This window comes from Variovorax nitratireducens (genome assembly GCF_051216545.1).
Classification (GTDB): domain Bacteria; phylum Pseudomonadota; class Gammaproteobacteria; order Burkholderiales; family Burkholderiaceae_C; genus Variovorax.
Genome location: NZ_JBPJZO010000005.1, coordinates 111,930 through 167,695 on the forward strand (window position 1 = coordinate 111,930; position 55,766 = coordinate 167,695).

51 protein-coding genes and 1 riboswitch (2 of these 52 cut by a window edge) are annotated in these 55,766 nt (G+C 67.0%); of the genes, 21 read left to right on the top strand and 30 right to left on the bottom strand.

Annotated elements, in window-relative coordinates; all coding sequences use genetic code 11:
* Positions 1–117: the 5' portion of a sulfur carrier protein ThiS gene (gene thiS / locus ACSFA8_RS15070; protein WP_435480311.1), read on the bottom strand. 81 nt of this gene lie to the left of the window's left edge; 117 of the gene's 198 nt are visible here — the first part of the coding sequence; the start codon lies at positions 115–117; its stop codon lies beyond the left edge, outside the window.
* Positions 114–1,169 (bottom strand): FAD-dependent oxidoreductase, encoded by a 1,056-nt coding sequence (locus ACSFA8_RS15075; RefSeq protein ID WP_435480312.1) that lies wholly within the window; start codon positions 1,167–1,169, stop codon positions 114–116. The genes thiS and ACSFA8_RS15075 overlap by 4 nt, the downstream gene beginning before the upstream one ends.
* A 23-nt stretch (positions 1,170–1,192) precedes the next feature.
* Between ACSFA8_RS15075 and thiD the strand changes: the two genes are divergently transcribed.
* On the top strand, positions 1,193–2,038 hold the full coding sequence (gene thiD / locus ACSFA8_RS15080; protein WP_435480313.1) for a bifunctional hydroxymethylpyrimidine kinase/phosphomethylpyrimidine kinase: 846 nt from the start codon (positions 1,193–1,195) through the stop codon (positions 2,036–2,038).
* Here the strand turns inward: thiD and ACSFA8_RS15085 are convergent.
* The 6 genes from ACSFA8_RS15085 to ACSFA8_RS15110 form a co-directional block, all read right to left on the bottom strand.
* Entirely contained in the window at positions 1,983–3,317 is a 1,335-nt protein-coding gene (locus ACSFA8_RS15085; protein ID WP_435480314.1) for a purine-cytosine permease family protein, read from the bottom strand. The two genes, thiD and ACSFA8_RS15085, sit on opposite strands and share 56 nt — an antisense overlap.
* A gap of 72 nt (positions 3,318–3,389) precedes the next feature.
* Positions 3,390–3,494, bottom strand: a riboswitch (TPP riboswitch).
* Positions 3,495–3,554: 60 nt separating this feature from the next.
* Positions 3,555–4,718 carry a HupE/UreJ family protein gene (locus ACSFA8_RS15090; protein ID WP_435480315.1) on the bottom strand — a complete coding sequence of 388 codons (1,164 nt, stop codon included), beginning with the start codon at positions 4,716–4,718 and terminating at the stop codon, positions 3,555–3,557.
* Positions 4,705–5,913 carry a tetratricopeptide repeat protein gene (locus ACSFA8_RS15095; RefSeq protein ID WP_435480316.1) on the bottom strand — a complete coding sequence of 403 codons (1,209 nt, stop codon included), beginning with the start codon at positions 5,911–5,913 and terminating at the stop codon, positions 4,705–4,707. Before ACSFA8_RS15095 ends, ACSFA8_RS15090 begins: the two co-directional genes overlap by 14 nt.
* Before the next feature lie 10 nt (positions 5,914–5,923).
* Positions 5,924–6,220, bottom strand: a complete 297-nt coding sequence (locus ACSFA8_RS15100) for a hypothetical protein (protein ID WP_435480317.1) — start codon at positions 6,218–6,220, stop codon at positions 5,924–5,926.
* A gap of 14 nt (positions 6,221–6,234) precedes the next feature.
* Positions 6,235–7,746 carry a DUF4331 domain-containing protein gene (locus ACSFA8_RS15105; RefSeq protein WP_435480318.1) on the bottom strand — a complete coding sequence of 504 codons (1,512 nt, stop codon included), beginning with the start codon at positions 7,744–7,746 and terminating at the stop codon, positions 6,235–6,237.
* Positions 7,747–7,954: 208 nt separating this feature from the next.
* Positions 7,955–8,263 carry an ATP-binding protein gene (locus tag ACSFA8_RS15110; RefSeq protein ID WP_435480319.1) on the bottom strand — a complete coding sequence of 103 codons (309 nt, stop codon included), beginning with the start codon at positions 8,261–8,263 and terminating at the stop codon, positions 7,955–7,957.
* Positions 8,264–8,502: 239 nt separating this feature from the next.
* Here ACSFA8_RS15110 and ACSFA8_RS15115 point away from each other — a divergent pair, with 239 nt between their 5' ends.
* Positions 8,503–9,627 (top strand): sensor histidine kinase, encoded by a 1,125-nt coding sequence (locus tag ACSFA8_RS15115; protein ID WP_435480472.1) that lies wholly within the window; start codon positions 8,503–8,505, stop codon positions 9,625–9,627.
* 76 nt (positions 9,628–9,703) lie between these two features.
* Here the strand turns inward: ACSFA8_RS15115 and ACSFA8_RS15120 are convergent, their stop codons facing one another.
* The 4 genes from ACSFA8_RS15120 to ACSFA8_RS15135 are packed head-to-tail and all read right to left on the bottom strand — an operon-like array spanning position 9,704 to position 18,472.
* Entirely contained in the window at positions 9,704–14,164 is a 4,461-nt protein-coding gene (locus ACSFA8_RS15120; protein ID WP_435480320.1) for an SAV_2336 N-terminal domain-related protein, read from the bottom strand.
* Between the two features lie 20 nt (positions 14,165–14,184).
* The gene (locus ACSFA8_RS15125; protein ID WP_435480321.1) at positions 14,185–15,240 is read right to left on the bottom strand and encodes an AAA family ATPase; all 1,056 of its coding nucleotides are present in this window, start codon (positions 15,238–15,240) and stop codon (positions 14,185–14,187) included.
* Positions 15,237–17,282, bottom strand: coding sequence for a VMAP-C domain-containing protein (locus tag ACSFA8_RS15130; RefSeq protein WP_435480322.1), 2,046 nt, complete (start codon positions 17,280–17,282; stop codon positions 15,237–15,239). Before ACSFA8_RS15130 ends, ACSFA8_RS15125 begins: the two co-directional genes overlap by 4 nt.
* Complete coding sequence (locus ACSFA8_RS15135; RefSeq protein ID WP_435480323.1) at positions 17,279–18,472, bottom strand: hypothetical protein; 1,194 nt, start codon at positions 18,470–18,472, stop codon at positions 17,279–17,281. Before ACSFA8_RS15135 ends, ACSFA8_RS15130 begins: the two co-directional genes overlap by 4 nt.
* A gap of 210 nt (positions 18,473–18,682) precedes the next feature.
* Here ACSFA8_RS15135 and ACSFA8_RS15140 point away from each other — a divergent pair, with 210 nt between their 5' ends.
* From ACSFA8_RS15140 to ACSFA8_RS15165, 6 genes are all read left to right on the top strand, one after another.
* Complete coding sequence (locus ACSFA8_RS15140) at positions 18,683–19,582, top strand: peptidoglycan-binding domain-containing protein (RefSeq protein WP_435480324.1); 900 nt, start codon at positions 18,683–18,685, stop codon at positions 19,580–19,582.
* Positions 19,583–19,709: 127 nt separating this feature from the next.
* Complete coding sequence (locus ACSFA8_RS15145) at positions 19,710–21,509, top strand: FAD-dependent oxidoreductase (protein ID WP_435480325.1); 1,800 nt, start codon at positions 19,710–19,712, stop codon at positions 21,507–21,509.
* 68 nt (positions 21,510–21,577) lie between these two features.
* Positions 21,578–23,425: a 2-oxoacid:acceptor oxidoreductase subunit alpha gene (locus ACSFA8_RS15150; RefSeq protein ID WP_435480473.1), complete on the top strand. Its 1,848-nt coding sequence runs from the start codon at positions 21,578–21,580 to the stop codon at positions 23,423–23,425.
* Positions 23,422–24,477 carry a 2-oxoacid:ferredoxin oxidoreductase subunit beta gene (locus ACSFA8_RS15155; RefSeq protein WP_435480326.1) on the top strand — a complete coding sequence of 352 codons (1,056 nt, stop codon included), beginning with the start codon at positions 23,422–23,424 and terminating at the stop codon, positions 24,475–24,477. The genes ACSFA8_RS15150 and ACSFA8_RS15155 overlap by 4 nt, the downstream gene beginning before the upstream one ends.
* 45 nt (positions 24,478–24,522) lie before the next feature.
* The gene (locus ACSFA8_RS15160) at positions 24,523–24,960 is read left to right on the top strand and encodes a CBS domain-containing protein (RefSeq protein ID WP_435480327.1); all 438 of its coding nucleotides are present in this window, start codon (positions 24,523–24,525) and stop codon (positions 24,958–24,960) included.
* Positions 24,961–25,104: 144 nt separating this feature from the next.
* Positions 25,105–26,034, top strand: a complete 930-nt coding sequence (locus ACSFA8_RS15165; RefSeq protein WP_435480474.1) for a formylglycine-generating enzyme family protein — start codon at positions 25,105–25,107, stop codon at positions 26,032–26,034.
* A gap of 16 nt (positions 26,035–26,050) precedes the next feature.
* Here ACSFA8_RS15165 and ACSFA8_RS15170 read toward each other — a convergent pair whose 3' ends face one another.
* The 14 genes from ACSFA8_RS15170 to ACSFA8_RS15235 form a co-directional block, all read right to left on the bottom strand.
* Positions 26,051–27,112 (bottom strand): NAD(P)/FAD-dependent oxidoreductase, encoded by a 1,062-nt coding sequence (locus ACSFA8_RS15170; protein ID WP_435480475.1) that lies wholly within the window; start codon positions 27,110–27,112, stop codon positions 26,051–26,053.
* Complete coding sequence (gene fdxA, locus ACSFA8_RS15175) at positions 27,070–27,399, bottom strand: ferredoxin FdxA (protein WP_435480328.1); 330 nt, start codon at positions 27,397–27,399, stop codon at positions 27,070–27,072. The genes ACSFA8_RS15170 and fdxA overlap by 43 nt, the downstream gene beginning before the upstream one ends.
* A 43-nt stretch (positions 27,400–27,442) precedes the next feature.
* Positions 27,443–28,798, bottom strand: a complete 1,356-nt coding sequence (locus tag ACSFA8_RS15180) for a sulfate adenylyltransferase subunit 1 (protein ID WP_435480329.1) — start codon at positions 28,796–28,798, stop codon at positions 27,443–27,445.
* Between the two features lie 112 nt (positions 28,799–28,910).
* On the bottom strand, positions 28,911–29,861 hold the full coding sequence (gene cysD / locus ACSFA8_RS15185; protein ID WP_435480330.1) for a sulfate adenylyltransferase subunit CysD: 951 nt from the start codon (positions 29,859–29,861) through the stop codon (positions 28,911–28,913).
* A 31-nt stretch (positions 29,862–29,892) separates the two neighbouring features.
* The gene (locus ACSFA8_RS15190; RefSeq protein WP_435480331.1) at positions 29,893–30,513 is read right to left on the bottom strand and encodes a phosphoadenosine phosphosulfate reductase domain-containing protein; all 621 of its coding nucleotides are present in this window, start codon (positions 30,511–30,513) and stop codon (positions 29,893–29,895) included.
* Positions 30,514–30,572: 59 nt separating this feature from the next.
* The gene (locus ACSFA8_RS15195) at positions 30,573–30,971 is read right to left on the bottom strand and encodes a DUF934 domain-containing protein (RefSeq protein ID WP_435480332.1); all 399 of its coding nucleotides are present in this window, start codon (positions 30,969–30,971) and stop codon (positions 30,573–30,575) included.
* A 55-nt stretch (positions 30,972–31,026) separates the two neighbouring features.
* A complete protein-coding gene (locus ACSFA8_RS15200; RefSeq protein ID WP_435480333.1) occupies positions 31,027–32,805 on the bottom strand; it encodes a nitrite/sulfite reductase in 1,779 nt (592 codons plus the stop codon).
* 194 nt (positions 32,806–32,999) lie between these two features.
* Positions 33,000–34,643, bottom strand: a complete 1,644-nt coding sequence (gene pgm / locus ACSFA8_RS15205; protein WP_435480334.1) for a phosphoglucomutase (alpha-D-glucose-1,6-bisphosphate-dependent) — start codon at positions 34,641–34,643, stop codon at positions 33,000–33,002.
* Between the two features lie 26 nt (positions 34,644–34,669).
* Entirely contained in the window at positions 34,670–35,347 is a 678-nt protein-coding gene (locus ACSFA8_RS15210) for an HAD family hydrolase (protein WP_435480335.1), read from the bottom strand.
* A 16-nt stretch (positions 35,348–35,363) separates the two neighbouring features.
* On the bottom strand, positions 35,364–36,425 hold the full coding sequence (locus ACSFA8_RS15215; RefSeq protein ID WP_435480336.1) for an aldo/keto reductase: 1,062 nt from the start codon (positions 36,423–36,425) through the stop codon (positions 35,364–35,366).
* Between the two features lie 62 nt (positions 36,426–36,487).
* Positions 36,488–36,760 (bottom strand): hypothetical protein, encoded by a 273-nt coding sequence (locus ACSFA8_RS15220; RefSeq protein WP_435480337.1) that lies wholly within the window; start codon positions 36,758–36,760, stop codon positions 36,488–36,490.
* 52 nt (positions 36,761–36,812) lie between these two features.
* On the bottom strand, positions 36,813–37,736 hold the full coding sequence (locus tag ACSFA8_RS15225) for a transglutaminase family protein (protein WP_435480338.1): 924 nt from the start codon (positions 37,734–37,736) through the stop codon (positions 36,813–36,815).
* Positions 37,737–37,760: 24 nt separating this feature from the next.
* Entirely contained in the window at positions 37,761–39,584 is a 1,824-nt protein-coding gene (gene mnmC / locus ACSFA8_RS15230; RefSeq protein WP_435480339.1) for a bifunctional tRNA (5-methylaminomethyl-2-thiouridine)(34)-methyltransferase MnmC2/FAD-dependent 5-carboxymethylaminomethyl-2-thiouridine(34) oxidoreductase MnmC1, read from the bottom strand.
* Positions 39,585–39,698: 114 nt separating this feature from the next.
* Positions 39,699–39,971: an oxidative damage protection protein gene (locus tag ACSFA8_RS15235; protein WP_435480340.1), complete on the bottom strand. Its 273-nt coding sequence runs from the start codon at positions 39,969–39,971 to the stop codon at positions 39,699–39,701.
* Between the two features lie 119 nt (positions 39,972–40,090).
* Here ACSFA8_RS15235 and ACSFA8_RS15240 point away from each other — a divergent pair, with 119 nt between their 5' ends.
* The 7 genes from ACSFA8_RS15240 to ACSFA8_RS15270 all read left to right on the top strand — a co-directional run bounded on the left by ACSFA8_RS15240 (position 40,091) and on the right by ACSFA8_RS15270 (position 46,123).
* Entirely contained in the window at positions 40,091–41,116 is a 1,026-nt protein-coding gene (locus ACSFA8_RS15240) for a sulfate ABC transporter substrate-binding protein (protein ID WP_435480341.1), read from the top strand.
* A 3-nt stretch (positions 41,117–41,119) separates the two neighbouring features.
* On the top strand, positions 41,120–41,704 hold the full coding sequence (gene ssuE, locus ACSFA8_RS15245; RefSeq protein WP_435480342.1) for an NADPH-dependent FMN reductase: 585 nt from the start codon (positions 41,120–41,122) through the stop codon (positions 41,702–41,704).
* Positions 41,705–41,824: 120 nt separating this feature from the next.
* Complete coding sequence (locus ACSFA8_RS15250; protein WP_435480343.1) at positions 41,825–42,778, top strand: sulfonate ABC transporter substrate-binding protein; 954 nt, start codon at positions 41,825–41,827, stop codon at positions 42,776–42,778.
* A gap of 89 nt (positions 42,779–42,867) precedes the next feature.
* A complete protein-coding gene (gene ssuD / locus ACSFA8_RS15255; RefSeq protein ID WP_435480344.1) occupies positions 42,868–44,037 on the top strand; it encodes an FMNH2-dependent alkanesulfonate monooxygenase in 1,170 nt (389 codons plus the stop codon).
* Between the two features lie 4 nt (positions 44,038–44,041).
* Positions 44,042–44,917 (top strand): aliphatic sulfonate ABC transporter permease SsuC, encoded by an 876-nt coding sequence (gene ssuC / locus ACSFA8_RS15260; RefSeq protein WP_435480345.1) that lies wholly within the window; start codon positions 44,042–44,044, stop codon positions 44,915–44,917.
* Positions 44,918–44,931: 14 nt separating this feature from the next.
* A complete protein-coding gene (locus ACSFA8_RS15265) occupies positions 44,932–45,747 on the top strand; it encodes an ATP-binding cassette domain-containing protein (RefSeq protein WP_435480346.1) in 816 nt (271 codons plus the stop codon).
* Between the two features lie 160 nt (positions 45,748–45,907).
* Positions 45,908–46,123 (top strand): TOBE domain-containing protein, encoded by a 216-nt coding sequence (locus ACSFA8_RS15270; protein WP_286544657.1) that lies wholly within the window; start codon positions 45,908–45,910, stop codon positions 46,121–46,123.
* A gap of 48 nt (positions 46,124–46,171) precedes the next feature.
* On the opposite strand, the gene ACSFA8_RS15275 is transcribed toward ACSFA8_RS15270, so the two are convergent.
* Genes ACSFA8_RS15275 through ACSFA8_RS15285 form a run of 3 tightly spaced genes read right to left on the bottom strand, consistent with a single transcriptional unit; the run spans position 46,172 to position 49,358 of the window.
* Complete coding sequence (locus tag ACSFA8_RS15275) at positions 46,172–47,176, bottom strand: tripartite tricarboxylate transporter substrate binding protein (protein ID WP_435480347.1); 1,005 nt, start codon at positions 47,174–47,176, stop codon at positions 46,172–46,174.
* Between the two features lie 35 nt (positions 47,177–47,211).
* On the bottom strand, positions 47,212–48,390 hold the full coding sequence (locus tag ACSFA8_RS15280; RefSeq protein ID WP_435480348.1) for a CaiB/BaiF CoA transferase family protein: 1,179 nt from the start codon (positions 48,388–48,390) through the stop codon (positions 47,212–47,214).
* Between the two features lie 8 nt (positions 48,391–48,398).
* Positions 48,399–49,358: a hydroxymethylglutaryl-CoA lyase gene (locus tag ACSFA8_RS15285; RefSeq protein WP_435480349.1), complete on the bottom strand. Its 960-nt coding sequence runs from the start codon at positions 49,356–49,358 to the stop codon at positions 48,399–48,401.
* 106 nt (positions 49,359–49,464) lie between these two features.
* Here ACSFA8_RS15285 and ACSFA8_RS15290 point away from each other — a divergent pair, with 106 nt between their 5' ends.
* The 6 genes from ACSFA8_RS15290 (at position 49,465) to ACSFA8_RS15315 (ending at position 54,388) form a co-directional block, all read left to right on the top strand.
* The gene (locus ACSFA8_RS15290) at positions 49,465–50,373 is read left to right on the top strand and encodes a LysR family transcriptional regulator (protein WP_435480350.1); all 909 of its coding nucleotides are present in this window, start codon (positions 49,465–49,467) and stop codon (positions 50,371–50,373) included.
* Positions 50,374–50,500: 127 nt separating this feature from the next.
* Complete coding sequence (gene epsC, locus ACSFA8_RS15295; RefSeq protein ID WP_435480351.1) at positions 50,501–51,427, top strand: serine O-acetyltransferase EpsC; 927 nt, start codon at positions 50,501–50,503, stop codon at positions 51,425–51,427.
* A 56-nt stretch (positions 51,428–51,483) separates the two neighbouring features.
* On the top strand, positions 51,484–52,029 hold the full coding sequence (locus ACSFA8_RS15300; protein WP_435480352.1) for a DsbA family protein: 546 nt from the start codon (positions 51,484–51,486) through the stop codon (positions 52,027–52,029).
* Positions 52,026–53,360 (top strand): NAD(P)/FAD-dependent oxidoreductase, encoded by a 1,335-nt coding sequence (locus ACSFA8_RS15305; protein ID WP_435480353.1) that lies wholly within the window; start codon positions 52,026–52,028, stop codon positions 53,358–53,360. The genes ACSFA8_RS15300 and ACSFA8_RS15305 overlap by 4 nt, the downstream gene beginning before the upstream one ends.
* Positions 53,361–53,381: 21 nt before the next feature.
* On the top strand, positions 53,382–53,939 hold the full coding sequence (locus tag ACSFA8_RS15310; protein WP_435480354.1) for an NADPH-dependent FMN reductase: 558 nt from the start codon (positions 53,382–53,384) through the stop codon (positions 53,937–53,939).
* 110 nt (positions 53,940–54,049) lie between these two features.
* The gene (locus ACSFA8_RS15315; RefSeq protein WP_435480355.1) at positions 54,050–54,388 is read left to right on the top strand and encodes a hypothetical protein; all 339 of its coding nucleotides are present in this window, start codon (positions 54,050–54,052) and stop codon (positions 54,386–54,388) included.
* A gap of 4 nt (positions 54,389–54,392) precedes the next feature.
* On the opposite strand, the gene ACSFA8_RS15320 is transcribed toward ACSFA8_RS15315, so the two are convergent.
* A protein-coding gene (locus ACSFA8_RS15320) for a phospholipase D-like domain-containing protein (RefSeq protein WP_435480356.1) crosses the window boundary here: on the bottom strand, positions 54,393–55,766 show its 3' portion. It continues 252 nt past the right edge of the window; 1,374 of the gene's 1,626 nt are visible here — the last part of the coding sequence; the start codon falls outside the window, past its right edge; its stop codon occupies positions 54,393–54,395.

A 55,766-nucleotide genomic window follows, 5' to 3' on the forward strand; every position in this document is an offset into this window, starting at 1 on the left:
GAAGCTGCGGTTGACCGCGGCCGCGAACGGCGGCACGGGGGCGAGAGCGGCGACGGCGTCGGCCAGCGTTGCGCCCGCGGGCAGTTCGTACGGGGTGTCGTTGACGAGGATGTTCATGGTCGTTCGTGCGCCAGTCGGGCCATCGCGTCGTCCAGCAATGCCGGCGCGATCAGGAAGCCGTGCCGGTACAGGCCGTTGACCTGCAGCACGCGCGGCTGCAGCCAGCGGATGGCCGGCAGGTTGTCGGGCAGCGTGGGCCGGCATTGCGTGGCGATCTCGAGGATGCGCGCCTCGGCGAATCCGCTGTGCACCGAATAGGCCGCGCTCAGCAACTCCAGCGTCGAGCGCACGCTCGCGGGCGACATGTCCTCCGATTCGATCTCGGTCGCGCCGATCACGAACACGCCGTCGGGCTTGGGCGCGATGTAGAGCGGATAGCGCGGATGCACCAGCCGGGTCGGCCGCCTGAGCGTTACCTCGGGCGCATGCACCCGGATCACCTCGCCGCGCACGCCACGCAGCGCCGCCCACTGCGGCTTGGCGCCGAGCCCGCGGCAGTCAATTACGCGTTCCGACGCGCCCGGCGCAAAGTCTGCAGGTGCGCGCGGGCTGTGCCAGTGCAACTGCACGTTCGGCAGCGTCTGCAGCGTCACCAGCAGCGCCGCGAGCAGCGCGCGGTTGTCGAGCTGGCCTTCACCGGGCAGCCACAGGCCCTGGGCGAAACGCCCGCCGAGCGCAGGCTCCAGCGCCGCGATGCCGGCCGCGTCGATCCTTTGCATCGCAGGCAGTTCCGGCACTTCCTGCGCGCTGCGCGCCAGCACGCCGGCAAAGCGCGCGGCCTCGGGCGCGTCCTGCCGGTGCCAGAGCACCAGCGTGCCCTCGCGCTGGAAGAACACCGGCGCGGCCAGCGTGGCCAGCAGCTCGGGCCAGCGCGTGAGCCCGTACTGGCCCATGCGCACCACCGACGCCGGCGCCACGGCCGATTCGGCCAACGGGGCCAGCATTGCCGCCGCCACGCGCGCGGCCGCGCCGTCGGCTTCGGGCCCGGCGGCGTCGTACAGCGCGACCCGGCAGCCGCGCTGCGCCAGCGCGAGTGCCACCAGCCGACCCATGAGGCCGGCACCGAGCACCGTTGCAGCATCAAAGGGAAGGGGCGCGTGCTCGGTCATGCGCGTGGCCCATAATTTTGGCAATGACCAACGCTTCCCTGCGCTACGCGCGCGTGCTTTCCATCGCCGGCTCCGACAGCGGCGGCGGCGCCGGCATCCAGGCCGACCTCAAGACCTTCGCCGCGCTCGGCTGCTACGGCATGACGGCCATCACGGCACTGACCGCGCAGAACACGCTGGGCGTGAACGGCATCCACGCGGTGCCGCCGGAATTTCTCAAGGCGCAGATCCAGGCCGTGGTGGAAGACATCGGCGTCGACGCGGTCAAGCTCGGCATGTTGCATGCGCCCGAGGTGGTCGAGGTGGTGGCCTGGGCCATCGACCGCTACAAGTTGCCCAACGTGGTGCTCGACCCGGTGATGGTCGCCACCAGCGGCGACCGGCTGATCCAGAGCGACACGGTGCAGCGCCTGGTGGGCGAGCTGTTTCCCCGCGCGCTGGTGATCACGCCGAACCTCGACGAGGCGGCGCTGCTGATCGGCCGCTCGATCGACGGCGTCGACGGGCTCGACCGCGCGGCCAGCGACCTGCTCGCGCTCGGCGCGCGCGCGGTGCTGCTCAAGGGCGGGCACCTGAAGGGCGAGGAGGTGGTCGATGTGCTGGCCGAGGCCGGCCTTGCGCCGCAGCGCTTTGCCTCCGCCCGCATCACGAGCCGCAACCTGCACGGCACCGGCTGCACGCTGTCGTCGGCCATTGCCGCCTTCCTGGCGCTCGGCCACACGCTGGCCGATGCGGTGCCGCTGGCACGCGCCTATGTGCTCGCCGCGATGACCGCGGGCGCCGATGTGCAGGTCGGTGTGGGCCATGGCCCGCTCAACCACGGCTTTGCGCCAGTGCCGACGCACCGGCTGCCGGCGACGGCCGGCTGAGCCAGGCCACCACGAACGTTGCGGCCAGCGTCGGCAGCGCCGAGCCGAACTGCGGCGCCCATTTGGCACAGGCGTGGTAGAGCGCGATGCCGGCGATCCAGATCAGCGCCGCGCCCAGGTCGACCCGGCGCGCGGTCGTGCCCGCCGGCGCCGCACCGGTTCCGAGGCGCCCCAGGATCACGCCGTAGAGCGGCACGAACACCGAACTCAGCAGCAGCAGGAACGGCTCCAGCGTATGCATCGACAGCACCAGTGCAAGCGCGATGCACAGCACTGCCAGCAGCAGGCCCCAGCGCTTCACGCTCCAGCGCGGCAGCAGGCTGTGCGTGGACACCGAGCCCGAGTAGACGTCGCCGTAGGCGTTGTCGAGTTCGTCGATGAGGATCAGGCCCAGCGCCAGCAGGCCGCCTTGCGCGAGCAGCAGTGCCGTGACCAGGCTTGCGCCCGGCGCCGCGGCGCTCACCACCATCACGCCCAGCGCGTAGCACCAGATGTTGGCCAGTGCATAGCCGACCCAGGTGCCGCTGAACGCGCTGCCAAGGCCACCGCTGGCATTGCGCCAGCCGTGCCGGGCATAGTCGGCCACCAGCGGCAGCCACGACACCGGCATCGCGATCACCAGATCGAGCGCGCTGAACATGCCCATGCTGCCATTGCCCGGGCGCGCCCAGAACGCCTCGAAGCCCTTCGCATGCAACTGCGTGCCGAACTGCCAGGTAAGCCACAGCAGCGACAGCACCACCAGTGGCAGCCCGAAGCGGCTCACGAAGCGCCGCACCAGTTTGACCATGGAGCCGGCCAGCAACGCGAGCAGCACGGCGCCCCAGAGCAGGGTGGTGAGCACGGTGCCGAGCGGGCCACCCAGCGCGATGCCGAAGGCCTGCTGGCCAATCGCCTGCGTGCCCTCGCGCATGATCACCAGCTCGAAGGTCGTCCAGCCGACCAGTTGCACGATGTTGAGCAGCACCGGCAACCGCGCGAACGCGCTGCCGTAGGTGGCATGCATCAGGCCCGCGCTGGCAAGGCCGCTTTCGCAGCCGAGCCGGGCCGTCCAGGCCAGCAGTCCGGCGCCGATGCAGGAGCCGAGCACGATCGCGACGACCGCGTCGCGCGTGCCCACGGCAGGCACCAGATAGGCGCCGATCTGCATCACGAGCAGGCCCACGCCGAGGCTGAACCACAACGAAGCATGGTCGTGCCAACGGAACACGCGTGCCGCGTCGGGCAACGCCGTCAGCGCCTCGTTGGGCGACGATGAAAAGTCAGAAGGCTGTGCCATCCATTTGCTCCAGTGCAAAGTGATTGGCAGGTCGCGGCCCGATGGCGAAAGGTGCGCACGCGAGAAACGTGAAAGCCACCGAACCAGCTTCCCTGCGCGAGGATTACCTCAATCAGGTTCAAAGGGACTCTCTCAGCCGACCGTCCTGGCGGACGGGCGGCACCCCTAGCGAACGGCCATTTTAGGCGCGATGAGGCTGGCTTCGTGCGATCTCAGGCTGCGGAGATCTGCCGGTTCTTAGGAAAACGGCAACACTTTCACGTCGAACACCCGCTCGCCCAACCAGATCGCGGCAACCAGCACCGCCAGTGCCGAACCACCGCGCAGCACCACCGGCGGATAGCGCTGCCAGTTGCGCATCGCCATCAGCGCGATGAGCACCACGCCGACCACCATGAGCTGGCCGGCCTCAACGCCCAGATTGAACTGGAGCAGCGCGATCGCGAAGTCGTGCACCGGCAGGTCGAGTTCGGCCAGCGCCCCCGCGAAGCCGAAGCCGTGGATCAAACCAAACAGGAAGCTGAATAGCTTGCGACGACCGCGCAGCACCGGGTAGATGTTGTCGATGGCCGCCAGCATGATCGTGATCGCAATGCCAGGCTCGATGATGCGCGGCGAGATGGTCACCACCTTCAGCCCTGCCAGTGCCAGCGTGATCGAGTGCGCGATGGTGAACATCGTGACGATGCCGAACATCGGCCACACGGCCTCGCGCCACGCCACCACCGGCTTCCATCCGCCGGCCTGTGGGCGGCGCCGCAGCACAGCGGGCAGCAGCAGGCAGATCAGGAACAGGATGTGGTCGTAGCCGATCAAGATGTGATGGATGCCATCGCGAAAGAAGCTGGTGCCCGAGGCCGCTTCACTGGCGCCCGGCGTGTTCGGCCACAGCACCGCGACCGGTCCGCCCGACGGGTCAAGCGAGCGCACCACGGGCTGTGCGCCGCTGTCCGTTTCCACGCGCAACAACCCGCGGTGCGTGGGGTCGACTTCGCGGAACAGCTGGTAGTCGATGTCGAGCACGGCGCCGGCACTGCACTGGGCCTGCAGTTGCAGCACGAGGTAGGCGCCGTCGATGCGGTCCTCGATGGCGGCGAGCTGCGCCTCGGCCAATGCGCACTGGCCCTGCTGCAGGCTAAGGCGTGCCAGCGCATAGGCGTGAATGTCGCTCAGGCGCGCGCGCACCTCACCCCAACTGAGCTTGCGATCGGCGTTGGTGTCCAGGTCGAGTATCGCGTCGAGATCGCGCAGCGCAATGTCCCAACGCAGATCCATCGTGTCGCCACTGCGGTGCAATTGCAGGTAGGCGTCGCTCGCCTTGTGGGCGTGGGCTGGCGCCACGCCGTAGAGCAGCGCCAACAGCAGCAACACGGCCACGCCGGCGCGTTCAAAGCATCGCATCGACACGCGCATCCTTCAGTCCGATCTGTTGCATCAGGGCCTTTACTTCGCCGCGCGCGGCGCTGTCGTTGGCAGCCGCAGCGGCGCGCGCGAACACCAGCAGGTCGATGGGTTCGCGCTGCAGCTTGACGTTCAAACGGGCGAGCTCGAGCGCGCGCTTCGGGTCGTTCTGCACGTCGAGCGCGAACATGGCCTCTTCGCGCGCATGCAGCGCCGTGGTGCCGGGGCGCTGCGCCGAGGCCTCGAAGCGCTGGCGCAATTCATCGGCCTCGGCTTGGGCACCCTTGTTGCGCGCGGTGGCGCCCGCAATGGCCAGCCGCAGCAGCACGGCGTCGCTGCGTGCTTCCTTTGCGAGAAGCGGGGGGATCTCGGCGTGCCGCCCGACGCGTTGCAGGTAATCGCTGTAGGCCAACAGCAGGTAGCCCGAGGATTGCGCCGCCAGCGCCTTGCGATAGGCGGCATCGGCCTTGGCGGATCGGCCCGCGAGTTCCTCGACCTCGGCCACGCTGGTCAGCAGCCACTGGCGCGTGCCCGCCTGTGCGGCGCCAGCCAGCGCCGGGTTGGCCAGCAGCTCCTGCAGCGTGTCGCGCGCCTCGTCGTGCCTGCCGCGCAGGCCGGTGTTCTCGGCCAGGCAGGCGACGCCATAGAGAACGGGACCGACGCGGCCGAGCGCGCGGCAAGCGCCGTCGGATTCGTCGTAGCGTCCGCGCACGCGCAGGATGGTGGCGAGTGTGAGCCAGCCTTGGGCCTCATTGGGCTGGCGTGCCAGCGCTGCCTTGAGCGTGGCCTCGGCACCGTCGAAATCGTGCAGGAACTGGGCGATGGTTGCGCGCATGACCAGAACGGCCGGCGGCGTGGCGGCCGCGGGCCGTGCCTCCCAGGCCTGCAGCGCGCCCATGGCATAGCCGGCGTAGCGCGCGTCGCCCAGCTCGCGCGCCAGGTTCAGGTAGGTGGTCGCCGCCTCGATGGCGGTGGCCGGATCGCCGGGCCGCTGCACCAACTCGCGGCGCAGGCGGCGTTGTTCGCTCGACCAGCCCGTGACGACGGGCAGTGTCTCCACCACCACGTCGTCGCTGGCCGGCACGCGCGGCACGGCATGCGCCGTGCCGGCCAGTACCAACATCGATACCAGCATCGCCATCAAGGGCGCCACCCATCGCCTGATGGCGCGCGCAAGGAAGATGCCGGCTCGCATGGCGTAGCACCTACTGCGTGGCGACCGGATCCTTGGTCTCCGACGTAGGCGGCGGATCGAACTGCGCCACGTTGGCCGCATCCTGGTTGTCGATCTGCGTGGAGACGAGCGTCACTACGTAGGCGACGAAGGCGTCGTAGGCGCTGACCTGCGCGAGCGGCTGGTTGTCCGGCGGTGGCGGGGTGCTGCCGGCCGGAAACGGGAGGAAGAAGCCACCCCCGCCACCGCCGCCACCGCCGCAGCCGGCCAGGGCCGCGGCAATGACGACCGCACCGGCGGCACGAGAGAAGAGTCGTGTGTTCTTCATGGGATACCCCTGGTTCATGGTGCTGCGGCGGCGTTGACGGCGCCAGGCAGCGGAGTGTTCAGATACGGGAAGGCGGCAGGGAACTGCGAGGGACTTTGCAGCGCACCGTCGGTGATCGACGCGCCGCCGGCCGGTGCATCGCTGGGCTTGCAGCCGACTTTCAGTGCATCGTTGGCGCCCGTGAGGACGCACAACGCGCCCATGGCCACGCGCAGTTCGACGTCCACCACGTCGTCGCCGGGGCGGCGGCCGTTCGGAAAGCCCGCGCTGTCGCCTCCGGCTACGCCGAGGTTGCTCTGGCTCGCCATGGGCGTGGGCGCGGTACCGGTGTTCAGGCGCAGCATTTCCGAGGCCTTGACGTTGGCGGGCTTGTTCACGCCGTCGATGCCCGTCAGGAAGGCTGCGACCAGATCGGTGCGCGGGAAGTTGGTTGGTGCCGGGGCGCTGGGGTACAGCGTCTGGATCAGCGCCGGCAGCGTGGGGTTGGTCACATAGGTGGCGAACTGGCCGTCGTCGATGGGCCTGGAGCTGTTGAACGTGTCCTTGTCCTTCAGGCCGATGACCACCTCGTTGACCAGCGGCATGCCCAGGCGTGATACCTGCGCCCAGGCGCCGCCGTTGAGCGTCGTGGTGCCATGGCCGCTCTTGGGCGGGTTGGCGATCAGGCGGCCCTGTCGCGCGCTCGCCGTGGTCCAGCCACCGATGATCGGGCCGCTGCCGCCCGCGGTGAGGCAGGCGATCGGCACCTCGAGCGCCAGCGTGCTGACGTTGCGCGCGGCCAGCATGCCGGCGCCGTAGGCACTGGTCGAGCCGAGCGGGTTGAGGTTGATCAGGTCGAACACCTGGCCCAGCGCAACGGCGAACGGGTCCTGACGTTGGCCCGCGAACACACGGCCCGCCGTGGCGCAGCCCGGAATGTTGATGTTGTAGACCTGCTGCGCGGCATAGGCGGCATAGCCGTTCGGGCCACCGAAGGTCTTCTCGCCGATGTTGTCGGTCGGGCGGTCGAACACCGTTGCGCCGTTGGCGGCATTGGTGATTGGAGCGGCCTGGCCCTTGCGGCGGTCGCCGCGCACCACTGTCAGCGTGAAGGTTTCGCGCAGGTTGCTCGTGGCCTGGTTGGGCGCGGAGATGGGGCCGGCTTGCACCAGCGGAATTGACACCTGCTTGCCCGAGATCGGCAGCTGGATGTCGCGCAGCGTGTTGGTGAAGCGGAACTGGAAGGTAAAGGCCTCCATGGCGCTGCCGCTGTTGTCGATGTGGATCTCGTACAGCCCGTTCGGATCCATCGTGTAGTAGTTGGGGCCACCGTACGGGCCCTGGTCGGGCTGGTAGTTGGCGATCAGCGTCACGAAGTCCTGGCGGTTGGGCTCGTAGCTGCGGAACATGTAGAAGTCGGTGGCGTCCAGCTTGGGCATCCCCGCGATCGATGGTGCCTCACGGTGGCTGGAGGCGAAGGCACCTGTCGCAGCAACTGCGCACAAGCCGAGAACACAGGCCCGAACGGGCGTTTGAAGCAATCTCATCGGCGTCACCTCGAAAGTGAAAAGGTTGAAATGGGCACAGACGACACACGCGGCGAAAGGGCCGGCGCCTTCTGAATACGCACAACAAGTCCACTTGGATGTGCGGATGCGGGCAGGAATTGCTGGCATCCGAAAAATTGGCGCCCAGATGTGAAGCGTTCGGGGTTCTGTGCCCCGCGCTGCGCTGGTGCACGGCTGAATCCTGGATCTAATGGCTGTCCATGCTGTGGACCACCGCGAAAGGGCTCATCGTTCCATCCCTTCGCATCGTGATCGCGTGGAAAGGGCAGGTCACGGCGCAATCGCTGCAGCCCGTGCACCGATCCGCGTCGCGCAGCGCAGCAGACTTCTTCCATTGCACCGCTTCGAGGCTGAGCAAGTGGAGGTCGCACGCGGCGACGCACCAGCCGCAGCCCGTGCAGCGGGCTACGTCGATGCGGGGCAGCCAACCCGGTCGCTCCGGCCGTGCGGGCCGATCAAGCGGTCCGGCGGAGTCCTCGGCGGGTTTGTGGGTCATGGGCAGGATCGACCGGCTATGCGCATGGCGGGAATCGCAGGTGATCTGTCATGGGCCGAGCGTAGTGCATGCGGCTGAAGGAGAGGGCATGCCGTGACCGTCCTCGAACCCTGCACCTATGTGCGCCTTCGCACAGACTGTTCGTCGCCGAACGGCAAACGATGGCGCATTACGCCTTCGAAGCAAAAGCAGGCGGCATTCATTGGATGAACAGGCGAAAGCTGTTGGGGTCTCGGACTATGCACAACTTTCTCAGCAACAACCGGGAGGAGTTGGTTTTGCGGTGCAAGTCGAAGGTCGCACAGAGACCCCGGCGCGCCGCAACTGAACAACAGCTGGCAAACGGGATCCCGTTGTTCCTCGACCAGCTGATAAGAACCCTCGCAGCGGAAGAAGCCGACAAACCGGCGGAGGGCATCAGAATCTCGGGGCCACCAGGCGGGGATCAGCCGGCCTTGTCGGAAATGGGGATGAGCGCCACAGCCCATGGCAAGGAGCTGCTGAAGCTGGGTTACACGGTGGATCAGGTCGTTCACGACTATGGCGACCTGTGCCAGGCGATCACGGATCTGGCCTTCGAACGCGACGCCCCGTTTGCTGTGGCAGAGTTCCGGACGCTGAATCGGTGCCTCGACAACGCCATTGCGGACGCTGTCACCGAGTTCAGCTTCCAGCGGGATACGCAAATCGCCCGTCAGCAGAGCCTCGACTCGAACGAGCGTTTCGGATTCCTGGTTCATGAGTTGCGCAATTCCCTGGGTACGGCGACCCTTGCGATCCATGCCCTGGAGCTCGGCAGCATGACAGTGAGCGGCGCCACCGGGGCCGTGCTGAAGCGCAGCCTGTCCGCGATGGGCACCTTGATCAGTCGGGCAGTTGCCGAGGTGCGCGGCACCTTGCCAGAACAGCGGCAGACATTTTCCGTCGCCTCGTTCATTCAGGAGGCTGAAACCACTGCCCAGCTCGTTGCAAGCGCCGCAGGTTGCGTCTTCGAGGTGCTGCCTGTCGACAGCCATCTGGCCATCCGTGGAAATCGCGAACTGCTGCTGGCCGCATTGGCCAACCTCCTGCAGAACGCGTTCAAGTTCACGCATCCCCACACCGATGTTGTCTTGAAGGCTTATGAGCTCGGCGAGCACGTGCTTATCGACGTCGAAGACCACTGCGGAGGGCTGCCACCGGGGAGCGCCGCCATGATGTTCGTGCCCTTCAACCAGCACAGCCATGACAAGTCGGGTCTCGGCCTGGGCCTCTCCATCGCCCGCCAGAGCATTGAGGCCGACTTCGGCACCCTGACGGTTCGGGACGTGCCCGGCACTGGTTGCGTTTTCACGATTCGCCTGCCGCGCCACGGGCTCCAGTGATGGTGGCCTTCCGGCGTGCGTTAGGCACCGGGTGGTCGCGCGGCCCAGTTCACGTCGCCCATGTCAGTCAAACCGGTCACGCGGCGTCCGGCAAGGCCGTGCTTGCTGGCGTCGCCGCGACACCAGCTGCCGGTGGCGCACGCCGCGTGCTCGCCCTTAGCGTTCTCATCAACATTCCCGTCAAGGTGGTGACGTATTCTGTCGAGCCCAAGGCGCCGCGTGCAACAGCCTCTTGGTCGTGCTCGGGACGCTGATCTGCAGAAAAAATGACGAACGGGATCGGGTTGCCGGCTTTGCGCAAGGCGTCCAACAAGGTATAGCCAGCACGACTGTCGGGTGGCCGGCCCATGTCCGAGATCACCAACTCATACCCCTTGCCCTCGAGCATTTCCAGCGCTTGCTCTGTCGACATCGCCGTCTCGACCCGGATGCCGCGACGCTCCAGATCCTTGCGCTCCCTCTCATTGTTCTGGGATTGATCGTCGACCCAAAGAACCAACGGACGCCGCGGCGGCTGCGCAAGCCTCAGCCGCACCGCATCGACGACGGTGCGCCCCAACGCTTCGATGAGCATGCAATAGGTCTGCGGGCCGATCGCCCAGAAATGCTGCGGTTGCCCGTCGGGTGAGTGGCTGGAAACGTCCCCGATCTGCAGCGCATGATCCTGCAAGGCCAGCGTGCGCTGAACCTGTTCAAGGTGAGACTTCGGCACGGTGTAGCGCATGGCTATCAGGGTTCCAGTCTGCAGGCCTTCGGCTCGCTCGAAGAGGCGGGTGCTCAGATCTTTCCAGAACGCGACGAAGCGCTCGAGATAGCTGGCGTAGTCGCTGCAGCGGGCAAATTCACAAAGACCCTGACTACCGAAATACTCGTAGAACCTGCTGCAGTAGCGCGTGACCCGATGGTCGGTCGAGACGCGCTGCAGCCGGGGCAGCAGATGGGCCGCCAGTTCCAGGGCCTCGGGGGAGGGCTGGTCTTCAGCGTCGCGCCATGCGGGATCGATCTCCATTTGCTGCCAGATCGCGCTTTGCAGGTCGATGTAGCGCTCAAGGCGTGAACCGCCGATCGCTTCCAGCAAGATCGGGTCTCCTGCCTTGATCCGGTCGAGGATAGTGAGGAGCCACGCGCTTTCCCGTGCAAGACCACGTGATGACCGTTTGGGCGATTCGATCTCCGCCTGCCAACTGTCCATGTGCTTCCTGAACATCTCGGCATCGGCCTCGGGCGATCCACCGAGAACCGGGTCTTCACCTGTGATCAGCACCTCGCTGACGGGCCCCGCAAAAACCCATTCGGACATGAACATCAGGTGATTCAGCATGGCGTGTGGTTCGCCTGTCTCGATGCCCAGAAATGCACCCAGCGTCTGCCGGTTGAGTGCTTGCGGGGCCGTCACCAGTTGCCGCACATGAAAAGCCAACGCCATGGACTGCAGCACCGACAAGGCGGCCTCCAGCCACATGCCCTCCGGCTCGGCGGATATGTCCGGGCCCGGTTCGGGCACCTTCGTCGCGAGCCCGTCTGGATCAATGCGCAGCAGTTGGACTTCGTCGCTGTAGCCGACGCACAGTTCCTCGAACGCGTCATCGAGCGGCATCGAAGAGAAGGCAAGGGAAACCCAGCTGTCAGAGTTCGGCGGGCCCGCGCGCCATGCCGCGACTTGGCTGAGCGACAGCGGCGGATCGGCTGAACAACGCCACAGCCAGACGTCGCCGCCTGCCAGGCCGCAGGCCAGATAGCTTCCGTCTCTCGACCATGCGAGCGATTCCACGACATGCGGCAGGTCATGCAGCCCTTCGTTGCGGTCACTGACGTCGACGAGCATGAGCTTGGCGCCGCGGCCGAATGCCAGCACTTTGCCGTCCGGGCGCCATGCCAGCGATGGATTCCCCGATTCGAGCGGCTGCGAAGGGGTGTACGCGTCCTCGAGCAGGCGCGCGTCCTGAATGCTGACCGGCCCGCCCAGCCACGCCAGCGCGAAGTGGACTCCGGCGGGATCCCATGCGAATGCCGGACTTCCGCGGCCTTCGAAGGATGCCGGCACGTCGGATTGGCCGGGAGATTCAGTCCAGCACACCCGCCCGTTGCCCGTGACTGCAATCGCGTCGCCGGAGGCGTTCACGTGCAGGGTTTCAGCGCGCACTCCCAGTTCCGGCGGCACCACGCCGTGTGCCGTCGGACTTCCCTCGACGACGATTTGCCGGGTTTCAGCGTTCAATGCCAGAAATCGCGGGTTGGGGTTGGCAGAGGTCGACGGCAACCACGCCATGCCTGCAGTGGCGCCGTCGAAAGGCATCTCGGGAAGCCATCGCGAGGCGTTCTGCCGGATTGCGAGCACCAGCCTGGCTGCGACGAATGGCGCGTTGCCTCGAACGCTGCGAACCGTTTCTTGGGGAAGGGTCCTGAGCGACCAATCATCCACACCATCTGGCTCCGAGCCGGTGTGGGTCGCTTCGAACATGAAAACTGGCGCGGCCTGATCGTCGTCGAGCTCGCGCCGAAGGGTGCGCAGCCACGACGAGCTGCGAAAGCTCTCGTCGCCGAGCAGACAGACGATCGACGAAGTGCGGCGAATGAGGCGGGCTACCGAACGAATCTCCGCGGCGGAACTGCGTTCGCCAGGGAGCGGGCGGATGCAGCTGTGGAAGCGCGCCTCCCACTCGCCGCTGAAGTGGCTTGCCAGCAGCGCGCGCGTGCTGCTGACGACCCGCTCTTGCAGCAGTTCATCGACCCCCCAGCCTTTGATGAACAGGATGTCGGCGCTGCGCGCCAGCGTCACGCGTTCGCGCGCAGGCCGTTCCGACGGCGACGCCGTTCGCGCCACCGAAAAGAAGGTAACGCCCGACAGGCTGCGCACCGCCAGCCGCGCGCCGTCCGGCGCGTAGGAGACGGCCATGACGAACTCTTCCATGGCCAGCCTTGCGCGGATCGTGACCCCCGGTGCGACCCCTTCTTCTGCGACGCGTCGGCGGCCTTCGCCGGCCGGGTCGGGCGAAAAGAGCCAGTCCAGGCGCCTGCTGATTTCGGCGAACGGGCGGGCCCAGTCGGGCAACGGCGTGTCCCCTTCGGCGTCGTCCACCAGCGCGGAGAAGCTGATGGCCATCCCCACCCGTTCCGAGATATAGGCAGTCACCGCGGCCCTGACACGTTCCACGTCGCCCCTGAGCAGGGATCGCTGGAGCAGTTCCCTGACGCCGTCCGGAAACTCGAAATGGACGTCATCGCGTGCGGCAGACCCGGCGACATTGCTGCGGTTCAGCAGGCCGCTGAGCAGCAGCAAAGGCAGATCCTCACTCGGGGCCTGCGGCAACATGATGCGCTGGATCAGCCGGACGACCGGCAATGTCAATGGCGCGGCGGCGGAGAGATATACGGCTGCCTGCAGCACGCGGGGCCCCGCCATGCTGCGCAGGCGTGACACCAGTTGCTCCGGCGTGGCGTTGCGGGATTGCAGGACGGGATCCGATTGCTGCCCTTCGTCGGCAGCCGCAACCCAGATCATTCCCGCGGGACTGCGGGCGTCTGCTCGACCCGAGAGCATGCGTGCCCAGCGCGCGACCGGCTGTGGCCGCAGCCCGATCGTCGGCACCAGCACGCCGGGCGGCTCGTCTGCCATCCAGGCTGGCTGCACGCTGTGCAGATCCCTGTTGGCTGCGCCCATCGATGGCGATGACACGAGCCAGTCCGCGCTCCCCAGCGCCGTGTTGCCCCACAGCCGCTCCGGAAGCAACTGAATGAGCGCGACCGATGCGTCCGCACCCAGCGCCGCGAACGTGCTGGCCATGGTGCCATCGCGCCAAGCCGCGGACGTGCCGTCGCTCACCAGCAGCACAAGCGGTTTGTCGCCTTCGAGCAGTCGCTTCGGGAGGGCTGCGCGAACGGACCGCCCCCGCGCAATCAGCCCTTCGGGCGAAGCGGACAGTTCGAAACGACGGAACGAACGCAAACCGATGCGGCGCGACAGAAGAACCGCCAGTTCGTCGACCACACTGCTCCACAACGGCAGCGTCGGCGTCTCTTCGACCAGGAACAGGACGTCGAAAACCGGCTCGCGCCGCGGCACGTAGCAAGGCACGAGGGCGCCAGTTTCTGCAAATCGTTCGACGGTAAGGTCCTCATCGAGCCGGCTCGACCGCCGCGATGGGAGTCGCCGGCCCAGCGGGCGCAGGGCGCGGGCCAGGCCCAACGCGTCACGCAGGGCCGGGACGCCCGCCACCCGGACGGCGCTTGCGCGCCCGCTGCCGCTGCCTCCGCCGGCAGCGTAGACGCCGCCCGATGGCTGGGTAGGGGTTTGGCCGGGCAACACGACCTCCCGCAAGTCTCCCGGAGGGGGAGGCGGTGGCCCGCCGGGCACCGGCCCATCCGGCGCGAATCGGGCCATATTTGGAGGCTTGAGTTCCGGTTGCGGTGCCTTGAGGTCCTGGGTCGGCTCCTGGTCGGCTGGCGTCAGATGCTGAGCCAGCCAGAGCGCGTCCATCAGGTGGTCGAGGTCATCGGCCAGGGACGCCGCCCGCAGAGCCTTGATGACCTCGCGCATGGTTGCAACCGCGCCGGGCTTCAGGCCAGCGAGCGGGTGATGGAACGCATCAGGGCGTTCTTCTCTTCTTCAGGCACGCCGTGTTTCCCGACGATGAGGAAGATGGCGTTCAGGAGCTGGTCGGTCGCAAGCGATTCCTTCTGGGCGCGTTCCACGAACTCGCGGATGCGGTCCCTCACCGCAGCAAGGGTAGGGGGTGCGAAGAACTCCGACATGTGCGCTTCCACGATGCGGGTGAGACGTTCTTCGCTGCTGCATGGATCCGGCATGTCGAGCCGCAGGCACCGGCGCAGGAACGCCTGCGGAAACTCCCGCTCGCCGTTGCTGGTGAAGACCATGAACGGAAACTGCTTGGTGCGCACGATGCCGCCGACAACCGGACAGGTATCGCCCGGGTGTCCCCGGTGCGTGCGCACCTCGACGACCTCCGAGCCGGACTCGGCGCTAAGGCGCGCCAGTTCCGGAATCTCGAACTCGCCTTCCTCCAGAATGTTCAGGAGGTCGTTCGGAAGGTCCAGATCCGCCTTGTCGAGCTCGTCGACCAGAAGGGCGCGTGGCCGGTCGGTTGGCAGCAGCGCAGTGCCCAGAGGCCCGAGCCGGAGGAAGTTCGTGATCGGAAGATCCCGGTTCGCAGCATCGGCTGCCGTGGTCGCGGGAGCCACCTTGTCGCGCCGCTGCTGCTCCTGCAGCCGGCCGACCGCATCGTAGACATAGAGGGCATCGCGCAGGACGCTGCGCGAAGTGACGGCCCAGCGAAGCGGCTCTCCCAGATTCAGTTCATAGGCGACTGCGTCGATCAGGGACGACTTTCCGCTCCCAGGCTTGCCCGTCACCAGCAGCGGCCGGCGCAGGTAGAGCGCCGCGTTCACGATTTCCAGGATTTCGGGCGTCGATTGGAACGTTCTGCCGCGCTGCTGCATCGACGGAGGCAGACTGTCCGCCGGCGGTATGTCGCGCTCGCGCACTGCTTCGTTCATCCGGAACGGCCGCCATGCGGGTGGTTCAGGAAGCTTGTCGATGCGATCGTGTGGCTCGCGCGTGCCAAGGAAGATTTTCCAGTCGTCCACGTTCTTCATGGTGCAGCCCCCTTCGCGCCGAGTTGTTGCGCATATGGATCGTGTGATGGGTCGTCCCACAGAATGGAAAGGCCTGCAGAAGGATGCTTCTCGCCCTGCGTCCGCTTCAATGTGAAGACCTTTTCCAGGGCTGCGTCGTCGGCGCAATTTGCCATGTCTGCCTCCCAGGTTTGCCTGTCGATTTCGGTCCAGGGGGCGCGGGGCCAGCACGCGAACGGGACCGCGCCACCCACGAGGCTCTGGCGTGCACTCTCGGTCAGGGTTCCGTCGACGACCGCCATGGCCAGTCCGACGCAGGATCCCGTGGGGTTGTTCTCGAAGTTCAACGCGAGATCACCGCGGTGAAGATGCTCAGGCTCCATCCATACCAGCCGAAGGCCGTGAACGCTGAAGCGCTGCTTCAGAAATTCGGCGGCGCGTTTCCATGCATCGAGGGCGGGCAGAAACTTCCGGCCCTGCCGGCTTTGCGCGCGCTGCAAGGCGCGCATCCGATCCGCAATCCGCCTGACGACCGCGTAGCGCTGCCCGACCGGAACATGGCTCATGCCATCGTCGAAAAGCTGCGTTTCGACATCCTCGTCGATCCGTGCCAGCGGCAGGGCGAACTCGAGAATGAAGAACGGCCGCGCGATCCCGGCGCTGTTGGCATGCGAGATCGCGAGCCCGATCAGCGAGCCCAGCGCCTCGGCTCGGGTCGCTTCGGTCTGCGCATCGGGCTCTTCGTCGTCGTCGACCAGAAAGATCGGCACGGGGCTCTTGCCGATGAACAACCATCCCTGCAGCGTCGAGGCGCCTTCGCCCGCGGCTGGGGCGCACTCGTCGACCAGCAGGAAGCAGATGCTGGAGCGTGGCGCTGCGAGTTCGTTGCGGCGCCGGTCGAGTTCGCTCTGGATGATGTTCGGGCCGAGGCTTCTGCCGAGCCATGTGACCACTCCGGCGCGGATCGGTTCGGACTTCGTTCGTGCGGCGACTTCCAGCGCGAAACGCTCGAGCGCGTCGGGTTGTCCGGGCAGGTGCGCCGTCTCGCCCAACAGTTCAATCATTTCAGCCAGCCCGTTCCGGAGCGCCCACTCGTGTGTCTCGGCAAGGGTGCTGACCTGCAATGCCGCCGAAAAACACGCCCGAAGCGTCGTGACGTCGACTTGAAGCTTGTTGACTTCCCGGGCAAGCTGCGTTGTCCGTGTTCTGGTCAGCACGATGCCATCGTCGTCGGTCAAATCGTCCGGTGAGCCGATCGCAAAGCTCACCGGCATCTGTTCGTCGCCGAAGAAGGATTGCCGCGTCGCACTGAACGCTGCCTGGAAGTTCGGCCACGGCTTCCGGGCTGCCGGGCCGGTCAGCTGGTCGAGCAGGCGGTTCATGCACTTGGACCCGGCTGCCTCGGTCGCGCCGGGTTTCGCGGCCTCCGTGTACGCGGTCTCGCCGGGCGATGCGGCCATCATGGCCCACTGCAGGATGTTCACGTCGGGATTGTTCCTGCGGCCAAAGTTGGTCGACGGCCCCAATGACTGCCCGCCGAACTGGCTGCCGGAGTACGTGGCGCAGGCGTCGACCACCAGAACCTGCTGCCGAAAGCCCGCGAAGTCACGCTCCTTGAGCAGTTGCATCAAGGAAGTGACGTCGCAGTGGATCGGCACGCGGGCTGCGGAATCCTCGTAGAACAGCAGGCGGGAGCGCCGCTCGGCGCGTTGGTCGATCAGTCCGTGGCCGGACCAGGCGACCAGCAGCAGCCCATCGCCGTCCTTCGGAACAGACTTCGGCAGTTCTTTCGCGAAGAAGTCCCTGATGGCCACCTCCGTCGCGGCAGCGCGGATCGCCTGGGGGTAGTTGGCGTCCCAGTTGGCGAGAAGATGCTCGCTGCCGGACTTGGCAGAGACGAACAACCGGATGCGGGACGGGTCCACGCCGCATTTGACGGCCCAATCGAAGACCCGACTGGCGTCCGCGACCGGCCCCAGAAGCGGGTCCGATGGCAGGATGCTGCTCTTCTCCACCGCAACGATGACGGCGAATGCGCGCTTGGGGTCGCTGACCGGGGTCATGCCATGAAGGCCTTGATCTCGCGCCAGAGTTTCTGGTCGGACCAGTAGGAACTGTGCGACTGTGGAAACGGCTGACGGCTGGTGAGCTCGACGTCGCGGATGCGCTGGGGAAAGATGCCCGAGCCGACATAGCTGAGCATGTCGTTGAGGTTGTAGAAGTTGAGCCATGGTGGAAAGCTGTCGGGAAGCTTTGCGCCTTGGCGCAGCGTTGCCAACGCATCCATCTCGTAGAGAAACGGCGCCTGGGATCCGGCCGTGATCAGCCCGGCGACGCGCGTCTCGCTGCCTTCGGCCAGCAGTTCGAACGAGGCAATCCCGCCCAGGCTGTGAGCCAGGATGTAGATCGGCGGCACCAGGTGCGTCAGCCGGGCCGCAATGAAGTCGCGCAGCCGCTTTCCGCGGACTTGGTAGAGCAGGACGTCAGCCGCTGCCGGAAACGTCGCATCGGTGAGAACCGTACGCTTGCGGCGTGCGATCGGCGTTGCAACCCATGACGCAAGCCCGAGAAACATGTCGCCCAGGGCGTCCGAGATCGCCTTGGGCGCGCCGCCGAGCTCGATCACGACTTCGGCATAGAGCTCGTCGCGCAGTTCGCCCGAGATGACGGGAAGTTCCGAATTGGTTGCCGCGTGCATCCATGCCGCCACGAAAGCGCGGCCGACGGCAGGGCGCCAGACCGCCGGGGCGGACATGGTGGGTGCCGCCAGCGCATCCTCGAAAACCGGGGCGTCGAGCACCCGCACCGCGCGGTCGATTTGGACGGCCGGGTCATGTTTTGTGCGGGCAAGCTCTTGCTGGACGCGATCCGACAATTGAAGGTTGCGCAGTTGCTTGAGAACCCCTCTCGGCGACGGCGCAGCAGCGGCGGCTTCCCCGGTATGGTCGGCTTCTTCGGCCGATCGCAGCGCAGCCATCGAGCGCAGCTCATAGAGGGGATCCCGATAGAGCAACCCCCAGCGTACGTCTTCGCGCTCGCGCACCTCTCGTTCGCCCCCGCCGGGGTCGGGCAGGTTCGCGTCGTAGCTGGGGACGGACAACCCGTCATTTGCAAGGGTGGCGCCGAGGCTGTCACCCCAGAGGCATGGCGCGAGCGTGACGCCGGGCAGGTGCTTTTTGACCTGTTCCGCCATCGCCTGGAAGCAAAGATCGTAGGTATTGCCCCGGACGCCCGTCCCGTGCACGAAAAGCAAAGTTGCCATGGCGAACTCCCGGTTCCGTCGACCCGATCGCTGCCCCCCTGCTTCGGGCGTGAATGTTAGCTCGCGCCCCTTGCCTTGGCGATTGCGCTGCCTCCTCCTTTTGGGGGAGCTGCGAGCCGGCGATTGACATACAGCCGTTCGGAGGATGGACGCTCGCGTCGCACGCGCCTACTGTGGAAGTCCCCATGAAAGGAGCTTCCCATGACACTGGAAGAAGTTGCCTCAAGTACCCAAGCGATGCCGATTTCAGCCATTGGTGCAGACGTGGCGCTGACGTTGGAGCTCCAGAACCGGCTCAGTGAGTTCGGTCTTCTTGATCCCCCTGCGGATGGGAGTTTTGGGCCGGTTTCAGCATGGGCGCTCGGGGCTTTCCTTGAGCGCACGACGGGCGTCAGCGCGGCAACTTCGTTCGGGGGAAGAGAGGCCCGGGCAATCCTGGAACCGCCAGGGCCTTCGCCGTACCCATTGAAGCCCGGCGATGACTTTGCGGGCCGGGTGGTACGCGCGGCGACGGCGCGTGGCGACTGGGTCTGCCGCCATCCGGGCTGCATCAACATCGTGTACGTCGATGGAACCGATGCTGATGGCACGCCCAACGCCAACATGCACAACAAGTTCGAGGATGTCCGGCTGGCCATCCGCGTTCGCGCGGACGGCATCCCGAGTGTCGAGGCAGCCTGGGAGGCCACTACAGAGCCGGGAACGTTCTACGTGCGAACCAAAAAGCTCCACGCCGAAGGCGCAGCACACATCGTCGCGGGCCAGTACAAGTCATGGTCGATCGGCATCCACAAGGCCGGTAGCCCGAGCGCGCACGAGGCACTTGTGCAGACGCTGCCCATCAAGATCACGCGCGACGGCAATGAGGATTTCGATCCGATTGGTGACAAGACCTTTGTGGGCATGTTCGGCGTCAACCAACACTGGGGCTTCGACTTCAGCCGCGAGGACGTGCGCACCGCCAGCGCGGGCTGCCTGGTTGGACGCACGCGAAACGGGCACCGCCAGTTCATGGCGCTGTGCAAGTCGGACCCGCGCTACCTGGTCAATCACAGCTACCGGTTCATGACCTCGGTGTTGCCCGCTGAATCCATGCGGTGACATGCGAGGGCGCCTGAGCCGCTGCGGGATTCCACCAAGGTTTTGCACCCGCCAGTGCGGCGCATACTCGTGGCAGAGCCGCTCGCCGGCCCCTTCGGGGTTCAGGGCGACTGTCAGGAGACACGCATTGCAGCGAACCGACATTGCCAACCCGGCCTATTTCCACAAGGTCGTCGATTGCCAGTACGCCTGCCCGGCGCACACTCCCGTCCCCGAATACATCCGCATGATCGCGCAGCGCCGCTATAGCGACGCCTACATGATCAACTGGGTCTCCAACGTCTTTCCAGGCATCCTCGGACGCACCTGCGACCGGCCGTGCGAGCCGGCCTGCCGGCGCGGGCGGGTGGAGGAAAGCAACGCCCAGCTTCCGGAACCGGTGGCGATCTGCCGGCTCAAGCGCGTTGCGGCCGACATGAAGGACGACGTGCGGGCACGCATGCCGAAGCTCGCGCCGAAGAACGGCAAGCGTGTGGCCTGCGTCGGCGCGGGGCCGGCTTCGCTCACTGTCGCGCGCGACCTGGCGCCGCTGGGCTACGAAGTGACGGTGTTCGATGGCGAAGCCAAGGCCGGCGGTTTCATCCGCACGCAGATACCGCGCTTTCGCCTGCCGGAATCGGTGATCGACGAGGAGACGGGCTACATCCTGGATCTGGGCGTCGAGTTCCGCAGCGGCGAGCGCATCGGCTCGATGAAGGCGTTGATGGCCGAGGGCTGGGACGCGATCTTCGTCGGCTGCGGCGCGCCGCGCGGACGTGACCTGGACGCTCCCGGCCGAAAGGAAGCGGCGGCCCACATCCACATCGGCATCGACTGGCTCAATTCCGTTTCGTTCGGCCACGTCAGCAGCATCGGCCGGCGCGTGATCGTGCTGGGCGGCGGCAACACGGCAATGGACTGCTGCCGGTCGGCCCGCCGCCTGGGCGGCACCGACGTGAAGGTGATCGTGCGCAGCGGCTTCGAGGAAATGAAGGCCTCGCCCTGGGAAAAGGAAGACGCCCAGCACGAGGGTATTCCGATCATCAACTTCCATGTGCCCAAGGCCTTCGTCCACGAGGAGGGCAAGCTGCTGGGCATGCGTTTCGAGATCGTCCGGGCCGAGTACGACGATCAGGGCCGCCGCACGCTGGTGCCCGCCGGCGAGCCGGACGCGTACTTCGAATGCGACGAAGTCCTGGTCGCGGTGGGACAGGAAAATGCCTTCCCGTGGATCGAGCGCGATTGCGGCATCGCCTTCGACAAGGGGGGCCTGCCGACGCTGGACAAGAACACCTTCCAGTCCACGGTGCCCCGAATCCTCTTTGGCGGCGATGCGGCCTTCGGCCCCAAGAACATCATCACGGCCGTGGCCCATGGCCACGAGGCTGCGGTCTCCATCGACAAGCTGCTGCGTGCCGAACCGGTCTACATTCGCCCGGCACCCATGAGCAACCTGGTGTCGCAGAAGATGGGCATCCACGAGTGGAGCTACGACAACGACACCTCGAACGACCTGCGCTACAAGGTGCCCTGGGCCAAGGCCGAGACGGCGCTGGCCAGCATCCGCGTCGAGGTGGAACTGGGCTTCGACGCCGCTACCGCCTTCAAGGAGGCCGAGCGCTGCCTGAACTGCGACGTGCAGACCGTATTCGTCGAGACCGCCTGCATCGAATGCGATGCCTGCGTGGACATCTGCCCGATGGACTGCATCAGCTTCACCGCCAACGGCGAGGAAGCTGAATTGCGCACCCGGCTCAAGGCGCCTGCGCTCAACCTGGCGCAGGATCTGTATGTGTCCGGCGGGCTCAAGACGGGCCGGGTGATGGTCAAGGACGAAGACGTCTGCCTGCACTGTGGCCTGTGCGCCGAGCGCTGCCCCACGGGTGCCTGGGACATGCAGAAATTCCTGCTGAAGATGACACCGGCGGGGCAGGGGGTGCCGGCATGAGCGCGGTTCGGCCGCCCGAAGGCGCGATGACCCCCTCGGCGGGCAGCGAAGCACGCGAAGTGGCAAGCATGGGGAGCATCCCGCAGATCGAGGCGGTCAACGATTTCGTCATCAAGTTCGCCAACGTCAACGGCTCGGGTTCGGCCTCGGCCAACGAACTGTTCGCCAAGGCCATCCTGCGCATGGGCGTGCCCGTGAGTCCGCGCAACATCTTCCCGAGCAACATCCAGGGCCTGCCGACCTGGTACGAGGTGCGCGTGACCGAAGAGGGCCATCTGGGGCGGCGCGGCGGCACCGACATGATGGTGGCGATGAACCCGCAGACCTGGGACGCCGACCTGGCCGAGCTGGCGCCGGGCGGTTATCTCTTCTACGACAGCACGCGGCCGCTGCCGCCGTCGAAATTCCGCAGCGACATCCGGGTGATCGGCATGCCGCTGACCGAAATCTGCAACGCCGTCTACCACGACCCGCGCCAGCGCCAGCTGTTCAAGAACATCGTCTACGTGGGAGCCCTGGCCATCCTGCTCGGCATCGAGCCGGAAGTGGTTGAAAAGCTGTTCGGCGAGCAGTACAAGGGCAAGGAGAAGCTGCTGGCCTCCAACGTGCAGGCACTGCACCTGGGCTGCGACTTCGCGCGGGAAAACCTGCGGGAACCCCTGGGGCTCCAGGTGCGGCGCGCCGATCGGGTGGGCAACCGGATCTTCGTGGATGGCAACAGCGCTGCAGCGCTGGGCTGCGTGTATGGCGGCGCCACGGTCGCGGCCTGGTATCCGATCACGCCGTCGTCCTCGGTGGCCGAGGCCTTCCAGAAGTACTGCAGCAAACTCCGCGTGGATCCGGCCACCGGCCAGAACCGCTTCGCCATCGTGCAGGCCGAAGACGAGCTCGCCTCGATCGGCGTGGTGGTCGGCGCCGGCTGGAACGGCGCACGGGCCTTCACGGCCACCTCGGGGCCGGGCATTTCGCTGATGTCCGAGTTCATCGGCCTGGCCTACTTTGCCGAGATCCCGGTCACCCTGATCAATGTGCAGCGCGGTGGCCCTTCCACCGGCATGCCGACGCGCACCCAGCAAGCCGACATCCTGTGCTGCGCTTACGCCTCGCACGGCGACACCAAGCATGTGCTGCTGTTTCCCGAGGATCCGCACGAGTGCTTCGAGCACGCGGCGGCGGCGCTGGATCTGGCCGACCGGCTGCAGACGCCGGTGTTCCTGATGACGGATCTGGACATCGGCATGAATCAGCGCCTGTGCGAGCCCTTTGTCTGGGACGACAGCGTGGCCTACGACCGCGGCAAGGTCATGAGCGCCGAAGAGCTCGAGGCGGGCCGCGACTTCGGCCGCTACAAGGACGTGGACGGCGACGGTATTCCCTGGCGCACGCTGCCGGGCACGCATCCGACCAAGGGCAGCTATTTCACGCGCGGCACGACGCGTGACGCCTACGCCCGGTATTCGGAGCGCGGGCCGGACTACATCTACAACATGGAGCGGCTGCTGAAGAAGTTCGCGACCGCGGCCACCCTGGTGCCGCAGCCCGTGCTGCGCCCGGCCGCCAAAAAAACCGACCTTGGCGTGATCTATTTCGGTTCGACCAGCCCGTCCATGCACGAGGCGCTGCAAGCGCTGGAAGAACGCGGCATCCACCTGGACGCGCTGCGGCTGCGCGCCTTTCCCTTCCCGGACAGCGTGGTGCAGTTCCTGGCGCAGCACGCGCAGGTGTTCGTGGTCGAACAGAACCGCGACGCCCAGATGCGCAGCCTGCTGGTCAACGAGCTGGACGCCGATCCGGCCCGGCTGATCCGGGTACTGCATTTCGATGGCACGCCCATCACGGCGCGCTTCATCGTCCAGGCCATCAGCGCGCACCTGCAGACGCAGGCGGTCGGCGCCGCTACGAAGGAGGCTGCATGACCTACCTTGCCAAGCCCCGGCTGCACCATCCGACCCTGGCCATCAACAAGGTCGGCTACACGCGGCGCGACTACGAGGGCAAGATCTCCACCCTGTGCGCCGGGTGCGGCCACGATTCGATCTCCGCCGCCATCATCGAGGCCTGCTGGGAGCTGGACATCGAACCGCATCGCGTGGCCAAGCTCTCGGGCATCGGCTGCAGTTCCAAGACGCCGGATTATTTTCTGGGCGCATCGCACGGCTTCAACACGGTGCACGGCCGCATGCCCAGTGTGCTGACCGGCGCCAACCTGGCCAACCGCGACCTGCTGTACCTCGGCATTTCGGGCGACGGGGATTCGGCTTCCATCGGCCTGGGGCAGTTCGCCCACGCCATGCGGCGCGGCGTTCGGATGGCCTACATCGTGGAAAACAACGGGGTCTACGGCCTGACCAAGGGCCAGTTTTCGGCCACGGCCGACCAGGGCTCCAAGAGCAAGAAGGGTGTTGTCAACACCGACAGCCCGGTCGATCTGGTCGCCATGGCGCTGCAGTTGGGCGCCAGCTACGTGGGGCGGGGGTTTTCGGGCAACAAGGCGCAGCTGGTGCCGCTGATCAAGGGTGCCATCTGCCACGGCGGGGCCGCCTTCATCGACGTCATCAGTCCCTGCGTCGCCTTCAACAACCACCCCGGCAGCACCAAGAGCTACGACTACGTCCGCGAGCACAACGAGGCGGTGAGCCGCATCGACTTCATCGGTGGGCGCGAGGAAATCACCGTCGACATGGGGCCGGGCGAGGTGATGGACGTGCGCCAGCACGACGGCACATTGCTGCGGCTGCGCAGCCTGCACCCCGACTACAACCCCGGCGACCGCTTCGCCGCCATGGCCTACATGCAGCGGCACCACGAGATGGGGGAGGTGGTGACCGGGCTGCTCTACGTCGATCCGCTGGCCACCGACCTGCACACGGCACTCAACACCACCGACCGGCCGCTCAATGCGTTGGGGCCGGCCGAGCTTTGCCCTGGCGCCCAGGCGCTGGAACGGCTCAACGACTCCTTGCGCTGAGCGCAGGCCCGCGGCACCATTGGCCACCACTTCCGGAGGCGCACCATGGCCGAGCGCACCGTTTTTCAGTCCATCTCCCGCAAGCACGTGATCAGCCTGGGCCCCCAGGCCAGCGTGCGGGATGCCGCCTGCGTGATGACGCGCGCCAATTGCGGCAGCGTGCTCGTCATGGAGTTGCCGGACACCCTGCTGGGCATCCTGACCGAGCGCGACCTGATGACCCGGGTGCTGGCCCGGGGGCTCGATCCCGATCGCACGGCGGTGCGCGAGGTCATGACGCCCAACCCGATCTGCGTGCCGCCCGAGACTCTGGTGTCCGACGCGGTGGTGCTCATGCTGGAGCGGGGTTTCCGCCATCTGCCGCTGGTGGCAGGGGCGAAGATCCTCGGCGTGTTCTCGGTGCGCGATGCGCTGCCAAGGGAGATCGGCGCGGCCCTCAGCCAGACCGAGTTCAACGAGCAGGTGAACGATGTGCTGGGCTGAGGAATGACACTCGGGGCGTCGCGCGGCGTCGACGGATCTGTGTCGCGCAGGCCCAGCGCAGTGCGTTCATCCTTCGGAGTTGCGATCTGCTGGACGCTTGCAGGCTGCGCCGGCCTTGGCGTGCGGGTCGCTTTGCCCGATCAGATGACTGACTCGGCCGGCATTGCGCTGGTGCGCGTACCAGCGGGTGAATTCCTTATGGGGAGCGAAGAAGTGCCGCAGGCGCTGGCGGCCGCTTTTCCACAGTACGACCCATCTCGGTTTGGCAAGCTGGGGGATGAAAGTCCGGTTCACCGCGTGCGCATCACGCGCGCGTTTTGGCTCGGTCGCACCGAAGTCACCGTCGGTCAGTTCCGGCGCTTTGTCGAAGATTCCGGCTACGCGCCCGAATCGGAAGCCGACGGCAGCGGGGGCTATGGCTTCAATGCTTCGTACGACCCGGCTACATCACCGCGCGGCGACGCCTTCGAAGGCCGCGATCGCAGGTATTCGTGGCGCAATCCTGGCTTTCCGCAAGGCGACGATCATCCGGTGGTCAACGTGACTTGGAACGACGCCGTTGCCATGGCGCGATGGTTGAGTGCCCGGGAAGGTGCCACCTATCGACTCCCGACTGAAGCGGAATGGGAGTACGCGGCCCGAGCCGGCACGCGCTCGCGCTTCCATACTGGCGATGATCCTCAACGACTGCTGCGCGGCGCCAACGTGTTCGACCAAGCCTCGGCGGCGCATTGGCCAAAGTGGAGTGCATTCGCCCTGGATGGCCGAGATGCCTTTGCTTTTGCCGCGCCTGCAGGGAGTTTCGCTCCCAATGCATTCGGCTTGCAGGACATGCACGGCAATGTCTGGGAATGGTGCGCCGACTGGTATGGCGAGGACTACTACGCGCGGTCTCCAACCGACGATCCGCGGGGGCCGCCCGACGGGACGGAGCGTGTACGGCGTGGCGGATCGTGGCATACATGGGCGCTCTACGCCCGTTCATCGTTCCGGAACTGGAACAACCCGGAGACGCGCTATACGTTGCTCGGTTTCCGGTTGCTGCGGGAGGCGCCCGGCGTCGCCGCGCAATGAGGCGCGGCGGGTGGTTTCAGCCCACGCCGAGCAGCATGTGCAGCCGCGTGCTGGTGGTCGTGTACTGCAAGGGAATCGCCTTGCCCGGGAACACGATGGCGGTGGCCGCCCATGCGGCCAGTGTGGCCTCGTGAAAGCCGCAGACGATGAGCTTGCGCTTGCCCGGATAGGTGTTGATGTCGCCCACCGCGAACACGCCGCGTTCGCGGGTTTCGAATTTCTCGGTGTCGACCGGCACCTGCTTGCGCTCGAGTTCGAGGCCCCAGTCGGCGATCGGCCCGAGCCGCGGCGAGATACCGAGGCAGGCGACCAGCGCATCGACCGGTAGTTCGATGGTCTGCGCGTCGGGCGTGGACACCAGCAGGCGGGTGCCATCGAAGGCAGCCGGCTGGCCGACGACGAAGCGCATGCGGCCATCGGCCACCGCGGTGCGCATGCGCGCCACCAGCGCCTCGTCGGCCTGGAAGCCGTCGCGCCGGTGCAGCAGGGTGACTTGCTTGGCGATGGCGGCGAGCGCCAGCGCGGTTTCCAGCGCGATGTCGTCGCCGCCGTTCACCACCACCGTCTGGCCCGCGAAGCGGTCGAGCGATTCGGGGTGATGGAACACGCGCGTGCCCTCGAAGCGCGCGATGTCGTCGAGCGCGATGTGCTTGGGCACGAACGCGCCGACCCCTGCGGCGATGAAGACGGTCTTGGCCAGGAAGGTCTTGCCGCCGGAGGTCGTGAGCCGAAGCCGTTCGTCCGGCTGGCGCGCCAGCGTGGCGACCTGTTCGCCAAAATGGAACTGCGGCTTGAAGGGCGCGATCTGCTCCAGCAGCGACTCGGCCAGGCCGCGGCCGCTGGTGCGCGGCGTGCCGGGAATGTCGTAGATGGGCTTGTCGCCATAGAGCTTCACGCACTGGCCGCCTGCCGCGGGCAAAGCATCGACGATATGGCAGGAGATTTCGAGCAGGCCGAGCTGAAAGGCCTGGAACAGCCCGACCGGGCCGGCACCGACGATCAGCGCGTCGGTTTCAATCGGTGCAGGGGCTGTGCTCAGCGCACCAACTCCCCGATCTTGTCGGTCTTGTCTTTCCAGTCGTCGGCATCCGGCGGCGCCGGCTTGCGCTTGGTGATGCTCTTCCAGCCGTCGGCCAGTGCCAGCTCGGCATTGAGCTTGATGAAGGCCATCTGATTGGCCGGCAGGTCTTCCTCGGCATAGATCGCGTTGACCGGGCACTCGGGGATGCAGACCGCGCAGTCGATGCACTCGTCCGGGTCGATCACCAGCATGTTGGGGCCTTCGCGGAAGCAGTCCACGGGGCACACGTCGACGCAATCGGTGTATTTGCAGCGGATGCAGGATTCGGAGACGACGTGGGTCATGGTCTTGGCAGCAGGCGGAAGGTGATCGGGGAAACCCGTAATTTTAGGCGTTTGCGACGGCGGCCTGCACCAGCACGGCTGCCGCGGTCTTGTGCGAGGCCGTATCGACCAGCACCAGCGAGCCGAGTGCGCGCGATTGTGCGAACGGCAGGACGGCCAGCGGCTGCTGCAGTGCCAGCACCACGTCGCCGATGGAATTGGCCTCGAGCTGCGAGGTCGGCTCGGATTCGAGCGTCGTGATGTTCACGCGATCGATGATGCGTGCCACCTTGGCCTTGACCCAGCGATGGCCCTGCAGCGCCCAGTAGACACGGCCGGCGACGAGCGGCTCGTCGTCGAGCCAGGCAATGGTGGCGGTAATCTCGCGCACCGGCTCGAAGGCCTCGGGTTCCAGCAGCCAATCGCCGCGCGACACGTCGAGTTCGCGGTCGAGCACGATGCCCGCGCTGTGGCCCGCGTGCACGGTCTGCGGCTGGCGCACATGGTTCAGCACCTGCGCCACCGTGGCCGTCTGCTTGCTCGGCAGCACCGTCACGCGCTGGCCGGGCGCCACATGGCCGCTGGCAACGCGGCCCCAGAACACGCGGCGGCCCTGCGAAGTGTCGGCCGAGGCCGAGAACTTCTCGACCCACTGCACCGGAAAGGCGAAAGGCACGGCTTCGTCCTGCGCCGTGACGGGCAGGGCTTCGAGCAGTTCGAGCAGGCTCGGGCCCGCGTAGCCGGCCCAGTCGGCCTGCGCGGTGCAGCGCGAGGCTGCGTTCCAGCCCTTGAGCGCCGAGATCGGCACGATGGCCGCCACCTGCACGCCGGCCGCTTCGGCAAAGGCTTCGAGCGCCGTCGAGATGCGCTCGAAGGCCACTTCGGCATCGTCCATGGCGTCGAGCTTGTTGACCGCAAACACGATCGACTGCACGCGCAGCAGGTTGCACAGCAAGGTGTGGCGGCGGGTTTGCGGCAGCAAGTCCTGCTTGACGACTTCGCCGTCGGCCACTTCGCCGGCCCAGGGCAACTTGGTCGCGTCGACCAGCACCACCGCCGCGTCGGCGGCCGAAGCGGCGGTCACCATGTTGCGGGTGTACTGCTCATGGCCCGGGGCATCGCCGATGATGAACTTGCGCTTGGCAGTCGAGAAGTAGCGGTACGCCACGTCGATCGTGATGCCCTGCTCGCGCTCGGCCGAGAGGCCGTCGGTGAGCAGTGCAAGGTCGGTTTCGCCGCCGCGCTGCACGCCGGCCAGCTGGTCTTGCAACACGGTCTTGCTGTCGACCAGCAGACGGCCGATCAGCGTGCTCTTGCCATCGTCGACACTGCCGCAGGTGATGAAACGCAGGGCGGTGCCGGTGTCGGACGAGCCGGCGGCGGCGGTGGGCGAAGCAGTGGAAATGACAGCAGCGTTCAATGAGTTCTCCAATTCGTGAAACACCGCGGAACCGGCTTTGCCGGGCCGCTGGTGTTGCCCCCTGCAAGGGGGTGGGCGTAGCGACACGAAGTGCGCGAAGCCTGGGGGCGTGTCAAAAGTACCCGTCTTTCTTGCGCTTCTCCATCGAAGCCTCGGAAGTCATGTCGTCCATGCGCGTGGCGCCGCGCTCGCTCACGTCGACCGTCAGCGTTTCGACCACCACGTCGCCGGCATCGGCGGCCAGGCTTTCGACCGGGCAGGTGGTCGTGATGTCGCCCACGGTGCGAAAACGCACGTCGCGCACCTGCACCGTTTCGCCGTCGCGCGGCGGCGTCAGTTCGGTCACCGGCACCAGCAGGCCGCGGCGTTCGACCACTTCGCGCTTGTGTGTGTAGTAGATCGACGGCAGGCCGACGTGCTCGCGCTCGATGTACTGCCACACATCGAGCTCCGTCCAGTTCGAGATCGGGAACACGCGGAAGTGTTCGCCGGGTGCCAGGCGCGTGTTGAAGAGCGTCCAGAGTTCAGGGCGCTGGTCCTTTGGTTGCCACTGGCCGAACGAATCGCGGTGCGAAAAGATGCGCTCCTTGGCGCGGGCCTTTTCTTCGTCGCGGCGCGCGCCGCCGATCAGTGCGTCGAAGCGGAATTCCTCGATCGCCTCGAGCAGCGTCACGGACTGGTGCGCGTTGCGCGACTCGCCCGGATGGGCCAGTCGCACGGTGCCGCGGGCCATCGAGTCTTCGACGCTGCGCACGATCAGCTCGGCGCCGAGTTCCTGCGCGCGCTGGTCGCGATAGGCCGTCACTTCAGGGAAGTTGTGGCCGGTGTCGATCATCAGCAGCGGGTAGGGGATGCGGCCGCTGCCGAAGGCCTTTTCCGCGCATTTCAGGAGCACCAGCGAATCCTTGCCGCCGGAGAACAGCAGCGTCGGGCGCTCGAATGCGGCGGCCACTTCGCGCAGGATGAAGATGGTTTCTTCCTCGAGCGCATCGAGATGGGTGTTGGAAAGGCGCGCGGGGGAGTGCATCTGTTGCAGCAGTTCGGTGTCGGTACGGGCGTTCATCGGATGGGTGGAGGTCGGGCGGCGTTTGCTGTCAATGTGCGAGATGCAATCCGCACTCGCGGTTGTCTTCGCCTTTGGTCGGATCCACGTAGTCGAAGTTGTTGGGCAGGCCATGCGCCTCGCAATAGTCGTGCAAATCCTTGGAAGACCAGTGCAGCAGCGGCGCAACCTTGACCAGGCCGTCCGGGTTGAGGCTGACCGGCTCCATCTGCGCACGCACGGCCGTGTCGGTGGCCCGCAGCGCCGTGAACCAGACCTTCGGCGCCGTCTCGCGCAGCGCGCGTGCGAAGGGCTCCAGCTTCACCTCCTCGGTGAAAGCGGCATGGCGCGGATCGTCGAGCCCGGGGGTGGAGCCCTCCACTGCTTCGCGATGCGCACGTGAGCGGCGCGGCAGATAGATATGCAGATTCAGACCCAGCTGCTTCGTCACCTCGTCGGCAAAGCGGTAGGTGGCCTCGGTGTTGTAGCCGTTGTCCATCCAGACCACGGGCACGTCAGGCTTCGCGCGCGTGACCATGTGCAGGATCACGGCTTCGAAAGGGCGGAAGTTGGTGGTGACGATCGCGGGCTGGCCCAGGCCGATGGCCCAGTCCACGAGGCCCTGCGGATTGCGGCCAAGTTCGGCGTTGACGTGTTCGAGGGCGATGCTCATGTGACGAAGAATTCGGTAAACAAACGATCTTTTGGGTCGCGCTTTGTGCTGGTCTGCAGTCAGGCGCTGCCGGCCGCGAAGTGCGGCGCAGTTTCAACCGCGTCGCCCTGGTAGAAGCGCGGAAAGCGGTCGAACTGGCGCTGCGCATCGGAGGCGTCCACGCCTTCCTTCAGTACGGCACTCGAAAAGCCGGTGCGCTCCATCTGCACCAGCTGGTCGATCAACACGTCGCCGGTGGCGCGGATGTCGCCCTTGAAGCCGAGGCGGCGTCGCAGCAGGAAGGCCTGGCTGTAGGCGCGGCCATCGGTGAACTTCGGAAAGTTAAGGTCGATGCGCTCGATGTCGGCCAGGCAGACCTCGATCGCCTGCGGGTCGGCGTCATTGGCGAGCTGCAGCACCTTCGGGTCGCCGTCGTCGATGTGGTCTTCGGCCGCCACCAGCTTGAGTGTCTTGTTCATTCGGAAACCTCCGCGCTACGCGCTGCGGTATTCGCCTTGGGAGCGGCCCGGCGGCTCATGCCGTGGCCTCCGCCTTGATGCGCGCACCGTTTGCCGAGGCCTTGAACGGATCGTGGCCAACGCGGCGCAGCGTGTCGATGAAGGTCTCGCCGGCATTGCGGGTGTCGCGGTATGTGCCGAGCACGGCCTCGATCACATCGGGCACTTCGGCCGCCGAGAACGAGGGCCCGACCGCCTTGCCGGCCTGCGGCGTGCCGCTGAGCGCGGAGCCGTCGGAGCCGCCGAGCGAGACCTGGTACCACTCCTTGCCGTCCTTGTCGACGCCGAGGATGCCGATATGGCCGCTGTGGTGGTGGCCGCAGGAGTTGATGCAGCCGCTGATGTGCAGGTCGATCTCGCCGAGGTCGTCGAGCTCGTCCAGATCCTGGTAGCGCTCGGTGATGGCCTCGGCGATCGGGATCGAACGCGCATTGGCCAGCGAACAGAAATCGCCGCCAGGGCAGGCGATCATGTCGGTCAGCAGGTGCACGTTGGCACTGGCGAAGCCGGCCTCGCGCGCCGCGTACCAGAGCGCATGCAGGTCTTCGGCATGCACCCAGGGCAGCACCACGTTCTGGTCGTGCGTCACGCGGGCTTCGCCGGCCGAGAAGCGGTCGGCCAGCTGCGCGATGGTGTCGAGCTGGTGGGCATCCGCGTCGCCCGGTGCCTGGTGCAGGCGCTTGAACGACAGCGTCACGGCGCGCAAGGCCGGGTTCTTGTGCGGCGCCACGTTGCGCGCCAGCCAGCGTGCGAAGCGCTCGTCGTCGGCTGCGAACTTGCGCAGGTCGGCATCGGTCTGCTCGGCGCTTTGCAGCACGCGGGTGGCTAGCTGCGGCGGCACGAAGGAGGCGGCCACGCGGTCGAACTCGGCCTGCGTGATGGTGTGCGGCGCGCCGTCGTGCTCGACGATCTGCTTGTACTCGGCCTCGACATCGTCGATGTAGCGCTGGCCTTCGGCCTTCACCAGGATCTTGATGCGCGCCTTGTAAATGTTGTCGCGCCGGCCGTAGCGGTTGTAGACCCGGATCACCGCTTCGAGGTAATTCATGATCTGCTGCCAGGGCAAAAATTCGCGCAGCACGGTGCCGATGATCGGCGTGCGGCCCATGCCGCCGCCGACCTGGACACGGAAGCCCACATCGCCAGCCTCGTTCTTCACCACGTGCAGGCCCACGTCGTGCCAGCCGGTGGCGGCGCGGTCTTCGGTGGCGCCGGTGATCGCGATCTTGAACTTGCGCGGCAGGAACGCGAACTCGGGGTGCAACGTGCTCCACTGCCGCATGATTTCGGCAAAGGGGCGCGGGTCGGCGATCTCGTCGACCGCGATGCCGGCGCGCTCGTCGCTCGTGATGTTGCGGATGCAGTTGCCGCTGGTCTGGATGCCGTGCATGTCGACCGAGGCCAGCAGATCCATCACGTCGGCCGACTTGGCCAGCGGAATCCAGTTGTACTGAACGTTCTGGCGCGTCGAGAAGTGCGCGTAGTGCGTCGGCAGCTTCTGCGTGCCGAGCTTGCCCTGCGTCTTGAGGGCGTTTCTGTAGACCTCGACTTCGGGCTCGTCGTACTCGCGGGCGATCTTCGCCAGCACGCGGATCTGCTTGCTCGAGAGCTCGCCATACGGCACCGCGACGCGCAGCATCGGCGCGTAGCGCTGCACATACCAGCCGTTCTGCAGCCGCAGCGGGCGGAACTCGTCTTCGTGCAGCTTGCCGGATTGCCAGCGTTCGAGTTGGTCCCGGAATTGCGCCGCGCGCTGGTGCACGAACTGGCGGTCGAAATCTGTGTATTGGTACATCGTGATAAAGGTTCTGGGGGCGGCGCGTCCGTAGCCAGCCAGGGAGCCGAACTGTAAAAGCGCGCCTTATGGAAGCAAACTATTTTTTGGTTCGCGCCTTATGCGGATAAGCTTATTCACCAGTATCCATGCGGGTTTCGGGGCGGTTGGATGCATATTCTGGATAAGGGGAGAACCCTTGCATCGGGCGCGGATCAGGTGGCCAGCGCCTTGTCGACGATCGCCTGCGCCTCGGTCACGATGCGCTGCAGGTGGTCTTCGCCCTTGAAGCTTTCCACATAGATCTTGTAGATGCTCTCGGTGCCGGAAGGCCGGGCTGCGAACCAGCCGTTGGCGGCCATCACCTTGATGCCGCCGATCGCTGCGCCGTTGGCCGGTGCGTTCGTCAACACCTGCTCGATCTTCTCGCCGGCCAGCTCGGTGCTGGTCACCTGCTGCGGCGTGAGCTTCGACAGCCTGGCCTTCTGCTCCGGCGTGGCCGGCGCCTCGACGCGGTCGTAGGCCGGGTCGCCGAAAGCCTGGGTCAGCTCTTTGTAGATCTCGCCCGGGTCGCGGCCCATCACCGCAGTGATCTCGGCCGACAGCAGCGCCGGCGCCAGCCCGTCCTTGTCGGTAGTCCACACGGTGCCGTCGCGCCGCAGGAACGACGCACCCGCGCTCTCCTCGCCGACGAAGCCGAGGCTGCCGTCCATGAGGCCGTTGACGAACCACTTGAAGCCGACCGGCACCTCCTGCAGCGGGCGCCCAAGCCGCGCCGCCACGCGGTCGATCATCGAGCTGCTCACCAGCGTCTTGCCGACCGCGGCCTGTGCGCTCCAGTTCGGCCGATGGCGAAACAGGTAATCGATCATCACGGCGAGATAGTGGTTGGGCTGCATCAGTCCGCCGCTCCGGGTCACGATGCCGTGCCGATCGTGGTCGGTGTCGCAGCCGAAGGCCACGTCGAAGCGATCCTTCAGGCCGATCAGGTTGCGCATCGCATGGCCCGACGACGGATCCATGCGGATGCGGCCGTCCCAGTCGAGCGGCATGAAACGGAAGGTGGCGTCGACCTCTTCGTTGACGACAGTGAGGTTCAGCTTGTACTGCTCGGCGATGCGCGCCCAGTAGTGCACGCCGGCACCGCCGAGCGGATCGACGCCCATGCGCACGCCGGCCGCGCGGATCGCGTCCATGTCGACCATGCTGGCGAGGTCGGCCACGTAGTGCGTGAGGTAGTCGTGCCGGTGCGTGGTGGCAGCGCGCAGCGCCTGCGAATACGGCATGCGCTTCACGCCCTGCAGGCCGGCCTTGATGAGCTCGTTGGCGCGGTTCTCGATCCACTTGGTGACATCGGTGTCGGCCGGGCCGCCGTTCGGTGGGTTGTACTTGAAGCCGCCGTCTTCGGGCGGGTTGTGCGAGGGCGTGATCACGATACCGTCGGCCAGGCCGGCAGTGCGCGCCTTGTTGTAGACCAGGATCGCATGCGAGATCGCGGGCGTGGGCGTGTACTCGTCGCCGGCGGCCAGCATCAGCTCGACGCCGTTGGCGGCCAGCACCTCGATCGCACTCGCCGCCGCCGGCTCCGACAGCGCATGCGTGTCGATGCCGAGGAACAGCGGCCCGTCGATGCCCTGTTGCGCGCGGTACTGGGCGATCGCCTGCGAGATCGCCAGCACATGCCATTCGTTGAAGGCGGCGTTGAAGGCCGAGCCGCGGTGGCCTGAGGTGCCAAAGGCCACGCGCTGCGCAGCGGCCTCGGGATCCGGCACCTGCGCGTAGTAGGCGGTGACGAGGCGCGGCAGGTTTGCACGCATCGATGCGGGCGCGGGCTGGCCGGCGAGGGGGCTGTCTGCCATGGTGGGATTTTCCTTGGTGGAATGGTTCAGGCGGCGGCCCGCAGCGACGCCAGGTCGTGGCGAGTTAGATCGCCGATGGCTTCGATTGTCACGTCAGCCGGTGGCAGGGACTGGACAACCTGCGTATCAAAAGCGTAATGGCCCTGGCGCACGAACACGGTGGTGAGCCGGCTGCCGAGCACGGCCTTCATGGCGGTCAGGATGCGCAGCTTGTCGTCGACCATCACATAGTGCCGCGCGGGGTGGCAGCGTTGCAGGTCGTCGAGCATCAGTTCCTTGTGGATGTAGATCAGCACGCGGCCCTCGACCACATGCCAGAGCCCCGAACGCTGCACCTTGCGCGGCTGGAACACCACGTCGCCGTCGGACAGGATCACGGTCGGGCCCGATTGCCGCGCATGCGCGAGCGCCTGCAGCGCACCGGGATACACGCGATCGGCGAACGGGTAGTCGATCAGGAAGGCCGACATAAGCAGCAGCCGCGGGTCGTTCAGCGCATCGAGCCGGTAGCGCTGCAGCGCGCCGAGGTAGTCGACATAGCCGAGCTCGACGCGCAGCTGCTCGAGGATCGCCCAGTAGCGGTCGGCGGCGGCCGGCCCGAATGCGCTGGCCAGGTGCGCCGCGAGGTCGGCGCGCACGCGGTCGTTGTCGAGCAGCGTGTTGTCGACATCGAACAGGTAGACGGTTTCGGGGATGGCTGCCATGGCCAGAGGTTAGCGGTCAGGCGCCGGCGCTGCGGGGCGCGCTGGCCTCGGCGATCTGCAGGAGCCGATTGCCGCCCTGGCGCTCGAGCATCCAGGCGGGGTATTCGGCGGGCAGGCGGCTTGCGTCGTCGAGCTGCTGCAACTCGGCCGCGCCCAGCACGACCCGGGTGGCCGCCATGTTGTCGGCGAGCTGTTCGGGCCGCTTGGCACCGACGATCACGCTCGTGACCTGCGGCTGGTGCAGCAGCCAGGCCAGGGCGATCTGCGCGACCGACACGCCGTGCGCTTCGGCAATCGGGCGCATGGCGTCGACGCAGTCCCATGCGCGCGCCTTGTTCACCGGCGGAAAGTCGAAACCGGTGCGGCGGCTGCCTTGCTCGCCCTGCTGGTCGCGCCCGTATTTGCCGCTCAGCAGGCCGCCGGCCAGCGGGCTCCAGACCATCAGGCCGAGGCCTTCGCTCTTGAGCATTGGCACCAGCTCGCGCTCGAGATAGCGGCCGGCCACCGTGTAGTAGGCCTGCAGCGATTCGAAGCGCGACAGGCCCAGCCGCTCCGCAATGCCGAGCGCCTTGACGATCTGCCAGGCGGCCCAGTTCGACACGCCCACATAGCGCACATGGCCGTGGCGCACCAGTTGATCGAGTGCGCGCACGGTTTCCTCGATCGGCGTGGCCGGGTCGAAGCCGTGGATCTGGTAGAGGTCGATGTGCTCCAGCTGCAGCCGTTTCAGGCTGGCCTTGATGCCGTCCATGATGTGGCCGCGCGTGGCCCCGCGCGCGTTGGGGCCGGTGCCGGTTTCGCCGAACACCTTGGTCGCGACCACGACGCTGTCGCGCGGCACTTTCAAGTTCTTCAGCGCCTGGCCGGTGATCTGCTCGGACACCCCACCGGAATACACGTCCGCGGTGTCGATGAAGTTGATGCCGCCGTCGAGTGCGGTGCCGATCAGGCGTTCGGCATCGGCCTGCTGCAGATCGCCGATCTTGTTCCACATCTCGCCGGCACCGCCGAAGGTCATGGTGCCAAGGCACAGCTCGGAAACGTAGAGGCCGGTGCGGCCGAGGGGGTTGTGACGCATGTTGGCGGGGCTCCGTTGGAAGCCCGCCAGCATAGGCGCCTGCCGTGAACCTTGCTGGCGGGTCAGTCCGCCGGCCACCAGCTGCGCGCGGTGACGCTCAGCACGCGTGCGGCTTGCAGCCTGATCGATTCACTCGCGGCATCGCGCGGCGAGGGCTGGAAAGGGCGGACGGCATTGTGCGCCACGCTTTGGCGAAGGGGAAAGGGAATTACCAGCGAGCGCGCCGGCACCGGGGTGGAAAGCTGCATGACAGGCGCCTTGTGTTCTTTTTGGAAGGCAGCCCATCGTACCTGTATATCCATACAGTTGTCGGCGAAATTTCTGCGGGCTTCCATGACGCAAAGGTAGCGAGCAAGTGGCGTGCCCGCCATTGCGCTTTCGGCGTATTCAGGACGAAATGCGTCGCACCTGCACCGTTGCCACCATGCCCTCATAGGCCTCGGGATCCCCGAACCAGCTGCCGGAGATCGGCGCCGCCTGCGACGGGTCGCGCGCCACGCCGACGCGGATCAACTGGCTGCCTCCCATGATGTTGTTGGTAGGGTCATAGGCCACCCAGCCGGCGCCGGGCAGGTAGGCGTGCAACCAGGCGTGGGTGGAGCCGGCGCCGACCGTCGCTGCACCGGCGTCCTTGACGTCCTTCGCGGCCTTCGGCCGGGCCGTGGTGTCGAGTGCGGCGTCATACAGGTAGCCGGAGACGAAGCGCGTTGCGACGCCGAGGCGCCGCGCCGCTTCCATCATCAGCAATGCGTAGTCGCGGCAACTGCCGCTGCCGAGGTTCAGCGTTTCGAGCGGGCTCTGCGTTCCTTCTTCGTCGCGCGCCTGGTACTTCAGGCTCTTGCCGATGTGCGCATTCATGCGCGCAAGCACCTCCCGGGTGCTGTTGGGCTCGTCGCTGTACAGAAACTGGTGCGCCCAGCGGATCAGCGTGCCATCCGGGTCGGGGTGGTACGGACGCAGATAGTGTTCGAGGTCGAGCCGATCCTGGATCGAATAGGCAAACGGCAGGAATTCGGCGGCGGGGTCGATCTCGAGCAGCAGGTCCTCCGACGGCGGCACCTGCTCGATGGTGAAGGAGCACACCACCTTGAGCTCGGTCGCCTTGCCCATCGGCTGCACCAGCGCGACCGAGTTGGAATGCGGATCCTGAATCAGCCGCACGTTCGAGGTCGGGCTCACCTGCAGGTCGGTTGCCAGCACCCGCAGGTCGTGGCTGTCGCGCGGGCGAAACATGACGCGGTGCAGCCCGAAGGTCACGGGCCGCTTGTAGCGGTAGACGGTGGTGTGTTTGATGTCGTAGCGGATGGCCATGACGGATTCTCCCCGTTCCCCGTGTCAGAGACGACGCGTGTCGAGCGACTTGGCGAGCGCAGCCGGCAGCGGCAGCGGTTCGCCATGCCAATGCGCCGCCAGCAATTCGGCGCAGAGCGCGGCAAACGTCAGGCCGCGTGAACCGAGCGCCGTGCAGACCCACAGGCCCTGCTGATCCGGCGCCGGCCCGACCAGCGGCCGGCGGTCGCCGGAAGCGCACCGGACGCCAACCCAGGGTGCGGCGGCATCGAACGAGCCGGCCAGTAGCGCGGCCGCGTCCGGATGCAGGCGCGCGAGCCGTTCGCGGTTGGCGGCGGTATCGGCGGCGCGCGGCGTGGTGTCGATGCTGTCACGGTCGAAGGTGGCGCCACTGAGCCACAGCGCGCCGTCGCCGTCGGGCACTTGGGCGATGAGGTGGCCATCGCCGTTGACCGGCGCCTGCGGCAACGCGGCATTCGATGCCACGCGGCCCCATTCGATCTGCCCGCGCACCGGCTGCAGCGGCAGTGATGCGGCAAAGCGGCCGCTTTCGAAGCCCGCGGCAACAACGATGCGATCCGCATCGCCGAGCCGCTTGTCGTCGGCACCGAACAGCTGCCAGCCCACACCGGAAGGCGCGATCCGGGCGACCTCGCAGTCTGTCTGCAGCCGGACACCCGGTTGCGCCAGCCACGCGTCGACCAGTGCGCGCGGCCGCACCCAGCCCGCACGCCGGTGCCACAGCGCAGCGGTGTCGGCAGGCAATTGCGCCGAGGCAAGCTGCGCGGCATCGGCCGGCCACGAGAGGTTCGGCCCTTCCAAAGTCCACCCTGCGGGCAGACGCACGTCGCCATCGGGCCGGCGTTCGATCACGCCGCTCGCGCGCCAGTCGCGGCCTTCGGCCAGCAACGCCGCGAGTTGCTGCCAGGTCGCGCGGATGCCGGCGCGCGTCAGGCGCGAGAGCAGGGCGTCGTCGGGCGAAACATGCGGGGCCAATACGCCGACCGGCAGGCCGGAAGCCCCCGCGGCCGGCCGGTCGGCGCGATCGAACACATCGACCTGCCAGCCGCGCCGCGCCAGGCTTGCCGCCACCGCCGCACCTGCCAGGCCGGCACCGATCACCGCGCAGCGCCCCGGCGCGGCACGTTCGGCCGCCGGAGCGCGGCGCCGCGGCGTCCACGCGGGATCGAACACGCCACGCAGGCAATCGCGCTTGGGCGGCAGGCCGGGCGCCTTGCGCACCTGAAAGCCGCATTGGGTCAAGGCATCGCGCACGGCACGCGCGATAGTCCAGGTTGCGATGCCGGTGCCGCGCCGCGCAAAGCGCGACACGCTCTTGAGCGTGTCCGGCGACCACATCACAGGGTTGCGATCGGGGCTGAAGCCGTCGAGAAAAATGCTGTCGGCCTCGAAGCGCTGGGCGCGCAACATGGCCTGCACGTCGCCCACGCACAGCGTCAGCAGCACGCGGCCGCCGTCAAAGCAGAGGCGGTGAAAGCCGGGCAGCAATTCGAGCCATTGCGCAGCCAGCAGTTCGGCCAGCTCGTGCAGTTCCGGGTAAGCCGCCGCGGCGCGCAGCAGATCGTCACGCGCGACCGGATGCGCCTCGATCGAGACGAAGTGCAACATCCGTGGTCGGGCCGGATCGGCGCGCCAGGCCTGCCAAGTTGTCAGAAAATTGAGGCCAAAACCGCATCCAGTTTCGAGAATCAGCCATTGCGGCTGCCTGGCCCATGCCTCGGGCAGGTTGCACCCACCCAGGAACACGTGCCGCGACTGCGCCAGCGCGCCGGTTTCGGTGTGATAGATATCGTCGAAGCGGGCGCTGCGCGGCACGCCATCGGCGCGCCAATCCACTGGCTCAGCCATGGGATGGACCTGCTTCGTGAAACACCGCGGAACCGGCTTTGCCGGGCCGCCGGTGTTGCCCCCGGCGAGGGGGTTGGCGAAGCGACACGAAGTGCGCGAAGACTGGGGGTGAGCCTAGTTCGCCGGGGGAACGTAACCCTGGGCCACGTCGGCGCCGTCGCCGAAGAAGTGCTTCTCCATCTGGCGCTTGAGGTATTCGCGGGCACGCTGGTCGGCCAGGTTCAGGCGGTTCTCGTTCACCAGCATGGTCTGCTGCTTGAGCCAGGCGGCCCAGGCTTCCTTGCTCACGTTCTCCCACAAGCGCTTGCCGAGCTCGCCGGGGTAGGGGGGGAAATCGAGGCCTTCGGCTTCTTTGCCGAGCTTCACGCACTGAACCATTCGCGTCATCTGGGGTTGCCTTTAGTTAGTTTGGCTATTTAGAACTTAGAAAACGGTAGTTCCAGTTATTGAGGGGGGCTTCCAGAATCCACAGCTTCTTACTGCAGATTGCTTTTCGAAAGACCCCCATGAGCCTTCGCCGCGACTTTATCAAGCTTTCCCTCGGTGCCACCCTGGGTGCCGGCATGGCCCTGACGGCGCTGCCGTCGTTCGCCCAGACCATCAACCTGCTGAACGTGTCGTACGACCCGACGCGCGAGCTCTACGTCGACTACAACAAGGCCTTTGCGGCCTACTGGAAGGGCAAGACCGGCCAGACCGTGGTGATCAAGCAGTCGCACGGCGGCTCGGGCAAGCAGGCGCGCTCGATCATCGACGGCCTCGACGCCGACGTGGCCACCCTGGCGCTGGCCGGCGACGTCGATGCGCTGCACAACAACGGCAACTGGATCCCGGCCGACTGGCAGAAGCGGCTGCCGCTGGGCGCGTCGCCGTACACCTCGACCATCGTGCTGGTGGTGCGCGCCGGCAACCCGAAGGGCATCAAGGACTGGGACGACCTGGCCAAGCCCGGCGTGAGCGTGATCACACCCAACCCCAAGACCTCGGGCGGTGCACGCTGGAACTACCTCGCAGTCTGGGAGTACGCCAAGCGCAAGTACGGCGGCGACGACAAGGCGCGCGACTTCGTGCGCAAGGTCTACGGCAATGTGCCGGTGCTCGACACCGGCGCCCGCGGCTCGACCATCACCTTCGCGCAGCGCGCCCAGGGCGACGTGCTGATCGCTTGGGAAAATGAGGCCTATCTGCTCGAGAAGGAGTTCGGCAACAAGGTCGACTTCGTGTACCCGAGCCTGAGCATCCTGGCCCAGCCGCCTGTGACCGTGGTCGACAAGAACGTCGACAAGAAGGGCACCCGTGCCGTGGCCGAGGAATACCTCAAGTACCTCTACAGCGAAGAGGCACAGGACATCATCGGCAAGCATTTCTACCGCCCGACCTCCGCCAAGGCGCAGGCCAAGTACGCCAAGCAGTTGCCCAAGCTGCCGCTGTTCACGATCGACGAGGCCTTCGGCGGCTGGGCCAAGGCCGACAAGGCGCACTTCGCCGACGGTGGTTCCTTCGACCAGATCTACACGGCGAAGCTGAAGTAGGCCGTGACTGTTCTTTTGATTTCCGGCAGCCCGTCGGCGCCGTCCCGCTCGACCGCGCTGCTCGAAGCGGTGGGTGAGCGGCTCGCACGCCGCGGCGCCCGCATCGAACGCGTGGCCGTGCGCGAACTGCCGGCCCAGCCGCTGCTGCTGGCCGAGTGGGCCCACCCGGCCATCGCGCAGGCCATCGAGAAGGTGGCGCAGGCGCGCGTGGTGGTGGTGGCCACGCCGGTCTACAAGGCCGCCTACAGCGGCGTGGTGAAGGTGTTCCTGGATCTGCTCTCGCAAGGCGCGCTGAAGGGCAAGACGGTGCTGCCGCTGGCCACCGGTGGCAGTCCGCACCACATGCTGGCGCTGGACTACGCCTTGCGGCCGGTGCTGCAGGCGCTATCGGCGCGGCACATCCTGCCGGGCGTGTACGCCACCGACGCGCAGATCAGCCTGACGCCCGACGGCGCCTACCGCGTGCATGACGAGCTTTCGCTCCGGCTCGACGAGGCCGCCGAAACGCTCGCGGCCGAGGGGCTGAAGCTGCCGGCCACCCACGGCTTCGAGCCGGTGCATTTCTCGCGCGTGCGATGTAGCGTCTGAGCGACGGCAACCTGCCCGCCACCGCCGCTCCCCGAGCGGCATAGATCCCCCATTCCTGTTCGTTCCGCTTTTTGCCGCCGCTGTGCGGTGCGGGACAACGCACGCCTGAAAGACCTTGTCATGACCCGTATTCCGATTTCGCGCCGACGCCTGATCCAGGGCGCCGCCGGTGCCATCGCCTTGCCTTCGCTGGGCGTCCTGGCGCAAACGCCGCGCACCCTGCGCGTGGGCAACCAGAAGGGCGCGTTGAGCGTGCTCAAGGGCCGCGGCACGCTCGAGAAGCGCCTCGCACCGCTCGGCGTATCGGTCACCTGGACGGAGTTCAACGCCGGCCCGGTTCAGCTCGAAGCGCTGAACGTCGGCTCGATCGACTTCGGCGATGTGGGCGAGGCGCCGCCGATCTTCGCCCAGGCCGCCGGCGCGCCGCTGGCCTACGTGGCCGCGACCGTGCCGCGACCGGCGGCCGAGGCGGTGCTGGTGCCGAAAGACTCCGCGATCCGGAGCGTGGCCGATCTCAAGGGCAAGAAGATCGCGCTCAACAAGGGCTCCAACGTTCACTACTTCATCGTCAAGCTGGCCGAGAAAGCCGGGCTGCGCTACAGCGACCTGAGCGTGGTGTTCCTCGCGCCGGCCGATGCGCGCGCCGCATTCGAGAAAGGCTCCATCGATGCCTGGGTGATCTGGGATCCATTCCTCGCCGCCGCCGAACTCGCGCTGGGCGCGCGCGTGCTGGCCGACGGCCGCGGCGTGGTCGGCAACCGCGGCTACTACTTCTCTTCGCTGCCCTATGTCGCGAAGAACGCTGATGTGCTCAAGCTCGTGGTCGAAGAGATCGACAAGCTCGACCAGTGGGCGGTGGCGAACAAGAGCGCCTACGCCGGCGAACTCGCCACGCTGTGGGGCCTGCCCAAGCCGGTGGCCGACCTGTCGGTGAGCCGCGCGGCCTACGGCACCGGCCCGATCACCAAGGCGATCCTCGGCGAGCAGCAGCAGATTGCCGACACCTTCTTCGAGCTCAAGCTCATCCCGAAAAAGATCAACCTGCTCGAAGCGGCGGGCGCGGGGCTGGCATGAAGCGCAGGAACGCGACGGTGGCAACACCGGCGGCCCGGCAAAGCCGGTTCCGCGGTGCTTCCTGAACAACGGGCCTACAGGATTTTTTTATGAACATCTTCTGGTTTCTTCCCACGCACGGCGACAGCCGCTACCTGGGCACCGCCGAGGGCGCACGGCAGGTCGATCTGGCCTACCTGCAGCAGATCGCTGGCGCCGCCGACCGGCTCGGGTACGAGGGCGTGCTGATCCCGACGGGGCGCTCCTGCGAAGACCCGTGGGTCATCGCGTCGAGCCTGATCGGTGCGACGACCCGGCTCAAGTTCCTGGTCGCGGTGCGGCCGGGCCTGCACCAGCCGAGCCTGGCCGCGCGCATGGCGGCGACCTTCGACCGGCTCTCGGGCGGGCGCCTGCTGGTGAACCTCGTGACCGGTGGCGACCAGGCCGAGCTCGAAGGCGACGGCGTGTTCCTCGACCATGCGTCGCGCTATGAACAGTCGGCCGAGTTCATCCGCATCTGGCGCGAGATCATCTCGCGCAGCCACGACGGCCAGGCCTTCGACTACGACGGCAAGCACCTGAGCGTGAAGGGCGCCAAGCTGCTGTTTCCGCCTGTGCAGGCGCCGTATCCGCCGGTGTACTTCGGCGGCTCGTCGGAAGCGGCGCACGAGCTCGCGGCCGAACAGGTCGATACCTATCTCACCTGGGGCGAACCGCCGGCCGAGGTGGCGAAGAAAGTCGCGGACGTGAGGGCGCGTGCGGCGCGCAAGGGGCGCACCGTCCAGTTCGGCATCCGCCTGCACGTGATCGTTCGCGAGACCGAAGACGCTGCCTGGCGGGCGGCCGAAGACCTGATCAGCCGCGTCAACGACGACACGGTGATCCGCGCCCAGGCCGCCTTCGCGCGCATGGATTCCGAAGGGCAGCGCCGCATGGCGGCGCTGCATGCGGGCGGCAAGAAGCGAAGCCGTGCCGACCTGGAGATTGCGCCCAACCTCTGGGCCGGTGTCGGCCTGGTGCGCGGCGGCGCGGGCACTGCTCTGGTCGGCGACCCGAAGACCGTGGCGGCGCGCATCGAGGAATACGCGGCGCTCGGGCTCGACAACTTCATTCTCTCGGGCTACCCGCACCTGGAAGAGGCGTACCGCTTTGCGGAGCTGGTGTTTCCGCTGCTGTCCCTCGGCGCACGCAAGCAGCTCGCCGGCGGCTCGCTGAATGGCCCATTCGGCGAAGTCGTCGCCAACCTCGACGCGCCCTCGCGCCTTCATTCGCAAAGCTAAAAAAATGTCGCACACCCCCAGTCTTCGCGCACTTCGTGTCGCTCCGCCAACCCCCTTGCAGGGGGCAACACCTGCGGCCCGGCAAAGCCGGTTCCGCGGTGTTTCTGGCCTTCTGGACTCCTTCGTGCCATGGCTGGTGCCGGTTGGGCTGATCGTTGCCTGGCAGATCGCTTCGTCGCTCGGCTGGCTATCCACACGGGTGCTGCCGGCGCCGGTCGACGTGGTCAAGGCCGCATGGTCGCTGGCCGTGTCGGGCGAGCTTTGGACGCACGTGAAAGTGAGCGCGGGCAGGGCGCTCGCCGGCCTCGCCATCGGCGGCGGGCTGGGCCTGGCGCTGGGGCTGCTCACCGGCTCGGTCAGGTTCTTCGAAACACTGCTCGACTCGACCATCCAGATGGTGCGCAACATCCCCGCGCTGGCGCTGATTCCGCTGGTGATCCTGTGGTTCGGCATCGACGAGACGGCCAAGCTGTTCCTCATCAGCGTGTCGGTGTTCTTTCCGATCTACCTCAACACCTTTCACGGCATCCGCAACGTCGATCCGCAGCTCATCGAGATGGGCCGCACCTACGGCCTCAGCCGCTGGCAGCTCTACAAGGAAGTGATCCTGCCGGGCGCGCTGTCGTCGATCCTGGTCGGCCTGCGCTTCTCGCTCGGTCTCATGTGGGTGATCCTGATCGTGGCGGAAACCATTTCGGCCCAGGCCGGCATCGGGTACCTCACGATGAACGCCCGCGAGTTCCTGCAGACCGACATCGTGCTCGTGGGCATCCTGCTCTACGCGCTGCTCGGCAAGCTGGCCGACCTGTTCGCACGCGGACTGGAGCATTGGTGGCTGCGCTGGCATCCCGGCTACCAGAAGCACAAGCGCGCGGCCTGAACGAAGGAACACCCATGACCGAACCCACATCCCTCATCGGCGGCGTGAAACTCGAAGCGCGCGGCCTGCACAAGTACTACGGCGAGCGTGAAGTGCTGCGCAACACGCAACTCACCATCGAGCCGGGCCAGTTCATCGCGATCGTCGGGCGCAGTGGCTGCGGCAAGAGCACCTTGCTGCGGCTGATCGCGGGCCTCGAAGAGGCTTCCGACGGCGCGCTCTACACCGACGGCCGGCCGATTGATGGCCTGCACGACGACACACGGATCATGTTCCAGGAGGCACGCCTGCTGCCCTGGCGCCGCGTGCGCGACAACGTCACCCTCGGACTGCCGGCCGCTGCCCGGCATCGTGGCAGCGAAGTGCTGGCCCAGGTCGGCCTGGCCGACCGCGAGAACGAGTGGCCGGCGCGCCTCTCGGGCGGGCAGCGCCAGCGTGTGTCGCTGGCCCGCGCGCTGGTGCACCACCCGCGGCTGTTGCTGCTCGACGAGCCGCTGGGCGCGCTCGACGCGCTCACGCGCATCGAGATGCACCGGCTGATCGAAGACCTGTGGCTGCGCCACCGCTTCACTGCGCTGCTGGTGACGCACGACGTGCAGGAAGCCGTGGCGCTGGCCGACCGCGTGATCCTGATCGAGGACGGCCGCATTGCGCTCGACGAGAACATCGCGCTGGCCCGGCCGCGCTCACAGGGCGATCCGGCCTTTGCCGCCATCGAGAAACGCATCCTCGACCGGGTGCTGCAGAAGCCCGATCCGCAAGACGTGGAGCCCGCCAACGACACCCGCTGGACAGACGGCCCTGCGCATGTGCTGCGCTGGGCGCTGTAGATGTGCTCGCCCCCAGTCTTCGCGCACTTCGTGTCGCTGCGCCAACCCCCTGACCGGGGGCGATACCGGCGGCCCGGCAGAGCCGGTTCCGCGGTATCCCTGGCAATGCGGTATCCCTCTTTTTTTTAACACTTTTTCTTTTTTTACTCAGGAGTTCACCATGTCCATTCAAGCCATCAACGTCCGCAACCAGTTCAAGGGCAAGGTCAAGGAAATCATCCGCGGCGACGTCGTCTCCGAAGTCGATGTTGAAACCGCCTGGGGCATCGTCACCTCGGTCATCACCACGCGCTCGGTCGACGAGCTGCAACTGAAGCCCGGCTCCGACGTGGTCGCGCTGGTGAAGTCGACCGAAGTCTCGATCGCCAAGCTCTGAGCCGCAGCCAGCGGGGGCGACGCTGCACGACGCGCGGCGCCTGCCGCGCTATTCGGCCGTGATGTTGGCCTTCTTCACGATGCGCGCATAACGCTCGACCTCCGCGCGCAGGAACTGCGCCGAGGCCTCCGGCGTCATCGGACTGATGAGATTGCCCTGCTTGCCCATCGCCTCCATGGCTTCGGGCATGGCAAAGGCGGCGACCACGGCCGCATGCAGCCGCTTGACCTCGGCGGCCGGCAGTTTGGCCGGGCCGATCACTGCGAACCAGCCGGCTACGTCGAATTCCGGGAAGCCCTGCTCGGCGATCGTCGGCAAGTCCGGCAAGGCCGGCACACGGCTCTTGCCCATCACGCCAATCGCGCGCAACGCGCCGCTCTTGAGATGGCCCTGCGCTGCCGGCAGGGCCACCACGCCCATTTCCACCTGGCCGCCGATGATGTCGGCCACCATCGGGCCGGTACCCTTGTACGGAATGTGCCGCACGTTGACGCCAGCGGCGTCCATGAACATGGCACCGGCCAGGTGGATGATAGTGCCGTTGCCGGACGATGCGTAGTTGTAGGCGTCGGGCTTGGCCTTCAGCATCGCCTGCAGTTCCTTCGCGTTCTTTGCGGGCACCTTGGCCGGGTTCACCACCAGCAACAGCGGCGTGGCGCCAACCACCGAGATCGGCGTGATATCGGCGATGGCATCGAACGGCATCTTGGCGAACACGCTCGGATTGACCGCGTGGTTGTTCGACACGACACCGATGGTCAGGCCGTCCGCGGGCGCCTTGACCAGCGCGCTGGTGCCGGTGATGCCACCGGCGCCCGGCAGGTTCTCGATCACCACGGGCTGGCCGCCCAGCGCCTTGGTGAGCGAGGGCGCCACGGCACGCACGATGGTGTCGACGCCGGAGCCGGCACTGATCGGCAGGATCACGCGCAGCGGCTTGTCGGACGCGCGGGCCGCGCCGGCGCCCAATGCGCCGACTGCGCCCAGCACGAAGGACGTGGCGAGGAATGCGGTCATGCCGCGGCGCTGGAAGCTGTGGGTGGCGATGTTCATTTTTGTCTCCTTGGCTTTTCGGGATGGATGCGGGGTCAGGCGGCGACCGGCCGGGTCAGTCCGGCCAGCACCTCGTCGGTGTGCTGGCCGACGCGGGCCAGCGCCTGCCGCACGCCCGGGCGGCGGCCGCCCATCAAGAGCGGCAGCAGCACGACGTCGGTGGTGCCGCCGTCGTCGGTCTCCATCGGCACGAGGCCGCCGCTGGCCCTGAGATGCGGATCGTCGAGCAACTGGTCGGGCCGCATGATCGGGGCGTAGGGGATGCCCGCGGCCTCGAGCTTGGGCGAAAGCTCGTCGACGCGATGGTGCACAAGGATCTCGCCCAGGCGCTGCAGCAGAGCCGGCCGAACCGCGACGCGCTTCGCGTTGTCGGCCAGCGAAGGATCGGCCGCCAGCTCGGGCGCTTCAATCACGCGGCACAGGGTCTGGAACTGCTTGTCGCTGACGGCGCCGATGAAGAGCTGTTCGCCATCGGCGAGCGTGAACACGTCGTACACGCTCCAGGCCGAGACGCGCGAAGGCATCGGCGGCGCCGGCTCGCCAGTCATCGCGCATTGCTGCATGTGCTGCGACGAGAGGAACACGCAGTTCTCGAACAGGGCGCTCTGCACCTCCTGCCCGCGGCCGGTGAGTTCGCGTTCGCGCAGTGCGGCCAGCACGCCGATGGCGCCGAACATGCCGCCCATGATGTCGTTGACCGAGGTACCCGCGCGCAGCGGGCGCCCGACCGGGCCGGTCATGTACGACAGCCCGCCCATCATCTGCACCACCTCGTCGAGTGCGAGCCGTTTTTCGTAGGGGCCGGGCAGGAAGCCCTTGTGCGTGACGTAGATCAGGCGCGGGAATTTCTTCGACAGCGTTTCGTGATCGAGCCCGAAGCCCGCCATCAAGCCCGGACGGAAGTTCTCCAGCACCACGTCGCACTGGCCCGCCAGTTCGGTTGCGGTGGCGCGGCCTTCTTCGGTCGCAATGTCGATCACCACGCTCTTCTTGTTGCGGTTGAAGGAGCGGAAGAAGCCGATGCCCAGCCCGGGCAGCTTGCGCGTCTTGTCGCCGCCGGGCGGCTCGACCTTGATGACCTCGGCCCCGAGATCGGCCAGGATCATGCCGCAGGTCGGGCCCATGACCATGTGGGTGAATTCGAGGACGCGCACGCCCGCCAGCGGCAGAGGCGCTTCACGGTGAGCGCCGGCGAGAGGAAGGGTGTCTGGCATGAAGGCTTTCAGGCGGCGAGCGCCGCGGAGGAAGAGACGGGAAAGGTCTTGGGCAGGCCGGCCTGCCAGAGCGCGCCGTGCAGCGTCTCACCCGCGAGCCAGTCCGCGACGCGCGCACGCAGCGCCAGCAGCTGGGCGATGTCGATGCCGGTCGCGATGCCCATGCTGCCGAGCATGTAGGCTAGGTCTTCGGTCGAAACGTTGCCGCTTGCGCCGGGCGCGTGCGGGCAACCGCCGATGCCGGCCAGGCATGCGTCGAAGCGGGCCACGCCGACTTCGAGCGCGGCGTACACGTTGGCCAGGCCAAGGCCGCGGGTGTCGTGGAAGTGGCCGCACCAGAAGCGGTCGCCGGCGATCTGCAGGGCCTCTTCGAACAGCTCGCGCACCATGGCCGGGTCGGCATAGCCGACGGTGTCGGCCAGGCTCACGCGGTCGGCACCGGCGTCGAGCAGGGCCTGCATCAGGCGCAGCACTTCGCGCTTGTCCACATCGCCTTGCAGCGTGCAGCCGAACGCGGTGCCGACGCCGCCTTCGATCAGCGTCTTGCTGCCGGCGGCATCGCGCGCGGCGCGGATCTTCGCGACCTCTGCGACCACGTCGTCGGGTGTCTTGCGCAGGTTGGCCAGGCTGTGCGCGTGGCTGGCCGAAAGCGGCACGATCATCAGGTCGGCTTGAGCGGCGAGGGCGCTTTCGGCGCCGCGCAGGTTGGGCACCAGCACCGAGACGAACAGGCCGGGCAGCGTCTTCGCAAAGGCCACGAGCTCGGCCGTGTCGGCCAGTTGCGGCAGCAGCCGCGCCGGCACGAAGGAGCCGACCTCGATCTCGCGCTGGCCGGCTGCATGCGCCGCGCGGATCCACTCGCGCTTGTGCTCGGTGGGGAGGATCGTGGCAATGCTTTGCAGGCCGTCGCGCAATCCGACTTCGCGGATCACGGCGGCACCGGGCAGGCGGTGGCTGGCGGGGTTCATGGTCTTGTCTCCTGGAAGCTGGACTTTAGGGATTCCCGGTTCGATGCAAAAGCGGTAATCTGGAATGTCTGGCGTTCCAATCCGGAACTTCAAAATCCGTGGATCCATGCGCGACCTCGACCTCACCTCCCTGCGCCTGTTCGTCAGCGTCTGCGAAACCCGCAACATCGCCCGCGCCGGTGAACAGCACCACATCGTGGCCTCGGCCATCAGCAAGCGCCTCGCGCAGCTCGAAGCCGTGGTCGGCAACACACTGCTGGAGCGGCGCCGGCGCGGCGTGGTGCCCACGGCGGCCGGCGAGATCCTGCTGGAGCACGCACGTGCCATGCTGGCCGGCGCGGATCGCGTGGCGCGCGACATGGCGGCTTACGGCAAGGGCATCAAGGGGCAGGTGAGGGTACTGGCCTCGGTGTCGTCCATTGCCGAGTTCCTGCCCGACGACATCGCGGGCTTCCTGCAGGTGCCTGCGCACCGCGACATCCGCATCGACATCGAAGAGGCGGTGAGCCGCGACCTGGTGCGCGGCATCCGCGAGGGCATTGCGCCGCTCGGAATCTGCTGGGATGCGGCCGACCTGGAAGGCCTGCAGACGCGCAGCTACCGGCGCGACGAGCTCGCCATCATTGCCCACCCCTCGCACCCGATCGCCCGCCTGAAACGCTGCTCCTTCGAGCAGACGCTGCCGTTTGACCATGTGGGATTGCCGGCACCCACGGCGGTGCATACGATGCTGGCGCGCGCGGCCGCCATCATCGGCACGCCGGTCAATTACCGGGCGGTGGTCAGCACCTTCGACGCGTCCGTCCGCTGCGTGCGCGCGAAGCTGGGCATTGCGGTGGTGCCGCGCGAGGTGGCGGAGCCGGTGGCTGCCAGCTTCGGTTTGAAGGTGCTGCCGCTCACCGATAAATGGGCGCAGCGGCGCTTTGCGATCTGCTTTCACGACGAGAAGAAGCTGTCGCCCGCCGCACGGATGCTGGTGGCGCACCTGGAGGCGGTGGCCGCCGCCGCGCGCTAGGGGCGCGGTTCAGCGGCGCTGCGCAGGCCGTCGAGGACGCCGTACCCATTGCACAAGGGCCCGCCGTGGCAAGGCCGCTCGAACAGTGCGATGCTTCGCGCATCCGAACTGAGACGAGAGGCAAGGTATGGCGGATTTCCAGGTCGACGAGATCGTCACCTCGCTGCAGCAGGTGCGGCGCGAGTGGCGCGAGGGGCAGCAGCGGGCGCAGGAGGGCGGCGAACGCGAATTGCCGTCGCGCGACGTCATGGCCGAGGTGGTGGAGTCGCTCACCGGCGCGCTGTTTCCGATGCGGCTCGGGCCGACCGATCTGCGCCAGGAAAGCGAAGACTTCTATGTCGCCCACACGCTCGATGCGGCGCTGCACCATCTGTTCGCGCAGGCCACGCTCGAACTGCGGCACGAGCGGCGCCGCACGGCAGCCGAGCTGGCCGAACTGAGCGCCGACGCGCAGCAGCGCGTGCGCGCCTTCGCCGAGGCGTTGCCGGGCATTCGCCGGCTGCTCGACACGGACGTGATGGCCGCGTTCCATGGCGATCCGGCTGCGCGCAGCGTCGACGAGGTGCTGCTGTGCTATCCGGGCGTGCTGGCAATGATCCACCACCGCATGGCACACCAGCTCTACCAGCTGGGCCTCATGCTGCTGGCGCGCATCGTGGCCGAGCGCGCGCACGCGCAGACCGGCATCGACATCCATCCGGGCGCACAGATCGGCGCCGGCTTCTTCATCGACCACGGCACGGGCGTGGTGATCGGCGAGACCGCCGTCATCGGCGAGCGCGTGCGGCTCTACCAGGCCGTGACGCTCGGCGCCAAGCGCTTTCCGATCGACAGCGACGGCCATCTCAAGAAGGGCTTGCCGCGGCACCCGGTGCTGGAAGACGAGGTGGTGATCTATGCGGGCGCGACCATCCTCGGGCGCGTGACCATCGGCAAGGGCGCGACCATCGGCGGCAACGTGTGGGTCACGCAGGACGTGCCGGCCGGCTGCAGCGTCACCCAGGCGCTGTCGCGCGAGCTCGCGCGCGACACGGCGGCCGCCCCGGCGAAGTAGCCGCCCGGGACATACTCGGGCCCTGCCGTTGTCGTTGTTGTTTTGAAAGATTGCGCATGAACACCCCCTTCAATCCAGCCGCCGTGCTGGCCGTGGATCCCGCCACCGACCACACCCGCGGCCCGGCCGCAGCCCGTGTCACGCTGGTCGAGTACGGCGACTTCGAGTGCCCGTCGTGCCGGCAGGCGCATTCGGCGCTGAAGATCCTGCTGGCGCACTACGGCGAGCAGGTGCGCTTCGTGTTCCGACACTTCCCGCTGCGCGAAGTGCATCCGCATGCAGAGCTGGCGGCCGAGGCGGCCGAAGCAGCGGGCGCGCAGCACGGGTTCTGGCCGTTCTATGAGCTGCTGTTCGCCCATCAACTGCAGCTCGACGAGAAACACGTGCGTCGCTATGCCGAAGAGGCCGGCCTCGACATGGCGCGCTTCACGAACGAAATGCGCGACCACGTCTATCTGCAGCGCGTGCAGGAGCAGGTCGAAGGGGGGCGTCGCCTCGGCGTGCGCGGAACGCCGGCCTTCTATGTCAACGGGGAGTTCTGCGACGTGTCGTTCGGGGTGAACCACCTGCACACGGTGATCGACAAGGCGCTGGGCCGATGAGCGAGGCGTCCTCTACACAAGACTGCGACGTGCTGGTGGTCGGCGGCGGACCGGCTGGCTCCACCATCGCCGCCCTGCTGGCCCAGCAGGGGCGCGACGTGGTGCTGGTCGAGAAGGCGCACCACCCGCGTTTTCACATCGGCGAATCGCTGCTGCCGGCCAACGTGGAACTGTTCGAGCGCCTCGGCGTGCGCGACCAGGTCGACCGCATCGGCATGCCCAAGTTCGGCATCGAATTCGTTTCGCCGGAGCACGACCACACCAGCGCGGTCGAGTTTGCCGACGCCTGGAACAAGACCATGCCCTCGGCCTGGCAGGTGCGCCGCTCCGAGCTCGACGAGATGTTGTTTCGCAACGCCGCCACGCGCGGCGCACGCACGCTCGAGGGTTGCCGCGTTCGCGATGTGGCTTTCGACGCCGAGGGCGCCACGGTTCAGGCCGAACTGGACGACGGCACACGCCGCAACTGGCGCACGCGCTTCGTGGTCGACGCCACGGGACGCGACACGCTGCTGGCCAACAAGCTGCGCAGCAAGCGCAAGAACCCCGACCACAACAGCACCGCGCTGTTCGGCCATTTCACGAATGCCGAACGGCTCAAGGGCAAGCTCGAAGGCAACATCAGCATCTGCTGGTTTGCCCACGGCTGGTTCTGGTTCATTCCGCTGGCCGATGGCACCACCAGTGTCGGCGCAGTCTGCTGGCCCTACTACCTGAAGACGCGCGACAAGCCGATGAAGGAGTTCTTCACCGACACCATCGCGCTGTGCCCCGAACTCGCGCGCCGGCTCGAAAAGGCCACGCTGGTCGACGACGCGGTGCACGCCACCGGCAACTTTGCCTACAGCAGCGACCACGCGAGCGGCGACCGCTACCTGATGCTGGGCGACGCGTTCACCTTCATCGACCCGATGTTCTCGTCGGGCGTGTACCTCGCGATGCACAGCGCCTTCGACGGCGCCGACGTGGTGGCCACCCGGCTCGACCGGCCGGCCGAAGCCGACAAGGCGCGCGCGGCCTTCGAGGCCATGATGCGAAAGGGGCCGCGCGAGTATTCGTGGTTCATCTACCGCGTGACCAACCCGACCATCCGCGACATGTTCATGTACCCGGTCAACCCGCTGCGCGTGAAAGAGGCGCTGATGTCGCTGCTGGCCGGCGACATCTTCGGCGGCACGCCGTATTGGGGCCGGCTGCGGGTGTTCAAGATGCTGTACTACGGCATTTCCATCGCCAACCTGCGCCGCACCATCGCCGGCTGGAAGCGGCACCGCGCCAACATCCGCGATATTGGAAAGCTGCAGGACGAGACCATCCAACCCACCCCCTGACCTGACCGCAACGGAGACCCAATGAGCACCACCTACAGAATCGGCGTAGTGATCGGCAGCATCCGCAAGGACTCGCTCAACCGCAGGCTCGCGCTCGCGCTGGCTGCGCTGGCGCCCGAGGGCTTCACCTTCGAGCACCTGCGCATCGACGATCTGCCGCTCTACAACCAGGACGACGACGGCAACCAGGCGGCCTCGGTCAAGCGCCTCAAGACCGAGATCGCGGCCTGCCAGGGCCTGCTGTTCCTCACGCCCGAATACAACCGCTCGATGTCCGGCGTGCTGAAGAACGCGATCGACCACGCCTCGCGCCCCTACGGCCAGAGCGCCTGGGCCGGCAAGCCGGCCGGCGTGATCGGTATCTCGGTCGGCGCCATCGGCACCGCGCTGGCGCAGCAGCACCTGCGCAACGTGCTGGCCTACCTGGACGTGCCGACGCTGGGCCAGCCAGAAGCCTTCGTTCAGGTCAAGGACGACCTGTTCGACGACAAGGGCCACATCGGCAACGCGGGCACGAAGAAGTTCCTGCAAGGCTGGGTCGACAAGTACGTGGCCTGGGTCAAGACGCACAACGCCTGATCCGGCAGCTGTCTGGCGGCGGCCTGTTGCGTTCGGTAGCGCACAGAAGGCGGTTTGGGTTTTGCGCACACTTCGGCATCCAACCAGACCGGACGGAGCCGATGATGAGCATGGATGCGCAGATGCCGACGGCCACCGTTGCGGGGCGTAGCGACTGGTTTTGCCTGGAATCGACTTTTCGCTCCGAGGCCGAGGAGATCGAAGACGATGAGGAGCAGGCGCAGTACCACCTCGCCCGATTGAGCATCGACGACCTGAGCGTGCTCGCTCTGGCATGGCGAATCAGGGCGCAGCGGGGCGACAAGACCACGGCCGCCATTGCCGTGGCCCTGACCCTGGTCGCAGACAGGCGCCGTGATGCCGCAGTCGCCCGACTCCGCATTCTGGCCGCGTATCGCGCGTGGCCGCCGTTGCGCAAGCTGGCCGAGTGGGCGTTCGCGCCTCGATAGGGCTTCAGAGATAGTCCTCGTCCACGACCAGCGACAACACCGACCAGCGCAGCCGTTGCGCCCAGTTCGAATCGGGCTCCCGGTTCAGGATCCACTGGCGGCCGTCGCGCGCGTACCTCCACTGCAACGCGCCGCCGCCGGGTGCGTGGCCGACGCTGAAGCTTGTCGGCATGCGCTCCCTGCGGATCAGGTCGGCCAGTTCGCCCGCCAACGCGGGACTATCGACCACCAGGCCGAGCTCGGTGTTGCAGTTTGCCGAGCGCCGGTCCATGTTCATCGAGCCGACATAGAACCAGCGCCGGTCCACCACCGCCAGCTTGGCGTGAAGTCGGCCGAGCGAGCCGCGCCCTGATCCGGTCTCCACCACCGGATGCGATGCGCTCCTCGGCATCAGCTCGTACAGCGAGACGCCCAGCTTCAGCAGCGCCGAACGGTGACGCATGTAGCCGTGGTGAACCAGCGGCTCGTCGGTCGTCGCCAGCGAGTTCGTCATCACCGAGACCTGGGCGCCGCTCGAACTCGCGTGGCGGAACGCATCGATCATGCGGGCCATCGGCACGAAGTAGGGCGACACGACAAGCACCTCGGAGCGTGCCGTGCGGAGCAGTTCGAGGTTCGCGTTCATCACTGCGCCCTCGGAGCGCCCGGCGCCGCCCGCAGCCGCCTCGGGCCATTCGGCGGCGTCAGCGACCACGCGCACGCTGGCCGGCTGCAGCTCGACATGTCCGGCCCGGAGTTGGCTGCCGACGCCGCCGCGGCCCAGGGAATCGCGCGCACCTTCGGGCAGCACGAAGCGGGCCAGACCGCTCATGAGCGCGCCGAAGCGCGCGCGTGCCACAGCGGGGTCGGCGCGCGCACCGGCGATGGATTCGACCGTGTAGGTGTTCGGGCCGTTCCAGAAGGCATCGAAGGCGGCTGACAGTTCGCGCACCGCGGCGCCCGCGACCAGCACGTCCATGTCGATGAAGTGGGATGGCTCGCTGCTCCCGAAATAAGCGTCGGCGATGTTGCGCCCGCCGCAGATCGCGAAGCTGTTGTCTGCGACGAAGAGCTTGTTGTGCATGCGCCGGTTCACCCGCTCCAGCTGGTGCAGTGAAAGCAGCACCCGTGCGACCGCGCCGCCGGTGCGCACCGGCAGCGGATTGAACAGACGCAGCTCCACGTTGCGGTGCGCGGCCAGGCCGTCCAGCAGTCCGTCGTCGCCGCCGGCATAGAGGTCGTCGACCAGCAGGCGCACGCGCACGCCGCGTGCCGCTGCGTCGTGCAGCTCGCGCAGGAACTGCCGACCCGACAGATCGTTCGCGATCACGTAGTACTGCGCGTCGATGGAGATCTCGGCGCTGCGCGCGAGTGCGATCCGGGCGTCGAAAGCCTGGTC

Coding starts and splice junctions, on each gene's coding strand:
- ACSFA8_RS15165 (WP_435480474.1), top strand. CDS start 25,105: ATGACTGACTCGGCCGGCATTGCGCTGGTGCGCGTACCAGCGGGTGAA.
- epsC (WP_435480351.1), top strand. CDS start 50,501: ATGGCGGATTTCCAGGTCGACGAGATCGTCACCTCGCTGCAGCAGGTG.
- ACSFA8_RS15235 (WP_435480340.1), bottom strand. CDS start 39,971: ATGACGCGAATGGTTCAGTGCGTGAAGCTCGGCAAAGAAGCCGAAGGC.
- ACSFA8_RS15190 (WP_435480331.1), bottom strand. CDS start 30,513: ATGAGCATCGCCCTCGAACACGTCAACGCCGAACTTGGCCGCAATCCG.
- ACSFA8_RS15115 (WP_435480472.1), top strand. CDS start 8,503: ATGCACAACTTTCTCAGCAACAACCGGGAGGAGTTGGTTTTGCGGTGC.
- cysD (WP_435480330.1), bottom strand. CDS start 29,861: ATGAACGCCCGTACCGACACCGAACTGCTGCAACAGATGCACTCCCCC.
- ACSFA8_RS15160 (WP_435480327.1), top strand. CDS start 24,523: ATGGCCGAGCGCACCGTTTTTCAGTCCATCTCCCGCAAGCACGTGATC.
- ACSFA8_RS15250 (WP_435480343.1), top strand. CDS start 41,825: ATGACCCGTATTCCGATTTCGCGCCGACGCCTGATCCAGGGCGCCGCC.
- ACSFA8_RS15085 (WP_435480314.1), bottom strand. CDS start 3,317: ATGGCACAGCCTTCTGACTTTTCATCGTCGCCCAACGAGGCGCTGACG.
- ssuC (WP_435480345.1), top strand. CDS start 44,042: ATGTCGCACACCCCCAGTCTTCGCGCACTTCGTGTCGCTCCGCCAACC.
- ACSFA8_RS15095 (WP_435480316.1), bottom strand. CDS start 5,913: ATGCGAGCCGGCATCTTCCTTGCGCGCGCCATCAGGCGATGGGTGGCG.
- ACSFA8_RS15280 (WP_435480348.1), bottom strand. CDS start 48,390: ATGCCAGACACCCTTCCTCTCGCCGGCGCTCACCGTGAAGCGCCTCTG.
- ACSFA8_RS15210 (WP_435480335.1), bottom strand. CDS start 35,347: ATGGCAGCCATCCCCGAAACCGTCTACCTGTTCGATGTCGACAACACG.
- ACSFA8_RS15215 (WP_435480336.1), bottom strand. CDS start 36,425: ATGCGTCACAACCCCCTCGGCCGCACCGGCCTCTACGTTTCCGAGCTG.
- ACSFA8_RS15290 (WP_435480350.1), top strand. CDS start 49,465: ATGCGCGACCTCGACCTCACCTCCCTGCGCCTGTTCGTCAGCGTCTGC.
- ACSFA8_RS15275 (WP_435480347.1), bottom strand. CDS start 47,176: ATGAACATCGCCACCCACAGCTTCCAGCGCCGCGGCATGACCGCATTC.
- mnmC (WP_435480339.1), bottom strand. CDS start 39,584: ATGGCTGAGCCAGTGGATTGGCGCGCCGATGGCGTGCCGCGCAGCGCC.
- ACSFA8_RS15285 (WP_435480349.1), bottom strand. CDS start 49,358: ATGAACCCCGCCAGCCACCGCCTGCCCGGTGCCGCCGTGATCCGCGAA.
- pgm (WP_435480334.1), bottom strand. CDS start 34,643: ATGGCAGACAGCCCCCTCGCCGGCCAGCCCGCGCCCGCATCGATGCGT.
- ACSFA8_RS15315 (WP_435480355.1), top strand. CDS start 54,050: ATGGATGCGCAGATGCCGACGGCCACCGTTGCGGGGCGTAGCGACTGG.
- fdxA (WP_435480328.1), bottom strand. CDS start 27,399: ATGACCCACGTCGTCTCCGAATCCTGCATCCGCTGCAAATACACCGAT.
- ACSFA8_RS15225 (WP_435480338.1), bottom strand. CDS start 37,736: ATGGCCATCCGCTACGACATCAAACACACCACCGTCTACCGCTACAAG.
- ACSFA8_RS15105 (WP_435480318.1), bottom strand. CDS start 7,746: ATGAGATTGCTTCAAACGCCCGTTCGGGCCTGTGTTCTCGGCTTGTGC.
- thiD (WP_435480313.1), top strand. CDS start 1,193: ATGACCAACGCTTCCCTGCGCTACGCGCGCGTGCTTTCCATCGCCGGC.
- ACSFA8_RS15130 (WP_435480322.1), bottom strand. CDS start 17,282: ATGACCCCGGTCAGCGACCCCAAGCGCGCATTCGCCGTCATCGTTGCG.
- ACSFA8_RS15265 (WP_435480346.1), top strand. CDS start 44,932: ATGACCGAACCCACATCCCTCATCGGCGGCGTGAAACTCGAAGCGCGC.
- ACSFA8_RS15120 (WP_435480320.1), bottom strand. CDS start 14,164: ATGCGCGAGGTCATCAAGGCTCTGCGGGCGGCGTCCCTGGCCGATGAC.
- ACSFA8_RS15140 (WP_435480324.1), top strand. CDS start 18,683: ATGACACTGGAAGAAGTTGCCTCAAGTACCCAAGCGATGCCGATTTCA.
- ACSFA8_RS15305 (WP_435480353.1), top strand. CDS start 52,026: ATGAGCGAGGCGTCCTCTACACAAGACTGCGACGTGCTGGTGGTCGGC.
- ACSFA8_RS15240 (WP_435480341.1), top strand. CDS start 40,091: ATGAGCCTTCGCCGCGACTTTATCAAGCTTTCCCTCGGTGCCACCCTG.
- ssuD (WP_435480344.1), top strand. CDS start 42,868: ATGAACATCTTCTGGTTTCTTCCCACGCACGGCGACAGCCGCTACCTG.
- ACSFA8_RS15200 (WP_435480333.1), bottom strand. CDS start 32,805: ATGTACCAATACACAGATTTCGACCGCCAGTTCGTGCACCAGCGCGCG.
- ACSFA8_RS15155 (WP_435480326.1), top strand. CDS start 23,422: ATGACCTACCTTGCCAAGCCCCGGCTGCACCATCCGACCCTGGCCATC.
- ACSFA8_RS15220 (WP_435480337.1), bottom strand. CDS start 36,760: ATGGAAGCCCGCAGAAATTTCGCCGACAACTGTATGGATATACAGGTA.
- ACSFA8_RS15310 (WP_435480354.1), top strand. CDS start 53,382: ATGAGCACCACCTACAGAATCGGCGTAGTGATCGGCAGCATCCGCAAG.
- ACSFA8_RS15110 (WP_435480319.1), bottom strand. CDS start 8,263: ATGACCCACAAACCCGCCGAGGACTCCGCCGGACCGCTTGATCGGCCC.
- ACSFA8_RS15300 (WP_435480352.1), top strand. CDS start 51,484: ATGAACACCCCCTTCAATCCAGCCGCCGTGCTGGCCGTGGATCCCGCC.
- ACSFA8_RS15195 (WP_435480332.1), bottom strand. CDS start 30,971: ATGAACAAGACACTCAAGCTGGTGGCGGCCGAAGACCACATCGACGAC.
- ACSFA8_RS15125 (WP_435480321.1), bottom strand. CDS start 15,240: ATGAAGAACGTGGACGACTGGAAAATCTTCCTTGGCACGCGCGAGCCA.
- ACSFA8_RS15100 (WP_435480317.1), bottom strand. CDS start 6,220: ATGAAGAACACACGACTCTTCTCTCGTGCCGCCGGTGCGGTCGTCATT.
- ACSFA8_RS15270 (WP_286544657.1), top strand. CDS start 45,908: ATGTCCATTCAAGCCATCAACGTCCGCAACCAGTTCAAGGGCAAGGTC.
- ACSFA8_RS15090 (WP_435480315.1), bottom strand. CDS start 4,718: ATGCGATGCTTTGAACGCGCCGGCGTGGCCGTGTTGCTGCTGTTGGCG.
- ACSFA8_RS15150 (WP_435480473.1), top strand. CDS start 21,578: ATGGGGAGCATCCCGCAGATCGAGGCGGTCAACGATTTCGTCATCAAG.
- ACSFA8_RS15075 (WP_435480312.1), bottom strand. CDS start 1,169: ATGACCGAGCACGCGCCCCTTCCCTTTGATGCTGCAACGGTGCTCGGT.